A 56,174-nucleotide genomic window follows, 5' to 3' on the forward strand; every position below is an offset into this window, starting at 1 on the left:
GGTGGTGTATGCCGATGCCGCCGACTTCGAACGCATCCATACCGATGTGTTGACCCAGTTGCCCGGCGTCACCCGTGTGCAGACCACGCTGGCGCTGCGCACGGTCAAGCGCACCACCGCACTGCCGGTGTAAATACGCAGGCTGATTACACTATGCAGATGAAGAGCACACACGGCGGTATCGCGCTGGTCGGTTTCGATGCCGACGACACCCTTTGGCGCAGCCAGGATTATTTTGACGAAGCGCAGCAGCGGTTTGAAAGCATCGTTGCCGCTTACGTCGATCTGGCCGATGTGGGCCAGCGTCTATACCAATACGAATCACGCAACATCGCGTTCTTCGGCTATGGCGTGAAAGGCATGGCGCTGTCGATGATCGAAGCCGCCATCGACATCACCGGGGCCCGTATTCACGCCGCTGATATTGGCCGCATCATCCACTTGGCCAAAGAACTGCTGCAACATCCGGTGGAGTTGCTGCCCGGCGTGCGCGATGCGGTGGCGGCGGTGGCCACGCAGCACCCGGTGGTCTTGATCACCAAGGGTGATTTATTCCATCAGGAAGCCAAAGTACGCGATAGCGGGCTGTCGGATTTGTTCCGTCGCATCGAGGTGGTCAGCGAAAAAGACCCGGCAACTTATGCACGCTTGCTTGCGGAGTTTGGTATTGATGCAGCGCAATTTTTGATGGTGGGAAATTCGCTGCGTTCGGATATCGCGCCGGTGTTGGAACTTGGTGGCTGGGGCGTGCATGTGCCGTATCACACCACCTGGGCGCACGAAGCCGAGGCCACGCTGACGCATGGTCAAGGACGCATGCGCACGTTGGCTTCACTGTCCGATTTGCCCCCCACCTTGCACGAGCTGGAGATCCAGTCGCGCTTGCAACTTGCACCCCAAGGAGAATGGATCGCATGACCTCACCCATCAACCTCAGTGGCCGCGTGGCCATCGTCACCGGCGCCGGCGGCGGCTTGGGCCGCGCGCATGCGCTGCTGTTGGCCAGCCGTGGGGCGCAGGTCATCGTCAATGATTTGGGCGATGCTGCCGATGCGGTGGTGGCTGAAATCACGCTGGCCGGCGGCAAGGCGCGGGCGGCGACATGTTCGGTGGCCGATGCCGATGCGGTGCAAGCGATGGTCGATGCGGCGCTAGCCGAGTTTGGTCGTATCGATATTCTGGTCAACAACGCCGGCATCCTGCGCGACAAAAGTTTCGCCAAGATGGACTTGGCCGACTTTCAGTTGGTGCTCAACGTGCATTTGATGGGGGCGGCCAACTGCACCCGCGCGGTGTGGAATACGATGCGCGAGCAACAGTACGGCCGCATTGTGATGACCACCTCGTGCAGCGGATTATTCGGCAATTTTGGCCAGGCCAATTACGCAGCCGCGAAGATGGGTTTGGTGGGCTTGATGCAGACCTTGGGCATCGAAGGCGCCAAGCACGACATCCGAGTCAACTGTCTGGCCCCCACCGGTGCTACACGGATGATGGAAGGCATCTTGCCGCCAGAACAATTATCCAAATTCAAACCCGAGTTGGTCAGTCCTGCGGTGCTGGCGCTCGTCAGCGAGCAAGCCCCCAATCGTGCCATCCTCAGCGCCGGCGCGGGCAGCTTCGAGCTGGTGCAGCTGACGATGACGCAAGGCATTGCATTGGGCGAATCTGCCACTGCCGAAGATATCTTGCAGCAGTGGAATGCGTTGAGCAGCCGCGATCAGGATTTCGCCCCCACCCAGGGGTTTGACCAGGCGCGGCATGAGTTGCACAAGGGTGGGTTTCATTTCGAGGCGTGACACTCTGGCGTTTTGCCTGAGCCATGGGGAGCCGTAGCGGGCTGTCTTCTGAAGCGAGATAAAGAAGGAGGCAGTGGCGACAAGGCCACTGTCGGGTGACATTCGCGAAGGGAGATCGCCCGCTGCGGCTAGCGCGATAGTTCAGCCTTGCGGCACTCGCACCCAGCCTTCCATCAATACCCGTGCGGAGCGCGACATCACGGCGCGTGTCACCTGCCATACGCCATCCACCTGCGCGACCGACGCGCCCACGCGCAACGTGCCGGACGGATGGCCAAAGCGCACCGCGTCGCGTACGCCGCCACCGGCGGCCAGGTTCACCAGCGTGCCCGGCACCGCGGCGGCGGTGGCAATGGCGACCGAGGCGGTGCCCATCATCGCGTGGTGCAATTTGCCCATCGACAGCGCGCGTACATTGAGGTCGATGGCGTCGGCGGCGATGGGTTTGCCGCTGGAGGAAACATAGGCCTTCGGTGGCGCGACCAAGGCCACTTTCGGCGTGTGCTGGCGCGTTGCCGCTTCCTCCGGCGTGTTGATCAGGCGCATGCGCAGCGCTCCGGCGATGCGGATCGCTTCCAGTTTTGCCAATGCGGCCTTGTCGTCATTGATTGTCGGCTGCAACTCGGTACCGTCATAGCCAAGGTCTTCGGCATTGACGAACACGCTGGGAATGCCGGCGGTGATCAGGGTGGCCTTGAATGTGCCGACACCCGGCACGTCGAGTTCATCGACCAAGTTGCCGGTAGGAAACATCGAGCCGCCATCGCCGTCATCGTCGGAGGGATCCAGAAATTCCAGCACGATTTCAGCAGCCGGGAAGGTCACGCCATCCACCTCGAAATCCCCGGTTTCCTGCACCTGCCCATTCGTTACCGGGACATGCGCAAGAATGGTTTTGCCGATATTGGCCTGCCAGATGCGCACCGTGACCGTGCCGTCCTGCGGGATGCGCTCGCCGGGAATGAAGCCGTTGGCGATCGCGAACGGGCCGACCGCGGTGGACAGGTTGCCGCAGTTGCCTGACCAGTCCACGAATGCGGTGTCGATGCTGACCTGCCCGTAGAGATAATCGACGTCGTGATCCGGTACCGACGCCGGCGCGATGATCACGCATTTGGATGTGCTGGAAGTTGCGCCGCCCATGCCATCGGTGTGCTTGCCATACGGGTCGGGCGAGCCGATCACCCGCAGCAGCAGCGCATCGCGCGCCGGGCCGGGCACCTGCGCGGCTTCCGGCAGGTCGTCGCGCCTGAAGAACACGCCCTTGGACGTGCCGCCGCGCATGTAGGTGGCGGGGAGTTTCAGCTGTGGAGCGTGGTGTTTGGTTTGCTCAGGCATTGCAAATTCCCCTGCAGAAGGTAGCGCAGCGACGTGGTCGTCAGTCACGATCTCGCGCTGCCGTGTTCGCCGCCAAAAACTCTTGCGAGAACCTTGGCAGAATCCCGCCGGCGACATAGGTGGCCACGTCGTCATCGGAGTCCAAACGGCAGGTCACCGGCACTTCGACCTGCTCGCCATTGCGGCGTTCGATCACCAGCGTCAAGGTGCCGCCCGGCGTTGGGGTGCCGCGCACGCTGAAGGTTTCGCTGCCGTCGATGGCCAAGGTCTTGCGGGTGTCGCCGGGCTGGAATTGCAGCGGCAGTACGCCCATGCCGACCAGGTTTTGCCGATGGATGCGTTCGAAGCCTTCGGCCACGATGGCCTCCACGCCGGCCAGGCGCACGCCCTTGGCGGCCCAGTCGCGTGAGCTGCCTTGGCCATAGTCGGCGCCGGCGATGATGACCAGCGGTTGCTTGCGCTGCATGTAAGTTTCAATCGCTTCCCACATACGCATGACTTGGCCGTCCGGCTCCACGCGCGCCAGCGAACCTTGCTTCACTGCGCCATCGACGATCGCCATTTCGTTGATGAGTTTCGGGTTGGCGAAGGTCGCACGTTGCGCAGTGAGGTGGTCGCCGCGATGGGTGGCGTAGGAATTGAAGTCTTCTTCCGGCAGGCCCATCTTGGCCAAATATTCGCCAGCGGCGCTGTTGCGCAAAATCGCATTGCTGGGCGATAGATGATCGGTGGTGATGTTGTCGCCCAGTACCGCCAGTGCGCGCATCTGCGTCAGCGTGCGCTCGCCCGCCAGTGCACCCTCCCAATACGGCGGGTTGCGGATGTAGGTGCTCATCGGCCGCCAGGCGTACAGCGGCTTGGCTTGGGTCTTGGCGCGGGCGGCAAACATCGGTTCATAGATGCGGCGGAACTGTTCTGGCTTGACGCTGGCCTTCACCATCGTGTCGATTTCGGCATCGGTCGGCCAGATGTCTTTCAGGCGCACCGGCTGGCCAGCGTGGTCGATACCCAGTACGTCTTTTTCGATATCAAAGCGCACCGTGCCGGCGATGGCGTAGGCAATCACCAGCGGCGGCGAGGCGAGGAAGGCCTGCTTGGCATACGGATGGATGCGGCCATCGAAATTCCGGTTGCCGCTCAATACCGCTGTCACATACAAATCGCGCTCGATCACTTCTTTCTGGATCACTGGATCCAGTGCGCCGCTCATGCCGTTGCAGGTGGTGCAGGCAAAGCCGACGATGCCGAAACCCAGCTGTTCCAGCTCGCCCAGCAGCTTGGCTTCTTCCAGATACAACTGCACCGCTTTCGAGCCGGGTGCCAGCGAGGTCTTCACCCACGGTTTGCGGGTCAGCCCACGCGCATTGGCATTGCGCGCCAACAGGCCGGCGGCAATCACGTTGCGCGGGTTGCTGGTATTGGTGCAACTGGTAATCGCGGCGATGATCACCGCGCCATCGGGGATCAAGCCTTGTGCTTCATCACTCCGCGCGGCGTCGAGTTTGGCGGTGTCGGCAATCCCGCGTTCGTGCAATGCGCTGACCGGCAAGCGCCGATGCGGGTTGGACGGCCCGGCCAGATTGCGCACGACCGTCGACAGGTCGAAATGCAGGGTGCGCTCGAATTGCGCATCACGCAGATCCTCGGCCCAGAAGCCGCAATGTTTGGCATAGGTTTCAACCAAGGCCACCTGCGCATCCTCGCGTCCGGTCAAACGCAGGTAATCCAGGGTGTTGTCATCAATCGCGAACATCGCCGCGGTCGCGCCGTATTCGGGCGCCATGTTGGAAATGGTGGCGCGGTCGCCAATGGTCAGCGCGGCGGCACCCTCGCCACGGAATTCCAGATACGCGCCGACCACTTTGGCGGCACGCAAGAATTCGGTCAACGCCAATACCACGTCGGTGGCAGTGATGCCAGGTGCAGGCTTGCCGGCCAGCTCCACCGCGATGATGTCGGGCAGGCGCATCCACGACGGGTTGCCCAGCATCACGCTTTCGGCTTCCAGCCCGCCCACACCCACCGCGATCACGCCCAGCGCATCCACATGCGGGGTGTGCGAATCGGTGCCCACGCAGGTGTCCGGAAATGCCACGCCGTCCTTGGTGCAAATCACCGGCGACATTTTTTCCAGATTGATCTGATGCATGATCCCGTTGCCGGCCGGGATCACATCCACATTGTCGAACGCCAGCCGCGTCCATTCGATGAAATCGAAACGATCCGCGTTGCGGCGGTCTTCGATCACGCGATTCTTCGCAAACGCATCCTTGTCGAAGCCGGGTGCTTCCACCGCCAGCGAGTGATCCACGATCAGCTGCACCGGCACCACCGGGTTCACTTGCGCCGGGTCACCGCCTTGCGCGGCGATGGCTTCACGCAGGCCCGCCAAATCCACCAACGCGGTTTGGCCGAGGATGTCGTGACACACCACCCGCGCCGGAAACCACGGGAAATCCAGATCGCGACGGCGCTCGATCAACTGGCCAAGAAAGGCATCGATGTGCGCAGGCGCAGCGCAGCGCACGATGTTTTCCGCATGCACCCGCGCCGTGTACGGCAGGCCGGCCCACGCGCCTGGGGTGAGCGCTTCCACCGCCGCGCGGGCGTCGAAGTAATCCAGTGACGTGGCAGGCAAGGGTGTGCGGAAGGCTGTGTTCATGGCATGTGGCAGCGGCGTGGGGAATGCCTATTGTCGCGCAATGGGAAGCCGGTCGCGTTCGCCCCGTACAATGCGCGGCGATGATTGCATCCCCCGCCATCCCCACCGAGCAATTGCGCCTCTCCGTCGCCCCGATGATGGACTGGACGGATAGCCATTGCCGGGTATTCCATCGGCTGCTGGCGCCGCATGCGCGGCTGTATAGCGAAATGGTACATGCCAATGCGGTGGTGTTGGGGGACCGGGCGCGGTTGCTGGCGATGGATCCGGGTGAGCACCCGGTGGCCTTGCAGCTGGGGGGCAGTGAACCGGCGTTGCTGGCGCAGGCTGCACGCATCGGGGCCGAGTGGGGCTATGACGAAATCAACCTCAACTGCGGCTGCCCGTCCGACCGCGTGCAGGCAGGGCGCTTTGGTGCGTGTCTGATGCGCGAGCCGCAGCGGGTGGCCGACAGTGTGGCGGCGATGATTGCGGCGTGCAGTGTTCCGGTGACGGTGAAGTGCCGGCTGGGTGTGGATGATGATCACGAGTGGCAACACTTCGTGGGTTTCATCGACACCATTGTCGGTGCCGGTTGCCAAACCTTCGTGGTGCATGCGCGCAATGCTTGGTTGAAAGGGCTCTCGCCGAAAGAAAATCGCGAAGTGCCGCCGCTGCGTTATGACTGGGCGTACCGGCTCAAGCGCGAGCGCCCGCAGTTGCAAGTGATCGTCAATGGTGGCATTGCCGATGCCGAAGAGGCCAGCGCGCATCTGGCGCATGTCGAAGGTGCGATGCTGGGCCGTGCCGCGTATCACACGCCGTACTTGTTGCACGCGCTTGATGTGCGTTGGTTTGGCGGCGAACTGCAATCGCGTGCCGAGTTGCTGCGCGCTTATCGCCCATATGTAGAGGTGCAGCTGGCGCGCGGGGTGTCCTTGAAACACATTACCCGCCACCTGCTGGGCTTGTTTGCAGGACAACCTGGTGGGCGTGCGTTCCGTCAGGTGTTGAGTGAAGGCGCGCACAAACCCGGTGCCGATTGGACGCTGGTGGAACACGCATTGGTATTGACCGAACGAGAGCCGCATTCCCCATGATCACCCGCGACTTAGCCGGATTTTTTGAGTTGGCCCACAACACACCCACCGACTTCGGCCCGGCTACTGCGCGCGCTGCATTTCTGGTGGCACCGGATGGGTTTCGCCTGGCCGAACAATCCGCACAAGACAATGCCTATATGGCTGCGGCCGGCGCGTTCGATGCTGCCCGCGCATCCATGCAGCACCGCGAGTTGCAGCGCGCCATCGCAACGGCAGTGCCGGCCATTTGTTTTGCCGGCAATCCGCAGACGCCGGATGCGGTCTTTCCCAACAACGTATTCGGCACTGCACGGGGACGCTATATCGTCGGTCGCATGCGCCATGAGGTGCGTCAGCGCGAGGCCGCGCGCGCCGACATGCGTGACTTCTTCCGCGATGTGCTCGGACGGCAGGAGATCGACCTCTCCACCCAGCCGCATGCCTGTGAACTGACCGGTGCGCTGGTGATCGACCGCGTGCGCGGGCTGGGCTTCTGCGGCCTGTCCGAACGCTGCGATGAGGCCGGCGCGCGGCTGATGCACGAGGCTTTCGGGCTGCGCGCCACCCTGCTGTTTGATCTGGCCGCCGGTGAATACCACACCAATGTGGTGTTGGCGGTGCTGGCCGGGCGCGCCGTGGTGGTGTGTCCGAACGGGTTTGCCGATGCCGCCGTGGCCGCGGCGATCGCCGCGCTGTATGCGCCGCATGCGGTGGTCTGTGATGCTGCCGAACACGCCGCCTTCGTTGGCAATTGCATCGCGTTGTCGGGCGAGGGTGTGTGGATGAGCGCGCAAGCGGCCACCGCACTGACGCCGGCGCATCGGGAGGTGCTGGCGCAGGCGGGCTTGCGGGTGGAGTCGGTGGCGCTGGACGCAATTGAAGCCGCCGGCGGTTCGCTGCGCTGCTGCATTGGCGAGATTTACTGACCAAGGACGGCGTTTGTGCGCAAACCTGAACGGCGCGCTATCCTGTTCAGGAAACTTCAGGGCGGATTCACCGCCTGCTTCCAACAATGCCCCTGTCCGAGTTGCTAGGTTGATCTGCCATGTCCCGCTGTGATCGAACATTGCCGAACGTACTTGCCGCTGCGCTGATGGCGTTGGTGCCAGTGGCCTCTGCATGGGCGCAACAGATGCCACCACCGCGTGACCGCAGTCAAGATCGCAGTAATCAAGATCGCGGCAATCAGGACCGCCCGCCGCCGCGTGATGCGATGTCCGATTCGGTACGGCGTGCCGAGCGCAACAGCCGTGGCGAAGTGTTGTCGGCCGAGCGTGTGCAGTACGACGGCCGCGACATGCACCGCGTCAAAGTGGTGGACGACCAGGGTCGCGTGCGTGTGTTCATGCAAGACCCGGCCCGTCGCAGCGGCAGTGATCAGGCCAAAAGCAGTAATGATGATTGACCCGTCGGTGCTTGCGCTGACCCACAGAACGCCATTTACGAGGATTGAGCATGCGCATCCTGCTGGTTGAAGACGAAGCCCCGTTGCGTGAAACCTTGGCTGCCCGCTTGAAGCGCGAAGGCTATGCGGTGGATGCCGCGCAAGACGGTGAGGAAGGCCTCTACATGGGCAAGGAAGTGCCGTTCGATGTGGGCATCATCGACCTTGGCCTGCCGAAGATGAGCGGCATGGAATTGATCCGTGCACTGCGTGCCGAGGGCAAGAAATTTCCCATCCTGATTCTGACCGCACGCTCCAGCTGGCAGGATAAAGTGGATGGCCTCAAGCAGGGTGCCGACGACTATTTGGTCAAACCGTTCCATGTGGAAGAGTTGCTGGCGCGCATCAATGCGCTGGTGCGGCGTGCCGCCGGTTGGAGCAAGCCGACGCTGGAATGCGGGCCGGTGGTACTGGATCTGGCCGCGCAAACGGTGAGTGTGGACGGTGCCAACGTGGACCTGACCAGCTACGAATACAAAGTGCTGGAATACTTGATGATGCACGCCGGTGAGCTGGTTTCAAAGGCCGACCTGACTGAGCACATCTACCAGCAGGATTTCGACCGCGATTCCAATGTGCTGGAAGTATTCATCGGTCGTCTGCGCAAGAAACTGGATCCGGATGGGTCGGTCAAGCCGATTGAAACGGTGCGTGGCCGTGGCTACCGGTTCGCCATTGCCCGCAGCGGCGAATGATTTTACCGGTGCCGGTGGTGCATGAGCTCCCCACCGATCCCTGATCCAGACGCTGCGCCCAGCGTGTTGCGTCCGCGTCGGCTGCGCATTGCGCAGCCGCGTTCGCTGCAGTCACGTCAGTTATGGGCGGCCAGCCTGGGTTTGATTGCCTTTCTGGCGCTGGCCGGCTTGGCGCTGGATCGCGCGTTCCTGAACACTGCACAAAGCGGCATGCGTGAACGCCTGCATAGTTATGCTCTGGCCTATGCCGGCAGCGATTTTGCCCGTGATGGCAGTGTGATTCCGCCGTGGGAGTCGCCGGATGCACGCTTCAAGCGTCCGGGCAGTGGTCTGTATGCGCAGATCGTGTTGGTCAATGGGCATTGGGAATCGGATTCCGCACAAGGCCCGAAATTGCCCGAGGGGCCGATGTTGCCGCCAGGCACCCAGACCTTCGAAGGGCCATTGCCGCTGACCCAGATCAATGGACAAGCCGGCGAGGTTTATCGCTACGGCTATGGTCTGGCACTGAGTGAAAACGGAGACGCGGCCAACGAATTGCAGTACACGGTGTATATCCTGGAGGACAGCACCGCACTCGGGCAGCAGGTAGCAACCTTCCGTACCGCGCTATGGCGCTATCTGGGCGGTGCCGGCGTGGTGTTGCTGCTGCTGCAAATGTGGGTGCTGCGTTGGAGCCTGCGGCCATTGCGTGATGTGATCGGCGAGCTCAAACGGGTGCAAGCAGGTAGTGCCGCAGGCATGAGCGAAGCGCATCCGCGTGAATTGGAACCGCTTACCGACAGCATCAATGCCTTCATCCACAGCGAGCGCGAAAATCTGGAACGGCAGCGCAATACCTTGGCCGACCTGGCGCACAGCTTGAAGACACCGTTGGCAGTGTTGCGCTCGCGGCTGGACAGCGATACCGGCGAGGCCGAGCTGCGCAGCGAAGTGGATACCCAATTGCGCCGGATGAATGATTTGGTGTCGTACCAATTGGCGCGTGCGGCGCGGTCGGGTCACCAGTTGTTTGCCGCGCCCATCGCGATTGAGCCACAGGCCGAGCAGATCGTGCTGGGCCTGGAAAAGGTGTATGCCAACAAGGGCGTACTGTGTGAATTTGAAATCGCCGCCGAGGCCCGCTTCCACGGTGAAACCGGCGACCTGCAGGAATTGCTGGGCAACCTGCTGGAAAACGCCTTCAAATGGGCGAAGTCGCGAGTGCTATTGACCGTGGCGGAAGGGCAGAAGCTGACCGATCGGCGGCCGGGGTTGCTGATCACGGTGGAAGACGACGGCCCCGGGATTGCCGAAGATCGGATTGCTTATGTGCTGCAACGCGGCGTGCGTGGTGACGAGCGTGTGCAGGGCCACGGCATTGGCATGTCGATCGTGCAAGACATCATCAAAAGTTATCGCGGGCAACTGCATGTCACCCGCTCGCACGAGCTGGGTGGGGCCAAATTCGAAGTGAGTTTGCCACCGGGCTTGTGAATCAAAACGAGCGTCCAGGATCACAGGGCCAGCGTGCGGGGCCACTTCAACCAGCCGCTGGCTTAGCGGAACATCCCCGGCAAAAAGCTGTGAAAGCGCGACGGCAAGACGCGGCTGTCACCGGCGCTGCGTGCGGGCACGGCTGCTTGCGACTTGGCTTTCGGCGTGCGTTGCACACGGCTGTTGGCAATCGCGCCGTCCAAGTCCGCATCATCCAAACGATCTGCAGGTGGTGCCGGAGGGTCGATGGCGGTGTTGGTGTTCTCGGGCAGCTGGTGCTTGGCCTCGGCGGCATTGGCACAGCCAAACGCAACCAGCAGGGCGAGGCAGGACAGTGTCTGGCGCAGGCTGACAAGGTGCATGGGCGTCACCGGGTAGAGAGCGTGCAGGGTGCACAACACCGCTGCCGACTATAGCAGGCTGCCCGGGCCTGGGATGCTGCGTCGCAACACGCAAGTTCCCGGACACGCAAGTGCTTGCGTATGATTTTGCACATGTCGACCTCTCGTGACCACGCCGCGCAACTGAGCGCCGTCCATCTACCCAATGGCGGCAGCCCACATGAGTGAGACCGCCGAGCGCGCACTGCTCCAGCGCCTGCAGCGCGGCCCGGTCAGTGGCGATCACTTGGCTGCGGAGCTGGGATTGACGCGTGCCGCGGTGTGGAAGCGGATCGAGGCGCTGCGGCAGGCCGGGATTGCCGTGGCAGCTGCGCCGGGGCGTGGTTATGCGCTGGCACAGCCACTGGATTGGCTGGATGACACGCACATTCGCGCCTTGTTGCCCTTGGCAGTGCAGCCCCAATTGACCGCACTGGACATTGTGTGGAGCCTGGATTCAACCAATAGCGAACTGCTGCGCAGGCAGACTCCGGACGCCGGTTGTGCGGTGCTGCTGGCCGAGCGGCAGACGGGCGGGCGCGGGCGTCGCGGGCGCGCTTGGGCTTCGCCATTGGCTGCACATATCTATCTGTCGCTGGCCAGATGTTTCGATGGTGGCTTGGCGCGCTTGGGTGGCTTGAGCCTGGTGGCAGGGGTGGCGGTGTGCGAGGCGTTGCACGCACTGGGCTTCACCCAAACAGGCCTGAAATGGCCCAATGATGTAGTGGTGACCGATGGCGATGGCCTGCGCAAATTGGGTGGCTTGCTGGTGGAAGGTGGCGGCGAAGCTGGCGGCGCAGCACGTGCGGTGATTGGGGTTGGCCTGAACGTGCGAATGCCTGCCGCGACGGCCCGGAACCTCGACCAGCCCTGGGTGGACATGCAGTCATTGCCGCATGCGCCGCCGTCACGCAATGCGGTGGTGGCGATGTTGCTGCAACATCTGCTGCCTGCATTGGAGCAGTTTGACGCACTGGGGTTGGCTGCCTTTCTGCCGCGCTTCAGCGCGTTGGATGTACTGGCTGGGCGCCCGGTATGCGTGCATGAAGCCTCGCGTGTGTGGCATGCACAGGCGCTGGGCATCAGCGAAGATGGCGCACTACGGGTGTGCAATGCAGCGGGTGAAATTCGTCATGTGCATGCAGCTGATGTCAGCGTGCGTGCGGCCAAGGTGGCCGGGTGATGACAACGTGGCTGTTGGATCTGGGCAATACCCGCCTGAAATACGCGCCGCTGGTGGCCGATGGCCAACTGGGCGCGGTGCACGCGGTGGCACATGACGATGCCGAAGCGTGGCTGGCGGCGTTGCCGGAAGGTGAGGTGGCCTGTATCGCCAGTGTGGCCTCGCCGGCGCGGCGGGTGGCATTACTGGACGCTTTGTGCGCACGCTTCCAACGCTTGCATCGGGTGCACACCGAACCTGCGTTGGGGCCACTGCGCATTGCCTACGCCAATCCTGCGCATCTGGGTGTGGATCGGTTTTTGGCGATGCTGGCGGCTGCCGATGGCCGCGCGGCCTTGGTACTTGGCGTGGGCACTGCGCTGACGTTGGATGTGCTGGGCGCGGATGGCCGGCACGGGGGCGGCCGCATCGCGCCGTCGCCTGAGGTGATGCGCGAAGCCCTGCACGCACGCGCGGCGCAATTGCCCGCCCGCGGCGGTGACTACACCGAATTTGCAGATGACACCGCCCCGGCTCTGGCTTCTGGCTGCGAAGGGGCGGCCTTGGCCTTGATCGAACGCAGCCTGCGCCATGCCACTACGCTGCTGGGCCAGGTGCCGCGCCTGTGCGTGCATGGCGGTGGCGCACAGGCGCTGCGCCCACACTTGCCCGTGCATGACTGGGTGCCCGATGCGGTCCTGCAAGGCTTGGCGCGTTGGCATGCGCTGCGAATCGCATAAACTGCACGGATGCTACTGCGCGCTGCCATCGTCATGCTTGTGATGCTCAATCTGGGGGCTGCTGGGTGGTGGGTCTTGCAACCGCTGGCGACCACTCCAGCAAGCTCGCCAAGTACGCGCACGCCCAGCCTGCAGCTGGTTGATGAACAGTCGGCAGCAACCGCGCTTGTGCCTGCTGCTCGCACGGTTGAGCCAATCACCTCTGCACCCGTGGCTACGCCGCCGGTGGCGGCCACGGCGGTGTGTTTGCGGTTTGGCCCGTTTGCCAGCAGCAGCGCGCGGGATGCAGCGCGTGTGCGCTTGCAGCAAGCAGGTGTTGACCCGCGTCCACATGACAGCCCGGCACGCGAGGTGCGTGGCTGGAAGGTGTACTTGCCGGCGCAGGCATCACGTGAAGCGGCACTGGCGCTGGCCGAAAAAATCAAGAGCGCGGGTGTAGCCGACCTCTTCGTGATGACCCAGGGCGACGACATCAACAGCATTGCCTTGGGGCGCTTCGGCAGTGAGTCCGCGGCCCAACGTCGGCAGTCCGAATTGCGGGGCAAGGGGTTTCCCGCACAGGTCGCGGCGATTGGTGGCATTCCTGCACAGACATGGCTGGATGCACAGTTGCCGCAGTCTGCGCACCGCGTTGATTTGGTACGCATCGCCCCCGCACAGCCTCTGGATTGCAGCACATTGCATTGATTCGGGCGGACAGCCCACGTCGAGCAAGGTAGAATGCGCACCCATGCCGCTTTAGCTCAGCAGGTAGAGCAACCGCCTTGTAAGCGGTAGGTCGTCCGTTCGATTCGGACAAGCGGCACCAGTACGCCCAGCTTGCGCCAGAGCCGCAGGCGGCGCATTCATGGGGTTTTCGTATGCAGCGTAGCTATCCACCGGTGTCCATCTTCGGTGTTCCTACGGATATCGGCGCGTCCAAGCGTGGCGCATCCATGGGGCCGGAGGCTTTGCGTGTGGCAGGGTTGGTGGATGCCATTGCCGCCCGCGGCGTGGATGTGCGTGACGTAGGCGATGTCAGTGGCCCACGCAATCCGGTCAGTGCGCCGGTCGATGGCTATCGGCATTTGGATGAAGTCACCGCGTGGAATCGTAGCGTGTTTGATGTGTCCACCCGTGAGCTGCAAGCCGGGCGGATGCCGATTTTGCTGGGCGGTGACCATTGCCTTGCGATTGGTTCGATCGCGGCGGTGGCCGCGCATTGCCGCAGCATGGGTAAACAGTTGCGTGTGTTGTGGCTGGATGCGCATGCCGATTTCAATACCCACGAGCTTACCCCCAGCGGCAATATTCACGGCATGCCGGTGGCTTGCCTGTGCGGCATGGGGCCGACGGTGTTAACCGGGTTTGGCGGGATCACGCCGGCCATCAGTCCGGACCAAGTGCGCCAGATCGGCATCCGTTCGGTGGACCCGGGCGAGAAGCGTTTGGTGCAAGAGCACGGGCTGGATATCTATGACATGCGTTATATCGACGAAGTTGGCATGCGCCGTGCGATGGAAGAAGCATTGGAAGGTATGGATGCCAACACCCATCTGCACGTCAGCTTTGATGTGGACATGCTCGACCCAGCGATTGCCCCCGGCACCGGCACCCGTGTGCCCGGCGGCGTGAACTACCGCGAAGCGCAACTCATCATGGAAATGGTGGCCGATAGCGGCTGCCTGGGGTCGCTGGATCTGGTCGAAATCAACCCCGCATTGGATCGCCGTAATGCCACCGCCAAGCTGGCGGTGGATCTGGTGGAAAGCCTGTTTGGCAAATCGACCCTGATGCGCGATTGATGCGCGTTCATGTGCAGTTTTAGCGGGGACGCGGTTTAATGTGGTTTTCCACCCCGTCACGAGGCTTCCATGAAACGCTTATTTGCCCTGCTGTTGTTGACCGTGTTCGCCAGTGCCGCCTTGACCGCCTGCAATACCGTGAATGGCGCAGGTAAGGACATCAAGAAAGTCGGCGAAAAAATCGAAGACGCATCCGGCAAAAAGTAGGAGCACCGATGGGCGCGGCCATAAGTGCCCACAAACCAGTCCTCCCCAATGACATGGGGAGGACTGCCTGGACTTATTACCAGCGTGGCGGATCCGCCACAAACCCTTGCGGAAATGCGCGTGGTGACGTTCGTGCATACGGTGCATACGGGGGCGGCATTACCCCCATCGCCACCAGTGCATTCACATCGTCATAGCGCACTTGGCTGACTTGCTGCGGGCGTGTGCTCATCCGTTGAAACGAGGTTTGCCCCACCGGTGCCCATTCGCGCTGACCGTGGCCCGTGCCCAGTTGTTGTGGCATCGCATCGGCCTCTGCCATCGCGCGGTTGGCGGCAGCTGGTGGAGCCGGTGCCGGCATGGATTTGGCCATGCTGTCGCGTGCTTGTTCTTGCGCGGCCAGCGGCGGTGCATATTGCGGGCGGGGCGGCTGATATTCACGAAACACCGCGATTCCCACCACTCCCACATTGGCCGGGCGACCGGTGCGCGCGGCATAACTATCGGGCAGGTCGGTGAATACGAATTGGGCAATGTCATCCAGCGATTTGCGCCAGCCGGCGATTTCGGCGGACTCCCACGGCCCCAACACATAACCGGCTTGCGAGGGTGCGGCGGTCTGCCCGCTGACTGCGTTCACGCCATCCACCGACAACACCACCAGCACGCGCTCGCCGCTGGTATTGGTCAGCCGCACCGCGTAGCGGTGGCCGGGCACGCCGGCGACCCAATGTTGGCCACGAAATGGGTATTCGGGCAGGGTTTGTCCGCTGTCTCGATCCACCACGCCCAGCGTGACGATGTCGCGGGCGTGGGCGGGCAAGCTGCATGCAGTGGATGCGGCAAGGGCAAGGGCGAGTGCAAGTGGGCGAAACATGGCGGTCTCCAGAGGCGCAAGGGGTGCGCTGCAAGACGGTCAACGCATGGCGCCGCAAAACGGGGTTAACCCGATGTCTTGAGGTCTGTACCTTTAGAATGGCGATTGATTTCGCATGACAAGCGCAGCCCCGCATGAGCAAGACCCGCGTCCTGACCGGCATCACCACCTCCGGCACCCCCCACCTTGGCAACTATGTCGGCGCCATCCGTCCGGCGATTGCCGCCGCACGTGCGGCCGATGCCGAGAGTTTTTATTTCCTCGCCGACTACCACAGCCTGATCAAGGCGCAAGATCCGGCGCGCACGCAGCGTTCCACCCTGGAGATCGCCGCGGCGTGGCTGGCCTGCGGCCTGGATCCGGCCAAGGTATGGTTCTATCGGCAGTCGGATATCCCTGAAATTCCGGAGCTGACATGGTTGCTCACGTGTGTGGCCGGCAAGGGCATTCTCAATCGTGCGCATGCCTACAAAGCGGCGGTGGATAAGAACCGCGCCGAAGGTGAAGACGACGATGCCGGTATCACCGCCGGCCTGTTCATGTACCCGGTGCTGATGGCCGCCGACATCCTGATTTTCAACGCGCACAAAGTGCCGGTGGGGCGCGACCAGGTGCAGCATATTGAAATGGCACGCGATTTTGGCCAGCGTTTCAACCACATCTACGGCGATGAATTTTTCACCCTGCCGGAAGCGCTGGTGGACGACAACGTGGCAACCTTGCCAGGCCTGGATGGCCGCAAGATGAGCAAGAGCTACGACAACACGATCCCGATGTTCGTGCCGCGTGCAGAATTGAAAAAACGCATCGCCGGCATCCTCACCGACTCGCGCGCACCGGGCGAGCCCAAGAGTACCGAAGGCTCGGCGCTGTTCCAGTTGTACCAGGCTTTCGCCAGCAAGGACGACACCGCGGCATTCGCGCAAGCGTTTGCAGATGGGATCGCGTGGGGTGAAGCCAAGCAAGCACTGTTCGAAAAAATTGATGCCGAAATCACCCCGCTGCGCGAACGCTATGAAGCTCTGATGGCCAAGCCCGGCGAGATTGAAGCCATCTTGTGCGACGGCGCAGCGCGCTTGCGCACGGCCTATGCAACGCCGGCGATCAGCCGCCTGCGCGAAGCGGTGGGGCTGCGCGATTTGTCGCAGGTGGTGCTGGCCAGCGCTGCCGGCAATCCCCCAAAATCTGTCGATACCGAGGTGCCCAGCTTCAAGCAATACCGGGATGCCGATGGCAAGTTCTACTTCAAGCTGGTGCAAGGCGAGCGCGTGCTGTTGCAAAGCGCTGGCTTTGATTCCCCGCGCGATGCCGGGCAGCGGATTGCATCGATCAAAAGCGGCACGCTGGATGCCGATGTGGCCGATTTCATGCTGGGTGAGGGCGTGAGCAGTGATGAAGTCAACGCCGCATTGGAGGCGTTTGTGGCGGCGGCGCTGGAGGGGCAGAAGGGGTAAGCCAACCCCTCTCCGGCTTGCGGGAGAGGGGGCTTGCGGGGGGCTTTACTGCGGCAACCCCAGGTCATCCAGCAACGCCTTCAGAAAGCGCGCCGCTTCGCCGCCGGTGCAGGCGCGATGGTCGAAGGTCAGGCTGATCGGCATGCGACGGTGTACTTCAATTCCGCCGATCACCGCCACCACGTCATGGCACAGCTTGCCGGCACCGACGATGGCCACGCACGGTGGCACCACGACCGGCGTTGCATAACGGCCAGCGAACATGCCGAAGTTGGACAGCGAAATGGTGTAGCCGGACAGTTCCGAGGCCGGAATCGTGCGCGCTTCCACTTGCGTGCGCAGGCGGTTGATGCCTTCGCGAATGCCGCGTGCATCCAGCATGTCGGCATTGCGTAGCGCCGGCACGAACAGGCCATCGTCGGTGTCCACCGCGATGCCGATATCCACTTGCGGGTGCAGGGTGCGGCTGAGGTTGTCGCCATCGAACCAGGCATTCAGTGCCGGCACGGTTTTGCAGGCGGTGACGATCGCGCGAATCAAGCGTGCGGTGATGTCCTGCTTGCCAATCCACGCGTGCAGGTCGGCATCATCCACCAGGGTGGTGGGCACCACCTTGGCATGCGCATCGGCCATCACCCGCGCCATGTTGCGGCGCACGCCCTTGAGTTGTTCGGGTTGCCCCGATGCCGCCACGCCCGGCGGCTGGGTGCGCATCGGTTTGCCCGATTGCGACAGCGTGCTGCGCGACGCAGGTGCAGCGGACGCCGCCGCAACGACGGGGGCCACCGTGGCATGTGTGGCCGCGGGTGCCGCCGCCGTCGCCAGCAAGGCCGGATTGGCCGCTGCCTGCTTCACATCCTGCATGGTGACGGTGCCATCTGGTCCGGTGGCGCGCACGCGTGCCAAATCCACGCCCAGCTTGCGCGCGGTGGCACGCACGGCGGGCACGGCTTTTACCCCGCCCACCGCCAGCGCTGCCTCGGCGACAACCGCGTTGCCCACCTGCATGGCACCGACCACGGTGCCGGCATCGGCGGGCTCGGATTTGGCCGCCGGCGCAGGGGCTGCCGGTTCGGGTTCTGCATGCGCTGCGCCGCCGTGATGATGGCCAGTGTCCTGGCCTTCCGCGCGCTGCGGCATGCTCATGTCGAGTTCGAACTCGGCCAGCCAATGACCGGTGACGATGACATCGCCGGCTGCACCGGCCAGCTTGAGCACCTTGCCAGACACCGGCGAGGGCACATCCACCACTGCTTTGGCGGTTTCCATCGACACCAGATTCTCGTCCAGACGAATCACATCGCCTACGTTGACGTGCCACTCGACAATGGTGGCATCCGGCAAGCCTTCGCCAAGGTCGGGGAGAAAAAATTTCTTGCTCATGAACGGTCCTTACGAATAGGCCATGGCGCGCTTGGCGGCGGCCACGATTTTGTCGGTGCTGGGCAGGTACTTCATTTCCAGGCGGAACAGCGGGATATGGGTGTCGTAGCCCGTCACACGTTCCACCGGAGCCAGCAGGTCGAACAGGCATTCCTCGGCCACGCGGGCGGCGATCTCGGCGCCGAAGCCGGCGGTTTTGGCGGCCTCGTGCACGATCACGCAGCGGCCGGTCTTGGCCACCGATTCGGCAATCGTGGCGAAATCCAGCGGGGTCAGCGTGGCCACGTCGATCACTTCCGCGCTGATGCCGTCTTTGGCCAAGGCATCCGCCGCTTCCAGGGTTTCTTTCACCTGCGCGCCCCAAGTCACCAAGGTGATGTCACTGCCATCGCGCAGCACGTAGCAGACATCCAGCGGCAAGGCTTCGCCGTCATCCGGCACCAGTTCCTTGTACTGGCGATAGATGCGTTTGGGCTCCATGTAGATCACCGGATCCGGGTCGCGGATCGCCGCCAGCAGCAGGCCATAGGCACGCTGCGGCGAGCTGGGCATCACCACGCGCAGGCCCGGCACATTGGTGAAGATGGCTTCGTTGGCTTCGGAATGATGTTCCGGCGCACGGATGCCGCCGCCCCACGGCACCCGCAGCACCATCGGGCAGGTCAAGCGGCCACGCGTGCGGTAGCGCATGCGGGCGGCGTGGCAGATGATGAAATCCACCATCGGGTACATGAAACCGTCGAACTGCGCCTCGGCCACCGGCTTCATGCCTTGGCTGGCCATGCCCACGGTCAGGCCGGCAATCGTGGTTTCATCCAGCGGCGTATCCAGGATGCGTTCGGGGCCAAACTGCGCGGACAGGCCGGCGGTGGCGCGGAACACGCCGCCGTTGACGCCCACGTCTTCGCCCAGCACAACCACAGACTCATCCTTGCGCAGTTCATACGCCAAGGCTTGGGTGATGGCTTCAATCAAGGTGATGGGTTGTGCGCTCATGCCCGGTGCTCCCGTGCCATCGCTTCGGTGCGCTGCGTGATCAGCTCACTGGGCAACTCCGCATACAAGTAATCAAACATCGCTTCCACCGGTTGCACGGGCGTATTCAAATACGCGTTGATTTCTTCGTCCACGCGCTTGCCGCTGTCTTCAAGCCAGGCTTTTTCTTGTGCCTCGTCCCACACGCCTTGATCGGTCAGGAATTTGCGCAGGCGCAGGAACGGTTCTTTCTCCCACGCGGCTTTGACTTCGGCGTCATCGCGATAGCGGCGCGCATCGTCGGCGGTGGTGTGGTCATGCAGGCGATAGGTGATGAATTCGATCACGCTGCCGCCTTCGCCATTGCGGGCACGTTCGTGCGCGCGGCGCAGGCCTTCCAGCACCGCGATGATGTCGTTGCCGTCCACTTGCAAGCAGTGCAGGCCACCGGCGATACCTTTTTGCGCCAAGGTATCGGCACCGGTCTGTGCCTTGCGTGGCACGCTGATCGCCCAGCCGTTGTTGACCACGCAGAGGATCAGTGGCAGATGGAACGCACCGGCCGAATTCACCGCGGCATAGAAGTCGGTTTTGGATGAGCCACCGTCACCGCACACCGCCACCGCGACTTTGGTTTGCTTGCGCAGTTTGAACGACAGTGCCGCGCCCGACGCCATCAGCATTTGCGTGGAAATCGGCACGCACCACGGGTAATCGTGGGCGGGGCCACCGGTGAGCAGGTTGCCGCGTTCGTCGCCACCCCAGTACAGCAACACCTGGCGCGGCAGCACGCCGCGCGCGAACTGCGCGCCGTATTCGCGGTAGCTGGGCGCCAGCACATCCTCCGGCTGCATCGAGTAGCCGATGCCGACGTGGGTAGCCTCATGGCCAAGGCTGGCGGCATAGGTGCCCAACTTGCCGGTGCGTTGCAGCGCAATGGCCTTGCCATCGAAGGTGCGCAGAAACAGCATCTGCTTGAAGATCGGCAGCAGCGATGCGGCGTCGGGGACGGCTGGTGGCAATGGGCCGGCAAGACTGCCGTCGGGTTTGAGGTATTGCAGGTATTCGATATCAAAATGGGCAGCGGTGCTCATGGGGGCCTTCGCGTTGGAGCAATCGCTCTATGATACCGGCGAGCTGCTAACAAACCGTTGCGCGGCGCAATAAAACAAAACGCAGCCGAAGCTGCGTTTTGTCTGAAACCCTGTTGTTGATTGGCTCAGGGGAGCGTGAGAACCGATGTGTTGTCGCCCGAAATGGGGTCGGTGAGCACACTGGACCTGGCGCTGAAGCGCAGCACATCGGTGGGTTTGAAACTACGCTGAGGCTTCACGGTGACGTTGAAGGTATGGGTGGAACCGGCCCGCACAACCGTGGTGGATGTGCAGACGAAACTGCTCACGCTCATGCGCTCGCAGGTCCAGCCAGCACCACCGGCCACGCCGCCTACGGAGGGCACGGGGATCTCCATGTCCACCCACACCTGCACGCCATTCAGATCACTGCTGCCACTGTTGCGTAGCGTCAGCGTGGTGAATGCGCCCTGCAGGCTCATTTGCCGCACCGTCCACGATTGCGCGAGATCCGCGCTGGCCGGGCGCACCACCCCAATGCTCAGACGCACGGGATCATGGTCGGAGACGCGCAGCGGCGGATTGGCAGCGGTGTAGGGCGGGTTGAATTCGCCGTAATGGGCCACGCGGAAGTTGCTGTTGATGCGCGCGTGTTCCACGCTCAGGCCAGTCAGAGCCGGGTCGTTGAGCAGCGCCTGGTTGACCACCGCATGGTCCAGGGTTTGTGCATTGCCACCAAACACATAGGAATAACGCTGCATCGGATCCGCGGTGAGTGCATCACCCAACACCAACGGTGTGGCGACGGGGCTGGCACGATATTCGATGACCGCATTTTCCGGTGCCGCGTGACCAGAAATGATGCCCATCGAATCCACATAGCCATCGTTGAACGGGAACGCGTTGAAGTCACCCACCAGCACGATTTTCTCGGCCGGGTTGGCGATTTGCATATCGTTCACCACATTGGCCAGGAACATTGCCTGTTCGGCACGCTTGTAACGCACGCGGCTATCGACCGGATCATCGTTGCCATTGAGCGAGCGCAGATGATTGGCAATCACCGTCAATGGATAGTGACGGCCGTCGGTGAAATTGACTGCGGCGCGCAGTACCAGCGAAGGGCGATCATTCAGCAGTGACGAGGTGCAGCCAGGCGCATTCGGAGTACAGCCCAGTGGCGAGGTGCCGTAGCGGGTGTCCTTGCCCACTTGGGTCACCGAAGTGACCTCCACCCGCGACACGCCGGTGCGCACAGCGCGGCTGCTGATCAGAAACCCGACATCAATCCCGCCCACGTCGTTGCCTTCTTGCAGATACGGCACGTATTGCGGTGTGCGTGCGCAATTGCTGTTGATGTAGTTGGCAAGCGAGGTCAGGGTGCCGATGTTCTCCACTTCCACCACGCCGAGAATGTCGGGCGATTTCACCCAATCACAGATCGCGGCGCCGGTCTTGGCCAAACGATTGGCGAAAGCGGTATTGGTGAGCACTGGCTCGCCAATGGCTGGGTCATTGATGTTGTCGAAGAACCGCTCCAGATTGAAGCCGGCCACGGTGATGTCGTTAGCGCCGGCATCGCTGACGGCACTGGCGCTGGCGGCACCGATGACCGGTGGGTTGGCCACGTCATACAGCAACTCCCACGAGTCGCCGTAGTACGTCAGCACGCCCACCAAGTTGCTTACTGGTGCGCCGGCATCGGCGACCAGGCGTGTGCCTTGTAACGGGAACGCCTTGATGCGTTCCTGGTTGGCGTCGAAGTATGGCAGGGTGGCCTGCTTGGCTGGTGGTACCGGGAACGGGTCGAGGATGCTCAGGCCCGGTTCGCGCATCGGCCGCGGCACGCCTGCAATCACGAATTCAAACGCCGTATTGCTGTCACTTGACGTGGCATTGGGTTCGTTGATGTTGCCATCGGTCTGCGCGGTGACCACGCCCTGTGCCACGCTGACCAGCATGCCCTCCAAGCGCTCCATGGTTGCCGGCTCACTGGCCGGGCCGGCCAGTGCGGCGGTTAATTCCACTGGCGTGGGCAGGGCCATGCCGTGTGCCAGTACCGCCACACCGGGCGAGACCAACTCGGTGGTCGGGGTGGCGCTGCTGCCAGCAAATTCATCCACCGTGCCCACCACGCGGGCATGGTCACCCACGGCCACCATATTGGGAGCGGCGGCGGTGAATACGAAAATGCCGTCCGAGGTTGCAGCATCGCCATCGGCGGCGGCTGTGCCGCTGCCAAAGGACTGCAGGAAGAAGCCATTGCTGCGTTTGCCGGTGACCACGCCCTCGGTCATCTTCAACTGGCCATTGAACGGGGAAAGCTCACCGCTGCCTTGGATCGCGCCGATCGAGGTAATGACGATGTCGTCATTGGTAATCGTGCCGGTGCCTACACCCGCGCCCGATGCGATATTGGCAGCGACCGGATTGCTGAGGGTGACCAGGAAGGTTTCGTTGATCTCCAGATCGGTATCGCCCAGTACGCTCACACTGACGGTGGTGCTGGTCTGGCCGGCGGGGATGCTGGCGGTACCCGATGCGGCGAGGAAATCCACCCCCGACGTGGCTGAGTCGCTGCTGGTGGCGTAATTGACCTTGACACCGCCGGCGGGTGCCGGGGCACTCAGGGCAATGGTGAACGTGAATAGGGTGCTGCCGTTATCGCCTTCAAGTTGGGTGACGTTGTTGATCGAGAGCTGGGGCAGTGCAGCACCGCCCACGGTGATCGAAAAATCGTCGATGGCCAAGCCGTCATCGGCCCCGGTGGCATCGGCATCCAGCCAACGCAAGCAGAAGGTGCTGCCGATGGGGATCGACACGCTGCTGATGGTGGCGGCCAGGTCCTGACGGTTGCCAGCGGCATTGCCGTCCTTGGCTCCGGTGGTGGTGGTGGTGGGGGTGCTGAAATCCAGCCCATCCACATCCACCCAGGTGCCGGTGGTCAGTGAGGTGGCATTGAGACTGTACTGAAAGTCCAGGCGATCGCTGCGGGCAGCGGTGCCCAGACGCCACTGCTCGCCGGTGTAGGCCACATCGAAGCTGCCCAATGCGCTGGCGGTATTGTTGACAAAGCAGGCTCCGAACGAGGGCACAAGATTGCCGCTGCGCAAGCTGCCCAATGCGCGCTCGCTGCTGCCGGCAGCGCCAAAGCTGTAGGTGTCGCCGGTATTGCTGGAGCCGGTGCCGGCAGTGTAGGTGCCATTGGCGCTGGCACCCGTCTCATTCATCAACCAGCCCACCGGTAGTGTTGAACTGGTGCCGGTATTGGCCAAGGTGTCGAAATTCTGGGTGTAGCTGCCGCCGCTCAGGCTGACTTGGGCATGCGCTGCCAGTGGTGAACAGAACACCATCGCTGCCAGCGCCAAGCGCTGCAGTGGAAGATTGATCATGTGATTTCCCGGAAATGGTCAGCAAACCAAATAGTCGGTTCGCACCCGTGCGATTTTGCCGCATCTGCATGGCAGTTGCGTGACGCAGTGCAAGATGACCCGGCCAGGCATGCCACAATTCCAACATGACCAGTGAAAATAACCAGCGTGACCTAGAGGCCGGCATTCATACTGATCTGCATGGACGGTTGACCTATGCCGGGTACTTGCGCCTGGATCAGTTGTTGATCGCGCAGCAGCCGCTATCCAGCCCGCCGCATCATGACGAGATGCTGTTCATCATCCAGCACCAAACCTCCGAGCTGTGGCTGAAGTTGCTGATCCACGAGCTGAGTGCGGCGGTTGCGCACCTGCGCAATGACCGGGTGGGGCAGTTCGGCAAGGTAGTCGCGCGTTGCAAGCGGGTGTTGGAGCAATTGACCGCGCAATGGACCGTGTTGGAAACGTTGACGCCCTCGGAATACATGCAGTTCCGCGGTGTGCTGGGACCGTCATCCGGATTCCAGTCCCTGCAATATCGCACTGTGGAATTCTTGTTGGGTAACAAGAATGCGGCAATGCTGAAGGTGTTTGCGCATGACCCGCAGGGCCAATCCGCATTGCAGTGCGTGTTGCAGGCCCCAAGTTTGTATGACGAATTTTTGCGTTACCTGGCGCGTTGGGGGCATTCGGTGCCTGCGGCTAATCTGCAGCGCGACTGGAGCTTGCCGCATGTGCAAGATGCCGAGCTGTTGCCGGTATTCGAGCGCATTTACGAAGATACCGATCGTTATTGGCGCGAGTATCAGTTGTGCGAGGATCTGGTGGATCTGGAAAGCCAGTTTCAGCTTTGGCGTTTCCGCCACATGCGCACGGTGCAGCGCATCATTGGCTTCAAACCCGGCACTGGCGGATCCAGTGGGGTGTCCTTTCTCAAACGTGCGCTGGAGTTGACGTTTTTCCCGGAGCTATTCGAAGTGCGCACCTCGATTGGACCGGATCGCGGCAGCCCGGGTAGTTAAGAAGCGTGGCGTGTGGGCCGGACTTGAGCGCGACGGTGATGCCAAGTTTGTCGCGCAAGGCGCGCTCCCACCAGAGCCCGCGGCCATATCCCGCGCGAGCGGCCCTTGGCCGCACAGAGTGGTTGCAGCCGGGGAGTGATCGTTTGCTGCATCGCAGCATCCAAATCCTGAATGCGCAAGGTTTGACGTAACGCTGCCGGGTCGGCCATCCTCGCCCGGTTCCGCGCCCTGCGTTGGCCCGGTTCGACATCCTTTCAACGCCTAACCAGATGGGGGAGCCCGCATGAGCGGAGCCGCTGCAATCACACCGGTGAATCCACCGGAATTCCCGCAACTCATGGGGCATCCACGCCCGTTGTGGATGTTGTTCATGTCGGAGTTCTGGGAGCGCTTTGCGTTCTACGGCATCCGCTGGGCGATGGTGCTGTACATCGTCGCGCAGTTCCACGGTGGCGACGCCAGTGGCGAAAAACCCGCCAGCGAGTTGTACGGCGCGTATCTGGCGCTGGTGTATGCCGGTGCGATCTTCGGCGGTTATGTGGCCGACAAGTTGATTGGCTTCCAGCGTTCCATTTTATTGGGCGCCATCGTGATGTCGGCGGGCTTGTTCTTGCTGGCATCACCCACCGAAACCATGTTCAAGCTGGGGCTGGCCACTATTATCGTGGGCAACGGCCTGTTCAAGCCGATCATCTCCACCATGGTGGGCAAGCTGTATGCCACCAGCGATGAGCGCCGTGATTCCGGCTTCACCATCTTTTACATGGGCATCAACATCGGCGCACTGCTGGCACCGTTGATCACCCAGTATTTGGCCAAGAAATTGTTTGGCATCGACGGCATGCCGGCCTACAAGGTGGTGTTCATTGCCGCAGGGATCGGCATGTTGCTGAGCTTGGTGTGGTTCTGGTTTGGCCGCGCTCAGCTCAAGGGCATTGGCTTGCCGGCAGCCCATCAAACCGGCATGCGCAATGTCAGCTTGGTCTTGCTGTTCGGCGTGGTGATCGGCATCCCGCTGTTCTATGCGTTGTTGACCATTGATGCCACCCTGCTGCAAGGCATTTTGATGGCCCTGTTCATCATTCCGGCGGTCATGCTGCTGCGTGAAGGCGTGGTGGAAGGCGCGGTGGCACGTGACAAGGTGGTGGCAATGTTGATCATCTTCACCTTCAACGTGTTGTTCTGGTGTTTCTTCGAGCAAGCCGGCAGTTCATTCAACTTCCTTGCCGAGAAGATCGTCAACCGCGACATCGGCATGCAAGGGCTGTTCCAGGCGTTGGCGGGTACCCATGATTTCCCGGTGTCGTGGTTCCAGTCGGTGAACTCGGTGGCGATCATCGTGCTGGCCCCGATCCTGGCGTGGTTGTGGGTGAAGATGGGCAAGAACAATCCGATCATCCCGCGCAAGTTTGGCCTGGGCCTGATCTTCAACGGTTTGGCGTTCTTGTTGCTGATGGTGGCGCTGAAGAGCATGGTGGATGGTAGCGGCAAGATCCCGTTCTGGACCTTGTTCATGGTCTATGTGATCCAGTCGGTGGGTGAGCTGTGCCTGTCGCCGATTGGGTTGTCGATGACCACCAAGCTGGCCCCCGCACGGTTGGCGGGCATGGCGATGGGTTGCTGGTTCCTGTCGATTGCTATTGGCAATAACCTGGCCGGCATTTTTGCCGGGATCGTCAGCGGCGAAGGCGGCATGTCAGTGGCCTCCGCACACGCCGGCTATACCTTCGGCTTCTATGCCTTGGTCGGCGCTGGCGCGTTGTTGTTCCTGATAGCGCCGCTGATCCAGCGCTGGATGCACGGCGTGAAGTAAGTCTTGTCCGGCAGGGCACACGCAAACGGCGGCCTTCGGGCCGCCGTTTTGCATTGCAAAGGCGCAACGGTCAGGCGGCGATGATGACCTCAATCCCCAATGCGCGCAGGCCATCGTGATAGTCCATGCCGATGCCGCTATCGGTAATCACGCAGTGAATGGCATCAAGCTTGGCGATGCGGTGCAGGCTGACCTTGCCGAACTTGCTGGAGTCGGTCAGTACCACGATTTTGCGGGCGCGCTCCACCATGCGGTGATTGAGCAGGGCTTCGGCCTCATGGTGGGTGGTCGCACCAAACTGTAGATCCAGCCCATCCACGCCCAAAAACAGGGTATCGAAACTGAAGCTTTGCAAGCTGGCTTCGGCCTGCATGCCATGCAGCGAGAGCGAGGGCTGATGCAACAAGCCGCCAGTGAGGCGCAGGGTGATGCCTTGTGCGCCGGCCAGCTCCCACGCGATGTTCAGGCCATTGGTCATCACCGTTACATCGCGCTGGTTGCGCAGGTGGCGGGCCAGCATCATGGTGGTCGAACCGGAGTCCAGGATGATGTTGTCGCCAGGCTTGACCAGTGCAGTGGCGCTAGCACCAATGGCGTCCTTCAGCGGCAGATTGAGGCTGTCTTTCTCGTGGATGCCGTGCTCTTGCGGCGGTGTGCGCAGCAGGTTGGCACCGCCGTGGTTGCGGATCACCAAGCCCTGCGCTTCCAGCTGGTTGAGGTCGGCGCGGATGGTGACCGCCGAGACGTCATGACGCTCCACCAGCGCGCTTACTTGCACGCTGCCGTGTTGCAGCAGGTGTTCCATGATCTGTTGGCGGCGTTGGCGGGTATTGCGCATGCGGAGACTCGAAAGTTGTAGAGGCAAAGCGCAAGCTTAACGTTTCGAATGGGCGTCCGTGCAGTGTGCGGCGAGGCGTGTCGCGGACTGTCCTTAATGCGTCGTTATCGCCATGCATTGAAACGTGAATGGGGGTTTGCGAAACAATAGTAAATTCATATCTTTCGATATGGCTATTTATCTTTCATATTTATTTCATTTCTATTGACATTGCGAAAATCATTGCCCTAAAGTCGGCGTCGGTGGCTGACAATCACCGCTATTGATACGTCTTCCGGGGTTTTCCATGCCGATCCAATCACCACGCAAGCAGGCGTTGGCAGCTGCACTCGCCATCACGTTGGCATTGCTTGCCGCGCCACTCGCGGCGGCCTCACTGGGTAGTCTGCGCATGCTCAGTGCCACCGCCGCGACCGCCACTGCCGCGCCGGGTTGGGACATCATCACCAGCAACGGCAGCCGCTTGCGCATCGAAGTGTTGCGCAGCGATGTGATCCATGTGCAAGCCGGCCGCAATGGCGTGCTCAGCCCCGCCGGCGACAAGGCCGCGCCCATCGTGTTGCCTCAGCCGGTGGTGGGCACCGCCGCCAGTTTGGAAGAAGACGCCAAGGAAATCCGCATCCGCACCGATGCCTTGGTGCTGCACATCCAACGCCAGCCGTTGCTGCTCTCGCTGGAGCGTGTTCACGCCGGCAAATCGGTAGCGCTGTGGCATGAAGTGCAGCCGTTGCAATTGGACAGCACGCAAAGCGTGCAGGTGCTCTCTTCCAATGCGAATGAACAGTTCTTTGGGGGTGGCCAGCAAAACGGGCGCTATGCATTCAAGGGCCGTGAGCTGCCGATTTCCTACTCCGGCGGTTGGGAAGAAGGCGACCGCCCCAGCCCCGCGCCGATGTTGCTGAGCTCATCCGGCTGGGGCATGTTGCGCAACACGTGGAGTGACGGCGTGTATGACCTGCGCGATGCCGATACGGCCACGCTGGCACACAAGGAAGATCGCTTCGATGTGTATTACTTCGTCGGCAATGATCTGCATGCGCTGCTGGATCGCTACACCGCATTGACTGGCCGCGCCGGCATGTTGCCGCGCTGGGGCTATTCGTATGGCGATGCCGATTGCTACAACGATGGCGACAACAACAAGAAACCCGGCACCGTGCCGGAAGGCTGGAGCGACGGCCCCACCGGCACCACGCCGGATGTGATTGACAGCGTGGCCAAAAAATATCGCGAGTACGCCATGCCGGGCGGCTGGATTCTGCCCAATGATGGCTACGGCTGCGGCTATACCGATTTGCCGAAGGTGGTGCAAGGCTTGGCCAAGTACGGCTTCCGCACCGGGTTATGGACCGAAAACGGCGTGGACAAAATCGCTTGGGAAGTGGGCAAGGCCGGTACCCGCGTGCAAAAGCTCGATGTGGCCTGGACCGGCAAGGGCTACCAGTTTGCGATGGATGCCAACCAGCAGGCGTATGACGGCATCCTCAATAATGCCGACGCGCGCCCGTTCCTGTGGACGGTGATGGGGTGGGCCGGAATCCAGCGCTATGCGGTGGCGTGGACGGGCGATCAAAGCGGCAGCTGGGATTACATCCGCTGGCATATCCCCACCCTCATTGGCTCCGGGCTGTCGGGCTATGCATATGCCACTGGCGATGTGGACGGCATCTTCGGCGGCAGCGCGGAAACCTACAGCCGCGATTTGCAATGGAAAAGTTTTACCCCCGTGTTGATGGGGATGTCGGGATGGTCGGCCAATGCGCGCAAACACCCGTGGGCATTCGATGAGCCGTATCGCAGTATCAACCGCGACTATTTGCTGTTGAAGATGCGGCTGACGCCGTACATGTATGGCTTGGCACGTGAGGCCGAACAGACCGGCGCGCCGCTGGTGCGCGGCCTGCTCTGGGATTATCCAAACGACCCGCAAGCCTTCAGCGAGGCGCACAAATACCAATTCCTGCTGGGCCGCGAGTTGCTGGTGGCGCCGGTGTATCGCAGCCAAGCGGCCAGCCGTGGCTGGCGTCGCGATATCCACCTGCCGCAAGGCCGCTGGTTCGATTACTGGGATGGCCGGCAAGTGACTGCCGGAGCACAAGGCCGTGATCTGGATCGTGCCGTGGACTTGAAAACATTGCCGCTGTTTGTGCGTTCCGGAGCGATTTTGCCGATGTATCCGGCGATGCTGTTCGAGGGCGAAAAGCCCATCGATGAGGTGACCTTTGATCTGTATCCGCAAGGGCAATCGCAATACACCTTGTACGAGGACGATGGCAATAGCCGCCAATACCAGCGTGGTGAATTCAGTACCCAAACCATCAGCGTACAAGCGCCCGAACAAGGCAGTGGCGAAGTGCGCGTGCAGATTGCGGCGGTGCAGGGCGGTTATGCCGGGCAATTGCCGCAGCGCCACTACAGCTTGCGTGTGCTCAGCCGGCAAGCGCCGCAGGCGGTGCAGGTGGATGGGCATGCCTTGTCGAAGCTGGCCAATCGCGCCGCCTTCGATGCCGGTGGTGAAGGCTGGTATTTCGATGCCAGCGATCGCCACGGCAGCATCCTTGTGCGCACCGCTGCGGCGGATATTCGCCATGCGCTTGCGATTACCTTGCTGATTCCGCAATCCCGGCAAGCCAGTGATGATGCTTATCCAGCCGCGCCAGCATTGGGACGTACGCTGCCGATGGATGGCTTGCTGGTGGTCAACCGCCCCGCCGAAGAGCCGGGGCATCCGTTGGAAAACGCCTTCGATGATGACCCTGCGACATGGTTCCGGAGTGTGCGCAATCAAGCCGTGCGTACCGGTGCGATCGAGTGGACGGTAGGCTTTGGCGAACGCAAATTGATCGACGGGATCGAGATCGCCCCACGCGCCGACAAGAATTGGAAATACGGACAGGTGCGCGATTACGAGGTGTATTTGGCCGACAGCAATGGCGAATGGGGCGCACGGATTGCCAGCGGTCGCTTGCAGCTGGAACAAGGCACGCAGCGCATCACGTTTGCCCCGCATGCCGGCCGCATGCTGCGCTTCCGCGTGCTGTCGGTGCAGAACCCGGAAGGCGACGGTGCCAGCAATACCGACCCGATGGTGACTGCCGCGCAAGCGGGGGCCGCGCGTGCGGTGGATGCCCAGCAACCACGCGACGTGGGTCCCATCACCTTGTCCAGCTTCCACATTCTTGAGCATCAAGGTGACGAACGCCCGCAGCAGGTGCGCTACCTGTCCGCGCTGGCGCTGCCGGCCGCATTGACGGCAGCGGTGGCGCGCGATCACGCGTTTGGTGGCCACGTTGCGATGCGCATGAACGGCCTGCAGTTCCGCCGTGGGCTGGGTGTGGGTGGGCGCAGCCGGATCAATCTTGCACTGGATGGGCAGTGGCGTTTGCTGCGTGCCGACCTGGGCATCGACGACACCTGCCGTGCCGCAGGTGGCATGCAGTTCCAAGTCTGGGGCGATGACCGCCTGTTGTATGACAGCGGGCTGGTGAAAGCGCCAGGCGTGGTCAAGCCCGAACTCGATGTGCGCGGTATCCGCCAGCTCAGCCTGCGCACATTGGGCGCGCAATCACCACAGGTCTGTGGCAATTGGGCCAACGCCGCCCTGATCGGCCAGGAGGGCGACAGCGTCAGTATCGAAACACCCTGATGGACAGCGTTTGATTTCACCGTTCTACCGCACGCTTAATTTCTTTGGTTCCTTCCAATCACCCATCGACGCAGCGGCGTTTGCCGCTGTACGAGGACCCGCTCATGCCTGCATTTCGTGCTCCCCGCCATCTCGCCATCTCCAGTTTGAGCATTGCCCTGCTGGCGGCACTGGCCTCTGCTCCCATCGCCGCGCAAGATGCGCCCGCGAAGCAAGACAAGAAGGACGAAAAAGTCACCGAGCTTGCGCGCGTGCAGGTGACCGGTTCCAACATCAAACGCACCGATACCGAAACCGCCTCACCGCTGCAGGTCGTTACCGCCAAGGACATCGAAAGCATGGGTGCACGCACCTTGTTGCAGGTGCTGGACAACCTGCCGGCGGCGCGCCCGGCACAGGTGGATTCCAAGTCGCTGTACACCGGCTCCGATGGTGCATCCCAGGCCAATCTGCGTGGGCTGGGCGCACAGGGCACGTTGGTGTTGTTGAACGGTCGCCGCCTGTCGTACTACGGCGCACCGGCCGGTTTTCAAACCCAATTTGTAAATATCGACGCCATCCCGGCGGCCGCCATCGAGCGCATGGAAGTGCTGACCGATGGTGCATCCGCGGTGTACGGCACCGATGCGGTGGCCGGGGTGATCAACGTCATCACCAAGCCGTCGTTCAAGGGCTTGGAAGTCAGCGGCAGCACCGATATGTCTTCGCGCATCCGCAGCTACGGCGAACGCCAGGCCAGCATAACCGGCGGCTTTGGTGATCTGGGCGAAGACCGCTACAACGTGTATGCGAGCGTCAACCTGTACAAGCGCGATGCGATTCCGTTGAGTGATTGGTACGACAAAAAGCCGGCGCAGTTTTACATCAATAATCCGAGCTACATCAAGAATTTTCGCTTCGATACCGGCAGTGCGCCGGGCGTGCTCAACCCCGGCAGTTATTTCGCGTTTGACCCGGTGACCGGCAAGAAAGTGCAGCAGGCAGCGCCGGGCTGCAACAACATCATCGCCGAAGCGGCTGGCCCGCGTTGCGTGTGGCAGACATGGCTGAACAATGAAATCGACGGCGGCGCCGAGTCCAAGCGTGCCACCGCTTACATCAATGCACACTTCCTGCTTGGCGAAAGCAGCGAAGCGTTTGCCGAAGCCACTTACACCACGATTGATTTGCGCGCCAACGGCGGCACCCCGCGTGCATTCGGGACCACCACCGGCAACCCCAGCAGTTGGTTTGCACGCAATACCGGCTATGTGGCCAATCAGTTCTTCTATCCCTACCTTGGCCCCAACAATGTCTATAACAAAGCCAGCCCGGAGATGAAGGCGATGATGGGCGGGGTGGTGGGGCTGCAATATCTGTTGCAAGATGCCGGCGATCATTATTTTGGCCAACGCAATACCGACAAGAGCTACCGCGTGCTGGCCGGCATGCGCGGCTACCTGGGGGATTGGAGCTGGGAAACTGCATTTGCCAGTGCCGGTTCGCATTCCACGACCTATCAAACCATCAACGTCAATCTGGACGGGTTTGCCAAAGCGTTTGGCCCGTTCACCGTGGATCCGGGCACGGGCCGCGTGATCATTGCCGACAACCCGGCCTACAAGTTTGGCGAAATCAGCGAGGCCAACGCGGCGTTGTTGCGTGCGGCGTATCCCACCTTTGATATCCAGTCATGGACGCGCCTGCATACATTGGATGGCAAGATCGAAGGCCCATTGGCCACGCTGCCGGCGGGTGAAGTACGCGCTGCATTTGGCTTCAACCTCAACCGCGAATCGTTCTTCACCCCCGGCAATAGCGATGCCGCCAACGGCAAGATCACCCAGCAGGGTGGCTCATGGTTTGATGGCAAGCGCACCACCTACGCACTGTTCGCCGAAGCGGTGGCCCCGATCACCGCCAAGCTGGAAGTGGATGCCGCGCTGCGCCTGGATAAATATCCCCACTTCAGTGCCAACCTCGCGCCCAAGTTGGGCGTGAAGTATCAGGCCTTGCCGGAGCTGGTGTTGCGCGGCACCTATTCGGAAGGCTTCCGGGCGCCGAGTTTGGCCGAGGCGGGCAGCGGCGGCATCTTTGCGCAGATCGGCGGTTATCGCGATGAAACCCGCTGCAACCAGACCAATGCGATTGCCAATTTGCTGCGTACCTCGCAGCGTGCGGGCGATGTGGATCTAGGCAATTCCTTGCTCAATTCCGACTGCGGCCGCACGGTGGCGCGCATGACCCAGCCCAATCCGGATTTGCAGCCGGAAAAAGCCAAGATTGCCACGCTGGGCTTCGTGTTCGAGCCGGCCAAGTGGCTGTCGGTGTCGGCCGATTGGTGGTTCGTCTACCGTCGCAATGAAATTGCTGCGCCGGATTATTCCAAGCCGGAGGAAATCATCGCGCAGACGCGCTTCCCCATCACCGATGCCGACCGTGCCAACCTTGCCGCACTGGCAGCGATGTGCGCGGATCCGGGTAGTGGCGTCGCATGCCCGGCGGTGTTGCCCACTTATACCGTGGGCAATGTCTCCAGCGTGATTGGCCAGTACAAGAACAAAGGCCGCACCTTGGTGGATGGGTTTGATGTGGATGCACGCAGCCGCCTTGATCTGGGCGAATGGGGCCGGTTGAACATCGGTGTGGCGGCCACGATTGCCCGCCGCAGCATGTACAACTTCGACGATGGCGACGGTTGGGCCTATGGCAATGCCATTGGCTATTACAACAACCCACGCGTGCGTGCCACGTTCAATACCGACTGGAACTACAAACAGTTTGACACCAGCTTCTACATCAACTTTGTGGGCAAGACGAAGTGGGCTTACGACCAGATCGACGCGCAAGATAACAACGCGCAGTCCTGCACCGCCAGCTACGAAGCAGTGGCGCCCGGCCAGTGCGATGGTGCGCCGTCGTGGTGGACCGCCAATCTGGGCGTGAGCTGGCATGCCAGCGAGAAATTGACGGTGGGTGTGACGGCCAAAAACCTGTTCAACCGCCTGCCGTTCTTCGACCCGAATGATTGGATGACGTTCTCCGGCTACACCAATAACTTCGGCCGCAGCTACAGCCTGATGCTCAACTACAAGTTCTGAACCCGGGTGATCGCCGCCATCTTCGCGCAAGCGGGGGTGGCGGCATTTGCGTGGGTCACAATCCAGCGCAGTACGGTCGGTGACCGCTACGGATCCTGCAGCGCAGTTTCGCCTTCTGCGCGCAATTCCAGCTCATCCAGCCGATCCAGCAGGCGAAACAGCAGGGTGCGTTCGGTGGCATCCATATCGCCCAGCAACTGGCGCTCGAACCCCAGTGCCAGCGGCACGATCTGGTCGTAGATCGCATAGCCGGCTTCGGACAGCCGCAGTACCGAACGCCGGCGGTCATCGTCATCAAAAGCACGTAGCAGTCTTCCGGACTCCAGCAATTTGGCCACCGCGCGGCTGACCGCGACCTTATCCATCGCCGTGCGCTGCGCCACCTGATTGGCCGACAGGTCCGGGTAGCGGCCCAGCACCGCCATCACCCGCCATTCCGTCACGCCCAGTGCAAAGCGCTGCGAATAGGCGCGGGCAATCGCGTCGGAGGTGCGATTGGACAGCACACTGAGGCGATAGGGCAGGAAATTCTGGAGTTCCAATTGGGCGTGGTTGGGCATGATCGGGCGTGAGATTGAGAGGGGCACTTGAGATGGTTGCAATTGCAACTATAGAATGCAGAATCCTAGCGGCGAGACCACCACCATGAGTGCACACCCCAATCTTGGCATGCAGCCGACCACGTTTGAAAACCCGATGGGCATTGATGGGTTTGAATTCGTCGAATATTCCGCCCCGCAGGATCAATTGGGCTATCTGCACGACTACTTCCGCAAGATGGGCTTCACCCAGGTGGCGCGCCACAAGACCCGCCCGATTCACACCTATCGCCAAGGCGATTGCACCTTTTTGATCAACGAAGACCCCGACTCCTTCGCTGCGCGTTTTGCCGCGCAGCACGGGCCATCGGCCTGCGGCTTTGCGATCCGCTTCAACAAGCTGGCCGAGTGGGTGCGCGTGCAAGCGCTGAAAAACGGCGCGGAAGCGTTCGATGCCAAGGATGAATTGAGCAAGGCGGTGGCCGCGCCGGTGATCAAGGGTATTGGCGGCTGCATGTTGTACCTGGTAGACCGCTACGACAGCGTGGGCACCATCCACGACCCTGATTACGAATGGCTGCCCGGTGCGGAAAAAATGCCCAAGGGCTTTGGCCTGACCTTCATCGACCATCTGACCCACAACCTGTTCCAGGGCAACATGGCCAAGTGGTCGGATTATTACGAGCGCCTGTTCAACTTCCGCGAAATTCGCTACTTCGACATCAAGGGGGCCAAGACCGGCCTGTTGTCACGGGCGATGACCGCGCCGGATGGCATGGTGCGCATTCCGCTGAATGAATCGTCCGATCCCAAATCGCAGATCAACGAATATCTGGGGCAGTACAACGGCGAGGGTATCCAGCACATCGCCTGTTTCACCGATGACATCTACACCACGGTAGAGAAAATGCGTGCCGCCGGGGTCGAATTTCTCGACACCCCGGAGACCTATTTCGATGTGGTCGATCAGCGCATTCCCGGCCACGGCGAAGACCTGCCGCGCCTGCGCAAGAACAGCATCCTGATCGACGCCGACCCGGAAACCAAAAAGCGTCTGCTGCTGCAAATTTTCACCCAAAATGCCTTGGGCCCGATCTTCTTCGAGATCATCCAGCGCAAGGGCAATGAAGGCTTTGGCGAAGGCAATTTCCAGGCGCTGTTTGAAAGCATCGAGCGTGACCAGATGCGTCGCGGCGTGTTGTAAGGAGCCTGCAGCCCATGACCCTTCAAAGCACCGGCTACCAAACCGGGTTTGGCAATGAATTTGCCAGCGAAGCCATCCCCGGCGCATTGCCGATTGGCCGCAATTCACCGCAGCAGGTCGCGCACGGGCTGTATGCCGAGCAGCTGACCGGCAGCGCGTTCACCGCGCCACGCCACGCCAACCGCCGCAGTTGGCTGTATCGCATTCGTCCGGCGGCGCTGCATGGCAAGTTTGAATTGCTGGAACAAGGCGCATTCCACAACGATTTCGGCAGCGGCCCGGCGACCCCGGAAAAGCTGCGTTGGAACCCGTTGCCAACACCGCCCGCCGGCGTGGATTTTCTGGATGGCCTCTACACCGTGGCCGGCAATGGCAGCCCGGAGGCGGCAGTGGGCGTGGGTATCCACCTGTATGCGGCGAATGCCGACATGCACGGCCGCTGGTTTTGCAATGCCGATGGCGAGTTGATGCTGGTGCCGCAATCCGGGCGCTTGCATATCGAAACCGAGCTGGGCGTACTGGACGTGGAGCCGCAGGAAATTGCGGTGCTGCCACGCGGCGTGCGCTTCCGTGTGAGCTTGCCGGATGGGCAGGCCACAGGCTATGTGTGCGAGAACTTCGGCGCACTGTTCAAGCTGCCTGATCTGGGCCCGATTGGCAGCAACGGGCTGGCCAATGCGCGTGATTTCTTGACCCCGAATGCGGCGTATGAAGATGTGGAAGGCAACTTCAGCCTGATCACCAAATTCCAAGGGCATCTGTGGCGCGCGGATATCGACCACAGCCCGCTGGATGTGGTGGCATGGCACGGCAATTACGCGCCGTACAAATATGACCTGCGCCGCTTCAACGTGATGGGCTCGATCAGCTACGACCACCCCGATCCGTCGATCTTCCTAGTGCTGCATTCGCCCAGCGATACTCCCGGCACCAGCAATGTCGATTTCGCGATCTTCGCGCCACGGGTGCTGGCCATGCAGGACACCTTCCGCCCGCCGTGGTTCCATCGCAATATCGCCAGCGAATTCATGGGTCTGGTGCGCGGCGTGTACGACGCCAAGGCTGATGGTTTCGCGCCCGGTGGCTGCTCGCTGCACAACTGCATGACCGGGCACGGCCCGGATGCAGCCACCTTCGAAAAAGCCAGCGTGGCCGATACCCGCAAGCCTGACTACATCACCGACACCATGGCGATCATGTTCGAAACCCGTGCGGTGATTCGCCCCACCGCACAGGCGATGGATGCGGTGCACCGGCAGCTGGATTACCCCGACTGCTGGATGGGTCTGAAGAAGCACTTCGTGGGTTGAGCCAGCCGCTCAGCCGCTGACCAGCTTCAACTGTGGTGCGCTGCCTGCCGACTCTGCTGGCAGCTGCAGCGTCGCCACCGTCTGCGCCAACGCGGGCAGCAAGGCCTCCGGTAGCGACTCGCCCAAGCGAGTGACAACCCGCTGGCCATAGCTGGCACTGGTCAGCTGATGCAGTGTGCACAAGCTGGAAAGGATTGCATCCAGCAAGTCGCCATCATCGCTGGCGAATTGGATACGCGCCTTGTGCTCCACTGCGTCCGGATGTCGCTGCAGCTGCAACATATCAATCATGTACATCTTCGCGGCAACCAGTGAACGGCGTTGTCCGCGCGTGGAACTTGGCGGCGCGGGCAGTTCCCGGGGGCTGGCAGATGCCGCAGGTGCGGTATGTGTCTGCGCAGGTATCGGAACGGGCTGGCGTGCGTTGCCGGAACGGATCTGTTCGGTGCGCGCCTGCACGGCATCGGTGGTTGCACGCAGCAGGCTGGTGAGTGCGCCACTCACGCCATTGCCGGCCGGAGCGGCATGGGTAGAGACCGGAACGTTGCCGGCTTGTTGCAGGTAGCCGTTTTTCCGCAGATGGTCTATCGCCGGCAAGATATCCGGGCCAAGTAGTGCCACCACCTCATCGAGTGAGCGCTTGCCGTCGATGACGATCAGAATGCGCCGTTCCGACAGGCTCAGCCCGGCGTTGGAGCCGGCCTGCAGGGTACTGTGTGCGAGTGCGGTCTTGCTGAGCAGCATGGCAATGGTCCCGGTGTGATGCCCGGCACGCTAATCGCCGTGGATGTCGTCCGCATGACGATTTTGTGCGGCGGCGTGTTGCCAGTTGAGACCAACAGCTTGGGGAATGCCGGCACGCCTTCTATACTTCCGACGATGACGCCAGCCATTCCCATCCTCGCCCGTGCCCAGCACGCGTTGACCGAATTCTTCCGGCTGGAAGCCGCCGCCGGTATCGTCTTGATGCTCGCGGCGGCGTTGGCATTGGTTTGCGCCAATTCGTCACTGGCCGAGACCTATCAAGCCTTCCGGCATCTGGCCTTGGGCAGCCAGTTGTTGGAGTGGTGGGTCAACGATGGCCTGATGGCCGTGTTCTTCCTGCTGGTGTCGCTGGAAATCAAGCGCGAGGTGGTGTCTGGCCAGCTGTCCAGCCGCAGCCAGTTAGTGCTGCCGGTGGTGTGCGCCGCTGCCGGGGTTGCGCTGCCGGCGCTGTTGTATGCGGCACTGAATCATGCCGATGCAGGCGCGATGCGCGGTTGGGCGGTTCCCACCGCGACCGATATCGCCTTTGCGCTGGGCGTGCTGGCCTTGCTGGGCACGCGGGTGCCGCTGGGGATGAAGCTGCTGCTCTCCACCATCGCGGTGACCGATGATTTGATCGCGATCCTGATCATCGCCGTGTTCTATTCGCAAGGATTGCAGTGGCCGATGTTGGCCGGTGCGGCGCTGGTGACGGTGGCGATGTGGTTGCTCAACCAGCGCAAGGTGACCCGGCTTGCGCCGTATCTGGTGTTGGGCGCGGTGCTGTGGTTTCTGGTGTTGAAGTCGGGCGTGCATGCCACCTTGGCGGGCGTCGTCACCGGCTTGATGATTCCGCATGTTGACAAGGCCAATGCCATCGACGATGCGGTTGAATATTCGCCGCTGGAAACCCTGGAGCACGCGCTGCACCCGTGGGTGGCCTTCGTCATCCTGCCGCTGTTTGCCTTCGTCAATGCGGGTTTGGCATTGGGCAAATTCACTGCAGAAGATCTGCACGCACCGTTGCCGCTGGGCATTGCACTGGGGCTGGTGCTGGGCAAACCGCTGGGTATTGTGGGTGCGGCCTTGCTGCTGCGCGCCCTGAAGATTGCCCGCTTCCCGGAGGGCATGGATCTGCGCGCGATGCTGGGGCTGGGCCTGCTGTGCGGGATCGGCTTCACCATGAGTCTGTTTATTGCCGGCCTGGCATTTGCTGGCCAGCCCCTGCACTACAACGAAAGCGTGCTGGGGGTGCTGGGCGCATCGGTGCTGGCGGCGCTGCTGGGCTGTGCGTGGCTGTGGGGGGTGTTGCCACGCAAGGCTGCAGGCTGAGGCTCACAGGGCCGGTGGTACCACCAGCAGGTCGGTGCCTACGGTCTCCAGCAGGCGGTCGGCCACGCTGCCCAACAGGCGGTCACGCAGGGCACTGCGGCCATGCGTGGCGATCACCGTCAACTGGGTCTGTGTACTGCGAGCGTGTTCGCGCAACAAGCGTACCGGCCCACCGGCCTGCATGACGGGCTGCCACGTCGCAGCGGCCTCACCCAGCGTTTGCAGCAAGTACGCTTGGGCCTGTTGTGTGGCTTGCTCTTGTAGCGCCTGCAAAGAGGTTTCGCGTGGGCCATCATTGCGCGCCAATGTAGACAGCGGAATCTCGTACGCATGCAGCAGGGTGCGCAAGCTGGCGCTATCAAACCAGGCATTCGCCAATTGCAGTGCCTGTGTCGCAGGGTTGGAAAAATCACTGGCCACGGTTACATTGCGATACGCTGCTTGCACGCGGTCATGCACAGCTAGCACCGGCCGTTTGGCGTGGCGCACCAACCAGCGCAGGGTCGAGCCTGGATCCATGCGCATCGCCACTTCGCTGCGCGAGGTGCCAGTGACGATCAGCCCGCACGCATATTCTTGCGCAATACGCGCGGCGGCAGGCCCGGGTGCCTCATCCACCACATGAATCATCAGCGGCACATCAGCATCGGCCAGAGTCTGCTGCGCCAATCGTTGGATGTACGCGGCCGGCGATTCTGGTGCCGGTGCATCTGCGGAAGCGTCGGCATCGTGATACGCATTGGACTTGCTGAATTCCCCATCGGTGGAATGTGCAATCACTACCACCAAGCTGGCCTGCCACTGACGCGCCAATTGGATGGCACGTGCTTGCGCACGATCCGAGCGAGCCGACAGGTCGGTGGCCAACAACAACGCAGTGGGTTTGGCTGGGAAGATCATGGCGGCCTGCGGGGGGAATGAAGGAGCCCAGTTTAGCGAAGCTGCGCTGCCGGTATCCTGTGGCGATGGAATCTCCCTCTCGCACGGCTCTGGTGTTCGGCGGCAGCGGCCAGATCGGCATACCGCTGTTGGCGCGGCTACACGCGGCCGGTTGGCAGGTGCAGGCAGTGTCGCGGCAGTCGCAAGCCGCTGCCCCCGGCCTGACGTGGCGACGTGGCGATTTTGCCCAGCCACCGGCATTGCCCGCGCAGGTGGATGTGATCGTGAGCTGTGGCCCGCTGGATCTATTTGCCGATTGGTTTGCACACAGCACGCTGCACTGTGTGCGGGTAGTTGCGATCGGGTCCACCAGCGTGCATGTCAAGCAAACCTCGGCCGATGCTGCTGAGCGCGACGTCGCCCGCCGCCTGCGTGACGCGGAGGCGTTGTTGTTTGCCAGCGGCAACGCGCGTGATGTGTCCGTGACCATCCTGCGGCCGACTCTGGTGTATGGCAGCGGCCGCGATGCCAACTTGAGCAAATTGGCGCAACTGGCGCTGCGGCATGGCCGTCTGCTGCTGCCGCGTACCGCTTGTGGGCTGCGGCAGCCGGTGCATGTGGACGACGTGGCGCTCGCAGCGATGGCGGCGGCAAGTGCAACAGCCACCGGCTCGGCGGCCTATGACGTGCCCGGCGGCGAAACCTTGCCGTATCGCGACATGGTGCAGCGCGTGTTGGCCTGCTTGTCACCATCACCCCGCTTGCACCTGCTGCCAGCACCGCTGTTTGGCATGATCTTGACGATTGCCCATTGGCGCGGCATTGCGCGTGAACTCACGCCGGCCGTGTTGCAGCGCATGCAGAATGATCTGGTGTTCGATGCACAACCAGCGCGGCGCGATTTGAACTATGCGCCGCGCTTGTTTCTACCTGCGGCAGACATGTTTGTGGTGCGCGATTGAGCCCGCTTCAATCGACCGAAATCCCCGCCAGTTTCTGCAATGCCTCGGCATATTTGGCGCGGGTTTTGGCGATGACGCTGGCTGGCAAGCGCGGGCCGGGTGCGGTTTTGCCCCAGTCCAGCGTTTCCAGATAATCGCGCACGAATTGCTTGTCGTAGCTGGGCGGGCTGGTGCCGATCGCGTATTGATCGGCCGGCCAATAGCGGCTGGAATCGGGGGTCAGTACTTCGTCCATCACATACAGTTTGCCGTCGGCATCGGTGCCAAATTCGAATTTGGTATCGGCCAGAATAATGCCGCGTTGCGCCGCGAAGTCGCGGGCAAAAGTGTACAGCGCCAAGGTCGCAGCGCGCACCTGTTCGGCGCGTTCGCGGCCAACCAGATTCACCGCGCTGGCAAAGTCGATGTTTTCGTCATGGTCGCCCACCGCTGCCTTGGTGGAGGGCGTGAAAATGGGCTCAGGCAAGGCTTGCGCCTGTTGCAGGCCGGCGGGTAGGGCAATCCCGCTGATCGCGCCGCTGCGCTGGTAGTCCTTCCAGCCGCTGCCGATGATGTAGCCACGCGCAATGCATTCCACCGGCACCGGCGTCAGTTTCCTGGTCACCACCGCGCGCTTGGCATACAGCGCCGCGTCCACACCGGCGGGCAGCACGCTGGCCACGTCGATCCCGGTCAAGTGATTGGCGATGATGTGGCGGGTTTTCTCAAACCAGAAATTGCTGATCTGGCACAGCATTTCGCCCTTGCCCGGGATCGGGTCGGGCAGCACCACGTCGAACGCGGACAGGCGGTCGGTGGCGACCATCAGCAGGTGCCCATCGCCCAAGTCGAACACGTCGCGCACCTTGCCACGGTGGATCAGGTTGAGGCCGGGCAAGTCAGAGTGCAGCAGGGTGGTGGCCATGCGGGTGAACATTGGAGGGGGTTGCATAGTTTAATCCCGTGCGCTGCCGTGTGCCCTGTAAACTTGCGCAATGACACGACGTTGGTATGGCAAATTCTTTGGTTTGATCGCAGGCTGGCTGTTGCTCAGGCACCCCGCTGGCGGCCTGATTGGCCTGCTGATTGGGCATGCGTTTGATGCCGACTGGTTCAAATCCTCGCGTGCCAACCCGTATCGCGTGTTTGGCCTGGGCGAGGATGCCAGCATGGCCGAAATCGACCAGGCCTACCGCCGCTTGATCAGCCAATACCACCCCGACCGGTTGACCGGCGCCGCGCCGGAGTTGCAGCGTCAGGCCGAAGCCAAAGCGCGCGAAATCAACGCCGCCTACGACCGCATCCAGAAATTACGGAAACAATGACCATGCAAACGACTGTCATCGCCCCCTCCATCCTGTCCGCCAATTTCGCCAAACTGGGCGAAGAAGTGGATAACGTGTTGGCGGCCGGCGCTGACTGGGTGCATTTCGATGTAATGGACAACCATTACGTGCCCAACCTCACCATCGGCCCGCTGGTCTGCGCGGCGTTGCGCAAACATGGCGTGACCGCACCGATCGACGTGCACCTGATGGTGGAACCGGTGGATGGCCTGATTCCGATGTTCGCCGACGCCGGCGCATCACATATCAGCTTCCACCCCGAAGCCAGCAAGCACGTCCATCGCAGCGTGCAACTGATCAAATCCAAAGGCTGCCAAGCCGGCCTGGTGTTCAACCCCGCCAGCTCGCTGGATGTGCTGGACACCATGCTGGACGAAATCGACTACGTGCTGCTGATGTCGGTCAACCCCGGCTTTGGCGGCCAGTCTTTCATTCCCTCGGCGCTCAAACAATTACGCAAAGTCCGCGCCATGATCGACGCCAGCGGCAAACCCATCCGCCTGGAAATCGATGGCGGCGTGAAGCCCGACAACATCGCCGAAATCGCCAAGGCGGGTGCCGATACCTTTGTCGCCGGCAGCGCGATTTTCGGAAAACCCGATTACGCCGCCGTGATTGCGCAGATGAAGCAGGCAGTGGTTGCCGCGCGTTGAGCCCGGCGCGGCACGGGCAGCAAACTTGCTTGTCGTAAGAACTGCCGCTGGCGCAACCTGCGCCGGCGGCGGAATAGTGGGGCGTCCTGCCCGTCTTTCGTCCCTGCTATGGCCTTCCATGTTCCGCGCAATGGGTGACACTGGCATGACGGATTGCTGTTTGCGTGCAATGCCGCAACGCGGTTAGGCTAGGGCCATGAACCGGGCGATTCCTTCTTCTATGCATGGCTGGCGATGGTGGCGTGGCAATGCCGCTGCGATCGCCCCACTGCCTGTTTTGAAGGATGTTTTGCATGATCACGCACGCCCAGTTTCAACAGTACACCGCTGACGGTTTCACCCTTGTTCCCATCGTGCGCGAGGTCTTGTCGGACCTCGATACGCCGCTGTCTGTCTATCTAAAACTGGCCGATGGCCCGCATACCTATTTGTTTGAATCGGTGGAGGGCGGCGAGCGTTTTGGCCGCTATTCCATCATTGGCCTGCCGGCGCGCACGGTGTATGAGTTTCGTGGGCACACGCTGGCGGTGCGCGAGCATGGCGACGTGGTGGAAACCCGTGAGGTGGCCGACCCGCTGGCCGAAGTCGAACGTCTGCGCGCTGCGCACAAAGTGCCACAGTTGGATGGCTTGCCGGGCTTCAATGGCGGACTGGTGGGATGGTTTGGCTTCGAATGCATCGAGTACATCGAGCCGTGCCTGAAGGCCAACCCCAAGCCCGACGAATTGGGCACGCCCGACATCCTGCTGATGCGCAGCGATGAGTTGGCGGTGTTCGACAATCTGAAAGGCCGCCTGTATTTGATCGTGCACGCCGACCCGCGCGCGCCGCAGGCCTGGGCGCAGGCCAACCGGCGCCTGGACGCACTCAGTCATCGGCTGCGCCACGGTGGTGCGCCGTATCCGGAAACGCTGCGTCCGGCGGCCTTGGACGAGGCCGACTTTGTCAGCGGGTTCACCCGCGAAGGCTTCATCGATGCGGTGCAAAAGGCGCAGGATTACATTCGCGCTGGCGATGCCTTCCAAGTGGTGCTGTCGCAGCGCATGAGTGTGCCGTTTCAGGCGCGGCCGGTGGATGTGTATCGCGCGTTGCGCGCGCTGAACCCTTCGCCATACATGTATTTTCTGGATGTTGGCGAAACGCAGGTGGTGGGTTCTTCGCCGGAAATCTTGGTGCGCCAGCAACAGGGTAAAGTGACGGTGCGCCCGATTGCCGGCACCCGCCCGCGCGGCAAGACCGAGGCCGAAGATCAAGCGCTGGAAGCAGAATTGCTGGCCGACCCCAAAGAGCGCGCCGAGCACTTGATGTTGATTGACTTGGGCCGAAATGACACTGGCCGCGTCAGCACTGCTGGCAGCGTGGAAGTGGGCGAGCGCTTCGTGATTGAACGCTACAGTCACGTCATGCATATCGTCAGCGAAGTGACCGGTCGCTTGCAGCCTGGCTTGAGTTATGCCGATGTGTTGCGCGCCACTTTTCCGGCCGGCACCGTCAGTGGCGCACCCAAGATTCGTGCGCTGGAAATCATCCGTGAACTCGAACCGATCAAGCGCAATGTGTATGCCGGCGCGATTGGCTATATCGGCTGGCATGGCGATGCCGATACCGCCATTGCCATCCGTACCGCCGTGATCCAGGACGGCCGCCTGCATGTGCAGGCGGGGGCCGGCATCGTGTTTGATTCGGATCCGCAAAAAGAGTGGGAAGAAACCATGAACAAAGGCCGCGCATTGTTCCGCGCAGTGGCGCAGGCGGCCAAGGGTTTGTAACAGGCCATCAACAGGAGCGATGCATGAAGCGGCTATTGGCAGGGATGTTGTTATCGGGTTGCGTGTTGGTAGCGCAGGCGCAATCGATTGGTGGAGCACCGTTTATCGCCGTACATGGCAAGGCCAAGGCCGAGGTGGTGCCAGATGTGTTTCCGCTGGAAATCACCTTGAAAGACACCAGTTTGGATGCCGCCAAAACACAGGCATTGATTGAAGGGCATGCCGAACGCATCTTGGCCACAGTCAAACAAATGAAACTGCAGGACGCGGATGTGACGGTATCGAATATGAACGTGTCACCGGCATACCGCTATGATCGCGCGACTGAAAAGCAGGTGTTCCTCGGTAACGTCTATCAGCGTGTCGTCAAGCTGCGTTTTCATGCGCTGGCGGATTTGTCGAAGATGATCGGCAGCTTGCCCAGCAGCAAGGAAATACAGATTGATACTGGTGAATTTGAAACATCACATGCGGATGATGTGCGGCGCGCACTGATGACAAAAGCAGTGGAAGACGCCCGCCTGACCGGCGAAGTTATGGCCAAGGCCGTAGGGCGCAAACTGGGCAGCGTCCACAACGTCTCGAACCGTGGCTTCAACGTGCAATATGTCGAGGGCGGCAATGATGATCCGCCGGTTGTGCTGGCGTCACCCAAGACGCTCGATAGCGTGACGGTCACCGGCAGTGCGCTGATGTCGCCGGGTGCGGTCATGCGGCAGGGGCACATCGAACTTGCGCAAGATGTGTACGTGATCTACACCCTCACCGACTGACGCAACAGCGTCGATCCGCAGGTCAACCGGTCGCCCCGCATTTCTTACCAATTGTTCATGCACAAGCAAGCTCACGGAGAGTTGCGCAGGCGCAACCTGTCCCTGCGGTGGGGATGGCCCTCATCGAAATCACTCCAAGTCTGAGGAATTGACATGAACACCATTCGCAAGACGCTGCTCGCTGTTGCCCTGACCGCACTCACTGGCGCTGCCGTTGCCGCCGTGCCGGCTGCTCCGCAGGCCACCACTCCGGCCGCACCTGCTGCCAGCAGCGCGCCGGCCAAGGCTGCCCCGGCTGCCAAGCATCACAAGAAGCATCACCGCAAGCACCACAAGGCTGGCGCTTCCAAGGCCGCCGCTCCGGCAGAACCGGCAAAGAGCTGATCCATAGCGGCGGGTACTCCCCCGTAACGGTGGTGCACTGACAGGTACTGACAGTGCATCACCGTGCCGTCAGGTCGCTGCACATACCCCGCAGATGCAAGTCTGCGGGGTATGCTTTTGTTGAACGGGAGAAAACATGCGCATCTTGCTGGTAGAAGACGATACCCACACCGCTGCATTCATTGCCAAAGGCCTGCGCGAGGACGGGCATGCCGTGGATCACGCCAGTGATGGCAAGCAAGGCTTGTTTCTGGCCAGCACCGAGCCGTATGACGCACTGGTGCTCGATCGCATGTTGCCCGGGTTGGATGGCATAACCTTGTTGCGCACTCTGCGCGGTGCCGGCAATCCGTTGCCAATCCTGCTGTTGACCGCATTGGGTGATACCGATCATCGGGTGGAAGGGCTGCGCGCCGGTGCCGATGACTATCTGGTCAAGCCGTTTGCCTTCGCAGAACTCAGTGCGCGGCTGGATGGCATCATCAAGCGCAACCGAGGCAGCAGCGAGCGCGAAGCCACCCGCCTGCAGGCCGCAGGTCTGGAGCTGGATTTGCTCTCACGCGAGGCACGTCGGGAAGGCCGTCGCATCGAACTGCAACCACGTGAATTCCGCTTGCTGGAATACCTGCTGCGGCACGCCGGGCAAGTGGTGACCCGCACCATGTTGCTGGAGGCGGTATGGGACTATCACTTCGATCCGCAGACCAATGTCATTGATGTCCATATCAGCCGGTTGCGGCAAAAAATCGACCACGGCTTCGAAAAGCCCATCCTCCACACCGTACGGGGTGCCGGTTATCGGCTAGGTGAATGAAGCGCCTGTTGCCCTCCACCAGCGCCAGATTGGCGTTGATCGTGATGGGTTTTTTCCTTGCCGCTTTCGTGCTGGTTGGGGCGGTGGTGTATGTCGCGGTGTCCACGTTGTTGTTGCAAGACACCCGCGAGTTGGTGAAAAGCGATGCAGCCACTTTGCTGGACATCTATCACGAGGGCGGGCACGCAAGATTGCTGGGCGAATTGCAAGACCGCATCCACGATCCCGATGGTGACCCGGATGCGGTGTATGCCTTGGCCGATGCGCAAGGTGGCAGCCTGCTTGGGCGGTTGCCGGAGGGCCGCAAGCCGGGTCGGCGCGGGCAATGGGTAGAGTTCAATGAACTTTCCCCGGAGCCAGGCCAGACCCTGCGTGTGTTGGCGTATGTGCAAACCCTCAAGACGGGTGAGGTGTTGCTGACCGGGCAGCGTTTGCAAGGACAGGATCAATTGTTGCAGGTAATGCAACAGGCGGCGCTGTTGACGCTATTGATTGCAGCGGTTGTGGGTGGGTTGGTGGGCTGGCTGATCTCGCGTTGGGTTGGGCATCGCCTGCGAAACCTGGATGCCACTGCCACCCAGATTGGCGGTGGTGAAATGGGATTGCGGGTGCCGCTGGATCACAGCGGTGATGCTTTCGATCAAGTGGCGCAACGCTTCAATGCCATGCTCGATCGCATCGAAGAATTGCTCAGTGGTGTGCGCCATGCCACCGACCATATCGCCCATGACCTGCGCACGCCGTTGACGCGTCTGCGCAACAGGCTGGAAGACCTGCGCCAGCAGCAAACCGATCCCGGCGTGCAACTCAGGCTGGACAAGGCACTGGCCGAAACCGATCAGTTGTTGCAATCGTTTGGTGCGCTGTTGCGGCTGGCACGGATCGAAGCACAGCCGTTGGAAGGTGATGCTCCGCTGCAGGATTTGCGTGAACTGGCCGATGACGCGGTGGAGCTGTACGCGCCGATTGCCGCCGAACGCGGCATTCGCATCAGCACGCAGTTGCAGACGGTGACGGTACGGGGGGATCGCGATCAGTTATTCCAATTGCTGGTGAACCTGCTCGACAACGCCTTGAAATACGCGCCACCCGGCAGCGAGGTGACGCTGTCACTGGAGGCGCAGCCGGATGGTGCATGTCTGCAATTGGCCGACGCCGGCCCTGGCATCCCCGAACACGAGCGTGCGCGCGTGTTCGACCGCTTCCAGCGGCTGGAAGCCCATCGCGGTTCGCCCGGAGTCGGGCTTGGCTTGAGCCTGGTGCGCGCCATCGTGGCCCACCATGGCGGCCATATCGAGCTGCAAGACAATGCCCCCGGGCTACGGGTACGGGTGATGTTGCCATTCCCGTGAGTGTGGCAAGTCCGGTGCGTGCTTGCGTTATCCTGCACGGCCCCCCGCACCCTGCCCGATTGGGCGCAGACCGCCATGTTGCTGATGCTCGACAATTACGACAGTTTCACCTTCAACCTTGTGCAATATCTGCAGGAGTTGGGCGCCGAGGTGCGGGTAGAGCGCAATGATGCGTTGAACGTGGCGCAAATCGCGGCACTGGGGCCCGACAAGATCGTGATTTCGCCGGGGCCATGCACGCCCAATGAGGCGGGGGTATCGCTGGATGTGCTGCGCGAGCTTGGCCCGCAGATCCCCATCTTTGGCGTGTGCCTGGGCTATCAGGCGTTGGGCCAGGTGTATGGCGGGCAAGTGATTCGCGCCGGTCGCATCATGCACGGCAAAACTTCGCCCATCGTGCATCAGGGCAAGGGTGTGTTTGCCGGCTTGCCCAGCCCGTTCGAGGCCACCCGGTATCATTCCTTGGTAGTCGAGAAAACCAGCGTGCCCGACTGCCTGGAAGTGACGGCATGGACGGAAAACGACGATGGCACGGTGGAAGAATTGATGGGCCTGCGCCACCGCGAATTTCCGGTGGAAGGCGTGCAATTTCATCCCGAATCCATTCTGACCCAGCATGGGCATGCGATGTTGAAAAACTTCTTGGATCGCACAGCATGAGTATTACCGCGCAAGGCGCGTTGCAGCGTGTCATCGAACATCGTGAAATCTTTTTCGATGAGATGGTCGACCTGATGCGGCACATCATGCGCGGCGATGTGTCGCCGGTGATGACCGCCGCAATTTTGTCCGGCCTGCGCGTGAAGAAGGAAACTGTGGGTGAAATTGCCGCCGCGGCCACCGTGCTGCGCGAGTTTGCGCGCCCGGTGCAGGTGATGGATCGTCGTCACATGGTGGATATCGTCGGCACCGGCGGCGATGGGGCACATACCTTCAATATTTCCACCGCTTCGATGTTCGTGGCCGCCGCCGCCGGCGCAAAAGTGGCCAAGCACGGCAACCGCAGCGTGTCGTCCAAGTCCGGCAGCGCCGATGTGCTGGAGGCGTTGGGCGCGTGTATTGAATTGCAGCCAGAGCAAGTGGCTGCGTGCATTGAACGCTGCGGCATTGGCTTCATGTTCGCGCCGGTGCATCACCCCGCCATGAAAGCGGTGGCGCCGGTGCGCCGCGAAATGGGCGTGCGCACCATCTTCAATATTCTTGGCCCACTCACCAATCCGGCCAATGCGCCGGGCATCTTGATGGGCGTGTTCCACCCAGATTTGGTCGGTATCCAAGTGCGTGTTTTGCAAGAGCTGGGTGCCGAGCGTGCGCTGGTGGTGTGGGGCCGCGACAATATGGATGAACTCTCGCTGGGCGCGGGCACCCTGGTGGGTGAATTGCGCGATGGCGTGGTGCGCGAATACGAGCTGCATCCGGAGGATTTTGGCATCGCGATGGCGCATAGCCGCAACCTGAAAGTGGCCGATGCGCAAGAATCGAAGACGCTGCTCATGCAGGCGCTGGACAATCAGGACGGCTTGCCGCGCGAGATCGTGGCCTACAACGCCGGTGCCGCGCTGTATGCCGCCGGCGTGGCCGAGGATATTGCCGATGGCATTGCGCGTGCACGCAAGGCGATTGCCAGTGGTGACGCACGGGCCAAACTCGACCACTACATCACCTTGACGCAGGAGCTTGCAGCGCAGGCATGAGCACTATTCTCGACACCATCCTGGCCCGCAAACGGGACGAAGTGGCGGCACGCCGCCAGCAGGTTTCGCAGTTCGAACTCAAAGCCCGCGCCGCCTCCGCGCCGCCTGTGCGCGGCTTTGCCGATGCCATTGCCGGCAAGATTGCCGCCGGCTTGCCGGCAGTGATTGCCGAAGTGAAGAAAGCCAGCCCATCGAAAGGCGTGATTCGCGCTGAATTTGATCCGGCAGCCATTGCACGCAGCTACCAGGTCGGCGGCGCAGCGTGTTTGTCGGTGTTGACCGACGTGGATTTTTTCCAGGGCAGCGATGCTTTTTTGCAGCAAGCGCGTGCAGCTTGCACGCTGCCGGTGCTGCGCAAGGATTTCATCGTGGATGCTTATCAAGTGTACGAAGCGCGGGTACTGGGTGCCGATTGCGTGCTGCTGATCGCCGCCGCACTGGATGATGTGCAGTTATCCGAATATGCCTTCATTGCCGACGCGCTGGGCATGGATGTGCTGGTGGAAGTGCATGATCTGGATGAGTTGGAGCGCGCATTGCCGGTGCCGGCGCGGCTGCTGGGGATCAATAATCGCAATCTGAAAACCTTCGAAGTGGCATTGCAAACCACCTTGGACTTGCAACACGCGGTACCTGCCGACCGCGTGCTGGTGACCGAAAGCGGCATTCTTGCGCCAGCCGATGTGGCCCGGATGCGCAATGCCGATGTGCATGCGTTCCTGGTGGGCGAAGCCTTCATGCGCCAACCTGACCCCGGTGCAGCCCTGCGCGAGTTGTTTGCATGAGCCAGCCGCAGTCAACGCCAGCGGGCAATGCGCCGCTGGTGGTGTTTGATTTTGATCACACCTTGTACAACGGCGATTCCGGCAGTCACCTGTATTGGTGGTTGATTTGTCGCAAATGGTGGCGCGTGCTGCTGGCGTTGCTGCTGGCCCCCATCGCGGGGCCATTGGTGGCCTTTCTGTCCACCCGCCGCGCCGGTATTTCGATGTTCACCTGGGCCGGCACGGTGGGGTTGAATGGCCCGCGTGACGTGGAGTTGCTGACCGCATGCTATGTCGCGCTGCATGCCGCAGCGATCAAGCAACGGCTACTGCCAATCGGTTTGGCGGTGTTTCGTCGGCACCGTGAGGCCGGCGATTGCGTGGTGTTGGCCACCGGCGCACCGCCCGCATTGGCGCGTGCGATTTTGACGCTGGCGGGGCAAGGTGACGTGCCGGTCATTGGCACGGTGCTCGGCCCCGGCCATGGCGGCATGGTGGTGCAGCAGCACTGCCACTACGCGATGAAGATGACGATGCTGCGCGCTGCCGGTTATACGCGACAGGTCGCTGCCGCGTATAGCGACAGCAGTGCTGATCTACCGCTGTTGCAGGCGGCGCAGCAGCCCGTGGTGGTCAACCCCAAGGCGGGCCGGGTGGTGATGTTTCGGCGCGTGTTGCCAGCCGGAACGCCAATTCTCAACTGGGGCTGCCCGGGCCGTGCCGGTGACCTGATGGGCGTGGCGTAAGCCGCGAACCAGGCGCCTTGAAATGCATTCGTGGCTTACGCTATCCCTGCAGGAGACCGGGCCATGGGGTGCGCTCAGGCCGAACCCAGCGGCTTTACAAAGCGCACCGAGCTGCCGCTGTAGCCACACGCCTGATAGAACGCATGCGCCTCGATCCGCTGTGCGCCGGAGGTCAATTCAATGCGGGCCGCGCCGCCAGCACGTGCGCGGCGTTCGGCTTCTTTCAGCAGATGCCGGCCAATGCCCATGCCTTGTGCGTTGGGTGTGACCACCAGGGCCGTGACGCGGCAGGTGGTGGTGCCCAGCGGCAGGTAATACATGAAATCCAGCGCCATCAATCCGCAGACCGCGCCCTCGCGGCGCGCCAACACCAGTGCCTGACGGTCATTGGCCAGAATCATGCTGATCCGTTCGGCAGCATCGGCAAGCTCGCAGGGGTAGCCCAGCTCGGCCAGCAGTTGCGCCACATCATCGGCATCGGCAGGCACGGCATTGCGTAGATCCACGTCTTGCAAATACCGGTTCGGTGAAAACGCATGTCCCATCCGTGCGAACTCCTCTTGCAACTACCGGAAATGGCTAGCGGGTGCCGTATACCACCACGGTTTTGCCGCGTGCATGCAGCTTGCCATCGGCCTGCAGCTTTTTCAGTACACGCCCGGCCATCTCGCGTGAGCAGCCCACCAGCCGTGCCAACTCCTGACGCGATACCCGCAACTGGGTGCCCATCGGGTGGGTCATTGCTTCGGGCTCGCGGGCCAGATCGAACAGGGTGCGATAGATCCGGTCGGAGACATCCAGGAACGCCAGTCGGCCCGCCTTGCGGCTGGTATCCAGTAGCCGTTGGCTGATTTGCGCGCCGATCGAGAACAGCAGGCGGGTAGCGTCATTGGCCTGTGTCTGCAGCAGCGACTGCAGGCGCTCGTAGCTGATTTCGGCCAGTTCGCAGGCGGTGCGGGTACGCAAGGCCACACCACGCTGATGGGTTTCCACAAACAAGCCCATTTCACCGATGAACTCGCCGGCGCCGATATAGCCCAGTACCAGTTCGCGGTCATCGCTCTCCCGGGCAATGATGCTGACCGATCCTGAAATGATGTAGTACAGCGTATTGGCCGGATCACCGGGATTGAAGATATCGGAGCGCGAGGGATATTTGCGCCGATGGCACTGCGCAACGAAGCGTTCGATGGTGGCGGCATCGGCCCCCATCGGATTGACGGTGCGAAGCAGGGCGGTTTTGGGAAAGGTGCTGGTCATTTGTTAGCTACCGGTGAATGGCCGAAGCTTAGGCGGAACCGTGACCGAGAGCAAACTTGCGTGCGCGCTGGCGGTCGGTTTGCCGCATAATTCCCGCCTTGTCTTGTCCTGCTGGATCCAATGCCGTGGTCAAACCGCTGCCGCGCCTGAAGCTGCAAGGCTTCAACAACCTCACCAAGTCACTCAGCTTCAACATCTATGACGTGTGCTATGCCACGTCGGAAGATGAGCGTCGGCGCTATATCGAATACATCGATGAAGAGTACAACGCCGACCGTCTGACCCAGATCCTGACGGATGTAGCGGAAATCATCGGTGCCAACATCCTCAACATCGCGCGCCAGGACTACGACCCGCAGGGCGCCTCGGTGACGATCCTGATTTCCGAAGAACCGGTGATCGACAAGGCCGACGCCAAGGGCGTGATTTCCGATGCGGTGGTGGCGCATCTGGACAAGTCGCACATCACCGTGCATACCTATCCGGAAACCCACCCGGACAATGGTATTGCGACATTCCGCGCCGATATCGATGTCTCGACTTGCGGCGTGATTTCGCCGCTGAAGGCGTTGAATTACCTGATCGAAAGTTTCGAATCCGACATCGTGGTGGCCGATTACCGCGTGCGTGGCTTCACCCGCGACGTGAAGGGCAAGAAGCATTTCATCGACCACAAGATCAATTCGATCCAGGACTATCTGGCCAAGAACGTGAAGTCACGTTACGAAATGATCGACGTCAACATGTATCAGGAAAACCTGTTCCACACCAAGATGCACTTGAAGGATTTCGATCTCGACCAGTATCTGTTCGAGGAAAAAGCACGCAACCTGTCGTTCAAGGATCGGCTGAAAGTGGAAGCGCGGCTCAAGCGCGAGATCGAAGAGCTCTACCACGGCCGCAATCTGGTGGATTGATCGGCTGTGGCTGCGGTAATGCAACAACAACGCCGGCGCAAGCCGGCGTTTTGCTGAGGGGCTACCGTTGCCAGTCCCATCACATGGGCTGCCCGTAGAATGGGACACACTTCATAGCTGGCCGCGCGGCCAAGGATGCGCCATGGCCGCCAATGCCACGATTTTCAAAGCCGAGCTACAGGTCACTGATCTGGATCGCCACTACTACGCCAGTCATGCACTGACACTGGCCCAGCATCCTTCCGAAACCGAGACCCGCCTGCTGGTGCGCTTGCTGGCGTTTGCGCTGCATGCCGACGCGCGCCTGGAGTTTGGGCGCGGCCTGAGTGACGAGGACGAGCCGGCACTGTGGCGGCGTGATTACACCGGCAGCATCGAACAATGGATCGAATTGGGGCAGCCGGACGAAAGCCGTTTGCGCAAGGCCAGTGGACGCGCCGCGCAAGTCATTGTGGTCGGGTATGGCAGGCAGGCCGCAGATGCCTGGTGGAAGCGCAATGCACAGGCACTCAGTCGTCTGCGCAACTTGACGGTGATCGAGTTGGATGACGCGGATGTCGCGCAAGCGACGGCATTGCTCGGTCGCGGGATGCGGGTCACCGCGATGATTCAGGATGGTGAATTGCAATTGATGGATGCCCACCGCAGCGTGTCGTTGCAGCCGCGCCTGCGCATGCAAGACGGTGCGCTGGCACCAGACTGACGGCGGCTTAGCCCCGATACGCCACGGTTTTCATCACGTGGGATGCGCCGGCCATCAGCATGGCCACCGGGCGCGGCAACAGGCGTGCCCCGGCAGCCATCGCGTTGTCGGCATGGCGCACTTCGTCGTCTTTCATCACCGACAAAATGGCGCGACTACGCGCATCGGTGAGTGGCAGGCTGTGCAAGTGTTCCTGCAGATGCGCTTCCACCTGACGCTCGGTTTCCACCACAAAGCCCAGATTCCAGCCATCACCACGCAGGCCGGCGGCCGCACCAATGGCAAAGCTGCCGGCATACCACAACGGGTTGAACACGCTGGGGCGGCTGCCCAGCTCATGCAAACGATCGGCGCACCACGCAAGGTGGTCGGTTTCTTCTTGCGCCGCGTGCAGCAAGTGCGCGCGGGTGGCGGGGTCGCGTGCGACTGCCGCCTGGCCGATGTAGAGCGCCTGCGCGCACACTTCGCCGACATGATTGATTCGCATCAGGCCGGCGGCGTGCTGGCGCTCGTGGGTATCCAGCGCCGCCTCCGGCGTGTCCAGCCCGGGGTTAAGGCGCTGCGCACGCGGGGACCCCAGTAGGGTGATCAGTGCGTTCTGGGTGGAATCCAGCAGGCGATCCAGCGGGCTCAAATGGCGGACGGTTGTCATGCCCGCATTTTAGAATGGATGCGGGGAGGGCGGCGTGCGCAATGCGTGCAGGGGCATTGGGACATGCTTTGGAAAGGGGGCTGGCTTGCGCCGCCCCGCAAAACCCGCTATGATTCCGCTCCTTTCGTGCCCGGATTGCATCTGCCGGCCGCAAAAGTCAAACGCGAGGTGACGTTCCAAGCATTGGAACCAGCCCGACCAGGTACCCCTAGAAGAGTTCCCCATGAAAACTTTCATTGCCAAGAACGAGACCGTCCAGCGCGACTGGTACGTCGTTGATGCCGAGGGCAAGACCCTTGGCCGTCTGGCCGCAGCACTGGCCTATCGCCTGCGCGGCAAGCACAAGCCCGTATTTACCCCGCACGTCGACACCGGCGACTATCTGGTCGTGATCAATGCCGACAAGATCGTGGTGACCGGCAAGAAGCTGCAAGACAAGATGTATTACCGCTTCACCGGCTACGTCGGCAACCTGAAGTCGGAAAATCTGGCGCAGGCGCTGGAGCGTCACCCGGAGCGCGTGATCGAAATCGCCGTCAAGGGCATGCTGCCGAAGGGCCCGCTGGGCCGCGACATGTACCGCAAGCTCAAGGTTTACGCCGGTAGCGAACATCCGCACGCTGCCCAGCAGCCGCAAGTCCTGGACCTCTAAATCATGGCTATCACTCAGAATTACGGCACCGGCCGCCGCAAGTCCTCCACTGCCCGCGTGTTCCTGCGCAAGGGCAGCGGCAACATCACCATCAATGATCGTCCGATCGACGAGTTCTTCGGTCGCGAGACCGCACGCATGATCGTGCGTCAGCCGCTGGAGCTGACCAAGAACACCGAGACCTTCGACATTCTGGTGACCACCACCGGCGGTGGTACCACGGGTCAAGCTGGCGCCATTCGCCTGGGCATCGCCCGCGCACTGGTGGAATACGACGAAACCTTGAAGTCCGAACTGCGCAAGGCTGGTTTCATGACCCGCGACGCGCGTGAAGTCGAGCGCAAGAAGGTCGGTCTGCACAAGGCACGTCGCGCCACCCAGTTCTCCAAGCGCTAATCCGAGTCGCCCTCCGGCATTGTCGTGGCAGCTTGCCTGTACTGTCAGTACAGGCGGCGCGACCACTCCC

General features: G+C 61.8%; 53 protein-coding genes and 1 tRNA gene (1 of these 54 only partly in view). 38 read left to right on the forward strand and 16 right to left on the reverse strand.

Annotated features, from left to right (window positions below; all coding sequences use genetic code 11):
• The 3 genes in view from K7B09_RS10420 to K7B09_RS10430 are tightly spaced (at most 26 nt apart) and all read left to right on the forward strand, a layout consistent with a single transcriptional unit that may run on beyond the window.
• On the forward strand, positions 1-133 hold the 3' end of the coding sequence (locus K7B09_RS10420) for an Lrp/AsnC family transcriptional regulator (RefSeq protein ID WP_223629397.1). Its footprint begins 350 nt before the window's first position; the window shows 133 of its 483 coding nt (coding positions 351-483); the start codon falls outside the window, past its left edge; it ends in the stop codon at positions 131-133.
• A gap of 26 nt (positions 134-159) precedes the next feature.
• Positions 160-918: an HAD family hydrolase gene (locus K7B09_RS10425; protein WP_223629398.1), complete on the forward strand. Its 759-nt coding sequence runs from the start codon at positions 160-162 to the stop codon at positions 916-918.
• Positions 915-1,799 carry an SDR family NAD(P)-dependent oxidoreductase gene (locus tag K7B09_RS10430; protein ID WP_223629399.1) on the forward strand — a complete coding sequence of 295 codons (885 nt, stop codon included), beginning with the start codon at positions 915-917 and terminating at the stop codon, positions 1,797-1,799. Before K7B09_RS10425 ends, K7B09_RS10430 begins: the two co-directional genes overlap by 4 nt.
• A gap of 141 nt (positions 1,800-1,940) precedes the next feature.
• On the opposite strand, the gene prpF is transcribed toward K7B09_RS10430, so the two are convergent.
• Together prpF and acnD are read right to left on the reverse strand one after the other, a co-directional pair.
• Positions 1,941-3,137, reverse strand: a complete 1,197-nt coding sequence (gene prpF / locus K7B09_RS10435; RefSeq protein WP_223629400.1) for a 2-methylaconitate cis-trans isomerase PrpF — start codon at positions 3,135-3,137, stop codon at positions 1,941-1,943.
• A 40-nt stretch (positions 3,138-3,177) separates the two neighbouring features.
• Positions 3,178-5,799 (reverse strand): Fe/S-dependent 2-methylisocitrate dehydratase AcnD, encoded by a 2,622-nt coding sequence (gene acnD / locus K7B09_RS10440; RefSeq protein ID WP_223629401.1) that lies wholly within the window; start codon positions 5,797-5,799, stop codon positions 3,178-3,180.
• 80 nt (positions 5,800-5,879) lie between these two features.
• Here acnD and dusA point away from each other — a divergent pair, with 80 nt between their 5' ends.
• The 5 genes from dusA to K7B09_RS10465 all read left to right on the forward strand — a co-directional run bounded on the left by dusA (position 5,880) and on the right by K7B09_RS10465 (position 10,475).
• Positions 5,880-6,878, forward strand: coding sequence for a tRNA dihydrouridine(20/20a) synthase DusA (gene dusA / locus K7B09_RS10445; protein WP_223629402.1), 999 nt, complete (start codon positions 5,880-5,882; stop codon positions 6,876-6,878).
• Positions 6,875-7,786, forward strand: a complete 912-nt coding sequence (locus tag K7B09_RS10450) for an arginine deiminase-related protein (RefSeq protein WP_223629403.1) — start codon at positions 6,875-6,877, stop codon at positions 7,784-7,786. Before dusA ends, K7B09_RS10450 begins: the two co-directional genes overlap by 4 nt.
• Before the next feature lie 140 nt (positions 7,787-7,926).
• The gene (locus K7B09_RS10455) at positions 7,927-8,265 is read left to right on the forward strand and encodes a PepSY domain-containing protein (RefSeq protein ID WP_223629404.1); all 339 of its coding nucleotides are present in this window, start codon (positions 7,927-7,929) and stop codon (positions 8,263-8,265) included.
• Positions 8,266-8,315: 50 nt separating this feature from the next.
• Positions 8,316-8,999 (forward strand): response regulator transcription factor, encoded by a 684-nt coding sequence (locus tag K7B09_RS10460; protein WP_223629405.1) that lies wholly within the window; start codon positions 8,316-8,318, stop codon positions 8,997-8,999.
• Between the two features lie 21 nt (positions 9,000-9,020).
• Positions 9,021-10,475: an ATP-binding protein gene (locus tag K7B09_RS10465; RefSeq protein WP_223629406.1), complete on the forward strand. Its 1,455-nt coding sequence runs from the start codon at positions 9,021-9,023 to the stop codon at positions 10,473-10,475.
• Between the two features lie 62 nt (positions 10,476-10,537).
• On the opposite strand, the gene K7B09_RS10470 is transcribed toward K7B09_RS10465, so the two are convergent.
• On the reverse strand, positions 10,538-10,837 hold the full coding sequence (locus K7B09_RS10470; RefSeq protein WP_223629407.1) for a hypothetical protein: 300 nt from the start codon (positions 10,835-10,837) through the stop codon (positions 10,538-10,540).
• Between the two features lie 199 nt (positions 10,838-11,036).
• Here K7B09_RS10470 and birA point away from each other — a divergent pair, with 199 nt between their 5' ends.
• From birA to K7B09_RS10500, 6 genes are all read left to right on the forward strand, one after another.
• Positions 11,037-12,038, forward strand: coding sequence for a bifunctional biotin--[acetyl-CoA-carboxylase] ligase/biotin operon repressor BirA (gene birA / locus K7B09_RS10475; protein ID WP_223629408.1), 1,002 nt, complete (start codon positions 11,037-11,039; stop codon positions 12,036-12,038).
• Positions 12,038-12,757 carry a type III pantothenate kinase gene (locus K7B09_RS10480; protein ID WP_223629409.1) on the forward strand — a complete coding sequence of 240 codons (720 nt, stop codon included), beginning with the start codon at positions 12,038-12,040 and terminating at the stop codon, positions 12,755-12,757. Before birA ends, K7B09_RS10480 begins: the two co-directional genes overlap by 1 nt.
• Positions 12,758-12,766: 9 nt before the next feature.
• Positions 12,767-13,444 carry an SPOR domain-containing protein gene (locus K7B09_RS10485; protein WP_223629410.1) on the forward strand — a complete coding sequence of 226 codons (678 nt, stop codon included), beginning with the start codon at positions 12,767-12,769 and terminating at the stop codon, positions 13,442-13,444.
• A 45-nt stretch (positions 13,445-13,489) separates the two neighbouring features.
• Positions 13,490-13,565: transfer RNA gene (locus K7B09_RS10490), tRNA-Thr, on the forward strand.
• Positions 13,566-13,617: 52 nt separating this feature from the next.
• Entirely contained in the window at positions 13,618-14,541 is a 924-nt protein-coding gene (gene rocF / locus K7B09_RS10495) for an arginase (protein ID WP_223629411.1), read from the forward strand.
• A gap of 69 nt (positions 14,542-14,610) precedes the next feature.
• Entirely contained in the window at positions 14,611-14,748 is a 138-nt protein-coding gene (locus tag K7B09_RS10500) for an entericidin A/B family lipoprotein (RefSeq protein ID WP_223629412.1), read from the forward strand.
• 76 nt (positions 14,749-14,824) lie between these two features.
• Here K7B09_RS10500 and K7B09_RS10505 read toward each other — a convergent pair whose 3' ends face one another.
• Positions 14,825-15,625, reverse strand: a complete 801-nt coding sequence (locus K7B09_RS10505) for a hypothetical protein (protein ID WP_223629413.1) — start codon at positions 15,623-15,625, stop codon at positions 14,825-14,827.
• A gap of 134 nt (positions 15,626-15,759) precedes the next feature.
• Here K7B09_RS10505 and K7B09_RS10510 point away from each other — a divergent pair, with 134 nt between their 5' ends.
• On the forward strand, positions 15,760-17,079 hold the full coding sequence (locus K7B09_RS10510; protein ID WP_223629414.1) for a tryptophan--tRNA ligase: 1,320 nt from the start codon (positions 15,760-15,762) through the stop codon (positions 17,077-17,079).
• Positions 17,080-17,124: 45 nt separating this feature from the next.
• Here the strand turns inward: K7B09_RS10510 and K7B09_RS10515 are convergent, their stop codons facing one another.
• The 4 genes from K7B09_RS10515 to K7B09_RS10530 all read right to left on the reverse strand — a co-directional run bounded on the left by K7B09_RS10515 (position 17,125) and on the right by K7B09_RS10530 (position 23,902).
• Positions 17,125-18,462 (reverse strand): dihydrolipoamide acetyltransferase family protein, encoded by a 1,338-nt coding sequence (locus K7B09_RS10515; RefSeq protein ID WP_223629415.1) that lies wholly within the window; start codon positions 18,460-18,462, stop codon positions 17,125-17,127.
• 9 nt (positions 18,463-18,471) lie between these two features.
• Positions 18,472-19,458 carry an alpha-ketoacid dehydrogenase subunit beta gene (locus K7B09_RS10520; RefSeq protein WP_223629416.1) on the reverse strand — a complete coding sequence of 329 codons (987 nt, stop codon included), beginning with the start codon at positions 19,456-19,458 and terminating at the stop codon, positions 18,472-18,474.
• The gene (pdhA, locus tag K7B09_RS10525; RefSeq protein WP_223629417.1) at positions 19,455-20,531 is read right to left on the reverse strand and encodes a pyruvate dehydrogenase (acetyl-transferring) E1 component subunit alpha; all 1,077 of its coding nucleotides are present in this window, start codon (positions 20,529-20,531) and stop codon (positions 19,455-19,457) included. The genes K7B09_RS10520 and pdhA overlap by 4 nt, the downstream gene beginning before the upstream one ends.
• Positions 20,532-20,656: 125 nt before the next feature.
• Entirely contained in the window at positions 20,657-23,902 is a 3,246-nt protein-coding gene (locus K7B09_RS10530) for a Calx-beta domain-containing protein (RefSeq protein WP_223629418.1), read from the reverse strand.
• Positions 23,903-24,027: 125 nt separating this feature from the next.
• Here K7B09_RS10530 and K7B09_RS10535 point away from each other — a divergent pair, with 125 nt between their 5' ends.
• Together K7B09_RS10535 and K7B09_RS10540 are read left to right on the forward strand one after the other, a co-directional pair.
• Positions 24,028-24,903, forward strand: coding sequence for a tryptophan 2,3-dioxygenase (locus K7B09_RS10535; protein WP_223629419.1), 876 nt, complete (start codon positions 24,028-24,030; stop codon positions 24,901-24,903).
• Positions 24,904-25,186: 283 nt separating this feature from the next.
• Positions 25,187-26,716 (forward strand): peptide MFS transporter, encoded by a 1,530-nt coding sequence (locus K7B09_RS10540; protein WP_223629420.1) that lies wholly within the window; start codon positions 25,187-25,189, stop codon positions 26,714-26,716.
• 70 nt (positions 26,717-26,786) lie between these two features.
• Here K7B09_RS10540 and K7B09_RS10545 read toward each other — a convergent pair whose 3' ends face one another.
• Complete coding sequence (locus K7B09_RS10545; RefSeq protein ID WP_223629421.1) at positions 26,787-27,554, reverse strand: DeoR family transcriptional regulator; 768 nt, start codon at positions 27,552-27,554, stop codon at positions 26,787-26,789.
• 286 nt (positions 27,555-27,840) lie between these two features.
• On the opposite strand from K7B09_RS10545, the gene K7B09_RS10550 reads away from it, so the two are divergent.
• Positions 27,841-31,200: a TIM-barrel domain-containing protein gene (locus tag K7B09_RS10550; RefSeq protein ID WP_425507859.1), complete on the forward strand. Its 3,360-nt coding sequence runs from the start codon at positions 27,841-27,843 to the stop codon at positions 31,198-31,200.
• Positions 31,201-31,304: 104 nt separating this feature from the next.
• Positions 31,305-34,280: a TonB-dependent receptor plug domain-containing protein gene (locus K7B09_RS10555; protein WP_223629422.1), complete on the forward strand. Its 2,976-nt coding sequence runs from the start codon at positions 31,305-31,307 to the stop codon at positions 34,278-34,280.
• A gap of 86 nt (positions 34,281-34,366) precedes the next feature.
• Here K7B09_RS10555 and K7B09_RS10560 read toward each other — a convergent pair whose 3' ends face one another.
• Entirely contained in the window at positions 34,367-34,840 is a 474-nt protein-coding gene (locus K7B09_RS10560) for a MarR family winged helix-turn-helix transcriptional regulator (protein WP_223629423.1), read from the reverse strand.
• Between the two features lie 85 nt (positions 34,841-34,925).
• Here K7B09_RS10560 and hppD point away from each other — a divergent pair, with 85 nt between their 5' ends.
• Both hppD and hmgA read left to right on the forward strand, forming a co-directional pair.
• The gene (gene hppD, locus K7B09_RS10565; protein ID WP_223629458.1) at positions 34,926-36,023 is read left to right on the forward strand and encodes a 4-hydroxyphenylpyruvate dioxygenase; all 1,098 of its coding nucleotides are present in this window, start codon (positions 34,926-34,928) and stop codon (positions 36,021-36,023) included.
• 14 nt (positions 36,024-36,037) lie between these two features.
• Positions 36,038-37,333 carry a homogentisate 1,2-dioxygenase gene (gene hmgA / locus K7B09_RS10570; RefSeq protein WP_223629424.1) on the forward strand — a complete coding sequence of 432 codons (1,296 nt, stop codon included), beginning with the start codon at positions 36,038-36,040 and terminating at the stop codon, positions 37,331-37,333.
• A gap of 9 nt (positions 37,334-37,342) precedes the next feature.
• Here the strand turns inward: hmgA and K7B09_RS10575 are convergent, their stop codons facing one another.
• Positions 37,343-38,077, reverse strand: coding sequence for a hypothetical protein (locus K7B09_RS10575; protein ID WP_223629425.1), 735 nt, complete (start codon positions 38,075-38,077; stop codon positions 37,343-37,345).
• Between the two features lie 54 nt (positions 38,078-38,131).
• On the opposite strand from K7B09_RS10575, the gene nhaA reads away from it, so the two are divergent.
• A complete protein-coding gene (nhaA, locus tag K7B09_RS10580; protein WP_223629426.1) occupies positions 38,132-39,409 on the forward strand; it encodes a Na+/H+ antiporter NhaA in 1,278 nt (425 codons plus the stop codon).
• 3 nt (positions 39,410-39,412) lie between these two features.
• Here nhaA and K7B09_RS10585 read toward each other — a convergent pair whose 3' ends face one another.
• Entirely contained in the window at positions 39,413-40,309 is an 897-nt protein-coding gene (locus tag K7B09_RS10585) for a universal stress protein (protein WP_223629427.1), read from the reverse strand.
• Between the two features lie 65 nt (positions 40,310-40,374).
• Here K7B09_RS10585 and K7B09_RS10590 point away from each other — a divergent pair, with 65 nt between their 5' ends.
• Positions 40,375-41,250 (forward strand): NAD-dependent epimerase/dehydratase family protein, encoded by an 876-nt coding sequence (locus K7B09_RS10590; protein WP_223629428.1) that lies wholly within the window; start codon positions 40,375-40,377, stop codon positions 41,248-41,250.
• A 7-nt stretch (positions 41,251-41,257) separates the two neighbouring features.
• On the opposite strand, the gene K7B09_RS10595 is transcribed toward K7B09_RS10590, so the two are convergent.
• Positions 41,258-42,154 (reverse strand): phosphoribosylaminoimidazolesuccinocarboxamide synthase, encoded by an 897-nt coding sequence (locus K7B09_RS10595; RefSeq protein ID WP_223629459.1) that lies wholly within the window; start codon positions 42,152-42,154, stop codon positions 41,258-41,260.
• Positions 42,155-42,224: 70 nt separating this feature from the next.
• Between K7B09_RS10595 and K7B09_RS10600 the strand changes: the two genes are divergently transcribed.
• The 11 genes from K7B09_RS10600 to K7B09_RS10650 all read left to right on the forward strand — a co-directional run bounded on the left by K7B09_RS10600 (position 42,225) and on the right by K7B09_RS10650 (position 51,524).
• A complete protein-coding gene (locus tag K7B09_RS10600; RefSeq protein ID WP_223629429.1) occupies positions 42,225-42,554 on the forward strand; it encodes a J domain-containing protein in 330 nt (109 codons plus the stop codon).
• A gap of 2 nt (positions 42,555-42,556) precedes the next feature.
• A complete protein-coding gene (gene rpe, locus K7B09_RS10605; protein ID WP_223629430.1) occupies positions 42,557-43,228 on the forward strand; it encodes a ribulose-phosphate 3-epimerase in 672 nt (223 codons plus the stop codon).
• 293 nt (positions 43,229-43,521) lie between these two features.
• A complete protein-coding gene (trpE, locus tag K7B09_RS10610) occupies positions 43,522-44,997 on the forward strand; it encodes an anthranilate synthase component I (protein WP_223629431.1) in 1,476 nt (491 codons plus the stop codon).
• A gap of 23 nt (positions 44,998-45,020) precedes the next feature.
• The gene (locus K7B09_RS10615) at positions 45,021-45,770 is read left to right on the forward strand and encodes an SIMPL domain-containing protein (RefSeq protein WP_223629432.1); all 750 of its coding nucleotides are present in this window, start codon (positions 45,021-45,023) and stop codon (positions 45,768-45,770) included.
• Between the two features lie 153 nt (positions 45,771-45,923).
• Positions 45,924-46,154 (forward strand): hypothetical protein, encoded by a 231-nt coding sequence (locus K7B09_RS10620; RefSeq protein WP_223629433.1) that lies wholly within the window; start codon positions 45,924-45,926, stop codon positions 46,152-46,154.
• Between the two features lie 136 nt (positions 46,155-46,290).
• The gene (locus K7B09_RS10625; protein ID WP_223629434.1) at positions 46,291-46,968 is read left to right on the forward strand and encodes a response regulator transcription factor; all 678 of its coding nucleotides are present in this window, start codon (positions 46,291-46,293) and stop codon (positions 46,966-46,968) included.
• The gene (locus K7B09_RS10630; RefSeq protein ID WP_223629435.1) at positions 46,965-48,320 is read left to right on the forward strand and encodes a sensor histidine kinase; all 1,356 of its coding nucleotides are present in this window, start codon (positions 46,965-46,967) and stop codon (positions 48,318-48,320) included. Before K7B09_RS10625 ends, K7B09_RS10630 begins: the two co-directional genes overlap by 4 nt.
• Positions 48,321-48,395: 75 nt before the next feature.
• Positions 48,396-48,980 (forward strand): anthranilate synthase component II, encoded by a 585-nt coding sequence (locus K7B09_RS10635; protein ID WP_223629436.1) that lies wholly within the window; start codon positions 48,396-48,398, stop codon positions 48,978-48,980.
• Entirely contained in the window at positions 48,977-50,014 is a 1,038-nt protein-coding gene (gene trpD, locus K7B09_RS10640; RefSeq protein ID WP_223629437.1) for an anthranilate phosphoribosyltransferase, read from the forward strand. Before K7B09_RS10635 ends, trpD begins: the two co-directional genes overlap by 4 nt.
• Positions 50,011-50,799: an indole-3-glycerol phosphate synthase TrpC gene (gene trpC, locus K7B09_RS10645; protein WP_223629438.1), complete on the forward strand. Its 789-nt coding sequence runs from the start codon at positions 50,011-50,013 to the stop codon at positions 50,797-50,799. Before trpD ends, trpC begins: the two co-directional genes overlap by 4 nt.
• The gene (locus K7B09_RS10650; protein WP_223629439.1) at positions 50,796-51,524 is read left to right on the forward strand and encodes a haloacid dehalogenase-like hydrolase; all 729 of its coding nucleotides are present in this window, start codon (positions 50,796-50,798) and stop codon (positions 51,522-51,524) included. The genes trpC and K7B09_RS10650 overlap by 4 nt, the downstream gene beginning before the upstream one ends.
• A gap of 74 nt (positions 51,525-51,598) precedes the next feature.
• Here K7B09_RS10650 and K7B09_RS10655 read toward each other — a convergent pair whose 3' ends face one another.
• The gene (locus K7B09_RS10655; RefSeq protein ID WP_223629440.1) at positions 51,599-52,069 is read right to left on the reverse strand and encodes a GNAT family N-acetyltransferase; all 471 of its coding nucleotides are present in this window, start codon (positions 52,067-52,069) and stop codon (positions 51,599-51,601) included.
• A 34-nt stretch (positions 52,070-52,103) separates the two neighbouring features.
• Positions 52,104-52,784 carry a cAMP-activated global transcriptional regulator CRP gene (gene crp / locus K7B09_RS10660; protein ID WP_223629441.1) on the reverse strand — a complete coding sequence of 227 codons (681 nt, stop codon included), beginning with the start codon at positions 52,782-52,784 and terminating at the stop codon, positions 52,104-52,106.
• A gap of 125 nt (positions 52,785-52,909) precedes the next feature.
• Between crp and speD the strand changes: the two genes are divergently transcribed.
• Positions 52,910-53,701, forward strand: coding sequence for an adenosylmethionine decarboxylase (gene speD / locus K7B09_RS10665; RefSeq protein ID WP_223629460.1), 792 nt, complete (start codon positions 52,910-52,912; stop codon positions 53,699-53,701).
• Between the two features lie 142 nt (positions 53,702-53,843).
• A complete protein-coding gene (locus tag K7B09_RS10670) occupies positions 53,844-54,404 on the forward strand; it encodes a YaeQ family protein (protein WP_223629442.1) in 561 nt (186 codons plus the stop codon).
• 7 nt (positions 54,405-54,411) lie between these two features.
• On the opposite strand, the gene coq7 is transcribed toward K7B09_RS10670, so the two are convergent.
• Positions 54,412-55,056, reverse strand: coding sequence for a 2-polyprenyl-3-methyl-6-methoxy-1,4-benzoquinone monooxygenase (coq7, locus tag K7B09_RS10675; protein WP_223629443.1), 645 nt, complete (start codon positions 55,054-55,056; stop codon positions 54,412-54,414).
• Between the two features lie 223 nt (positions 55,057-55,279).
• Between coq7 and rplM the strand changes: the two genes are divergently transcribed.
• Positions 55,280-55,708: a 50S ribosomal protein L13 gene (gene rplM, locus K7B09_RS10680; RefSeq protein WP_223629444.1), complete on the forward strand. Its 429-nt coding sequence runs from the start codon at positions 55,280-55,282 to the stop codon at positions 55,706-55,708.
• A 3-nt stretch (positions 55,709-55,711) separates the two neighbouring features.
• Positions 55,712-56,104 (forward strand): 30S ribosomal protein S9, encoded by a 393-nt coding sequence (gene rpsI / locus K7B09_RS10685; protein ID WP_223629445.1) that lies wholly within the window; start codon positions 55,712-55,714, stop codon positions 56,102-56,104.
• Positions 56,105-56,174 lie beyond the last annotated feature (70 nt).

The sequence above is a fragment of the Thermomonas beijingensis genome (assembly GCF_020034655.1).
GTDB lineage: Bacteria > Pseudomonadota > Gammaproteobacteria > Xanthomonadales > Xanthomonadaceae > Thermomonas > Thermomonas beijingensis.

What these genes read in the sequence shown, in the direction of transcription:
- K7B09_RS10555 (WP_223629422.1), top strand. Translation starts at nt 31,305, where the DNA reads ATGCCTGCATTTCGTGCTCCCCGCCATCTCGCCATCTCCAGTTTGAGC.
- hmgA (WP_223629424.1), top strand. Translation starts at nt 36,038, where the DNA reads ATGACCCTTCAAAGCACCGGCTACCAAACCGGGTTTGGCAATGAATTT.
- K7B09_RS10650 (WP_223629439.1), top strand. Translation starts at nt 50,796, where the DNA reads ATGAGCCAGCCGCAGTCAACGCCAGCGGGCAATGCGCCGCTGGTGGTG.
- rplM (WP_223629444.1), top strand. Translation starts at nt 55,280, where the DNA reads ATGAAAACTTTCATTGCCAAGAACGAGACCGTCCAGCGCGACTGGTAC.
- K7B09_RS10625 (WP_223629434.1), top strand. Translation starts at nt 46,291, where the DNA reads ATGCGCATCTTGCTGGTAGAAGACGATACCCACACCGCTGCATTCATT.
- K7B09_RS10550 (WP_425507859.1), top strand. Translation starts at nt 27,841, where the DNA reads ATGCCGATCCAATCACCACGCAAGCAGGCGTTGGCAGCTGCACTCGCC.
- acnD (WP_223629401.1), bottom strand. Translation starts at nt 5,799, where the DNA reads ATGAACACAGCCTTCCGCACACCCTTGCCTGCCACGTCACTGGATTAC.
- trpE (WP_223629431.1), top strand. Translation starts at nt 43,522, where the DNA reads ATGATCACGCACGCCCAGTTTCAACAGTACACCGCTGACGGTTTCACC.
- nhaA (WP_223629426.1), top strand. Translation starts at nt 38,132, where the DNA reads ATGACGATTTTGTGCGGCGGCGTGTTGCCAGTTGAGACCAACAGCTTG.
- K7B09_RS10545 (WP_223629421.1), bottom strand. Translation starts at nt 27,554, where the DNA reads ATGCGCAATACCCGCCAACGCCGCCAACAGATCATGGAACACCTGCTG.
- K7B09_RS10465 (WP_223629406.1), top strand. Translation starts at nt 9,021, where the DNA reads ATGAGCTCCCCACCGATCCCTGATCCAGACGCTGCGCCCAGCGTGTTG.
- K7B09_RS10590 (WP_223629428.1), top strand. Translation starts at nt 40,375, where the DNA reads ATGGAATCTCCCTCTCGCACGGCTCTGGTGTTCGGCGGCAGCGGCCAG.
- crp (WP_223629441.1), bottom strand. Translation starts at nt 52,784, where the DNA reads ATGACCAGCACCTTTCCCAAAACCGCCCTGCTTCGCACCGTCAATCCG.
- K7B09_RS10430 (WP_223629399.1), top strand. Translation starts at nt 915, where the DNA reads ATGACCTCACCCATCAACCTCAGTGGCCGCGTGGCCATCGTCACCGGC.
- K7B09_RS10615 (WP_223629432.1), top strand. Translation starts at nt 45,021, where the DNA reads ATGAAGCGGCTATTGGCAGGGATGTTGTTATCGGGTTGCGTGTTGGTA.
- rpe (WP_223629430.1), top strand. Translation starts at nt 42,557, where the DNA reads ATGCAAACGACTGTCATCGCCCCCTCCATCCTGTCCGCCAATTTCGCC.
- K7B09_RS10575 (WP_223629425.1), bottom strand. Translation starts at nt 38,077, where the DNA reads ATGCTGCTCAGCAAGACCGCACTCGCACACAGTACCCTGCAGGCCGGC.
- K7B09_RS10480 (WP_223629409.1), top strand. Translation starts at nt 12,038, where the DNA reads ATGACAACGTGGCTGTTGGATCTGGGCAATACCCGCCTGAAATACGCG.
- trpC (WP_223629438.1), top strand. Translation starts at nt 50,011, where the DNA reads ATGAGCACTATTCTCGACACCATCCTGGCCCGCAAACGGGACGAAGTG.
- K7B09_RS10620 (WP_223629433.1), top strand. Translation starts at nt 45,924, where the DNA reads ATGAACACCATTCGCAAGACGCTGCTCGCTGTTGCCCTGACCGCACTC.
- K7B09_RS10635 (WP_223629436.1), top strand. Translation starts at nt 48,396, where the DNA reads ATGTTGCTGATGCTCGACAATTACGACAGTTTCACCTTCAACCTTGTG.
- K7B09_RS10510 (WP_223629414.1), top strand. Translation starts at nt 15,760, where the DNA reads ATGAGCAAGACCCGCGTCCTGACCGGCATCACCACCTCCGGCACCCCC.
- prpF (WP_223629400.1), bottom strand. Translation starts at nt 3,137, where the DNA reads ATGCCTGAGCAAACCAAACACCACGCTCCACAGCTGAAACTCCCCGCC.
- K7B09_RS10630 (WP_223629435.1), top strand. Translation starts at nt 46,965, where the DNA reads ATGAAGCGCCTGTTGCCCTCCACCAGCGCCAGATTGGCGTTGATCGTG.
- K7B09_RS10530 (WP_223629418.1), bottom strand. Translation starts at nt 23,902, where the DNA reads ATGATCAATCTTCCACTGCAGCGCTTGGCGCTGGCAGCGATGGTGTTC.
- K7B09_RS10450 (WP_223629403.1), top strand. Translation starts at nt 6,875, where the DNA reads ATGATCACCCGCGACTTAGCCGGATTTTTTGAGTTGGCCCACAACACA.
- K7B09_RS10520 (WP_223629416.1), bottom strand. Translation starts at nt 19,458, where the DNA reads ATGAGCGCACAACCCATCACCTTGATTGAAGCCATCACCCAAGCCTTG.
- K7B09_RS10670 (WP_223629442.1), top strand. Translation starts at nt 53,844, where the DNA reads ATGGCCGCCAATGCCACGATTTTCAAAGCCGAGCTACAGGTCACTGAT.
- K7B09_RS10460 (WP_223629405.1), top strand. Translation starts at nt 8,316, where the DNA reads ATGCGCATCCTGCTGGTTGAAGACGAAGCCCCGTTGCGTGAAACCTTG.
- pdhA (WP_223629417.1), bottom strand. Translation starts at nt 20,531, where the DNA reads ATGAGCACCGCTGCCCATTTTGATATCGAATACCTGCAATACCTCAAA.
- K7B09_RS10505 (WP_223629413.1), bottom strand. Translation starts at nt 15,625, where the DNA reads ATGTTTCGCCCACTTGCACTCGCCCTTGCCCTTGCCGCATCCACTGCA.
- K7B09_RS10655 (WP_223629440.1), bottom strand. Translation starts at nt 52,069, where the DNA reads ATGGGACATGCGTTTTCACCGAACCGGTATTTGCAAGACGTGGATCTA.
- K7B09_RS10500 (WP_223629412.1), top strand. Translation starts at nt 14,611, where the DNA reads ATGAAACGCTTATTTGCCCTGCTGTTGTTGACCGTGTTCGCCAGTGCC.
- trpD (WP_223629437.1), top strand. Translation starts at nt 48,977, where the DNA reads ATGAGTATTACCGCGCAAGGCGCGTTGCAGCGTGTCATCGAACATCGT.
- K7B09_RS10470 (WP_223629407.1), bottom strand. Translation starts at nt 10,837, where the DNA reads ATGCACCTTGTCAGCCTGCGCCAGACACTGTCCTGCCTCGCCCTGCTG.
- K7B09_RS10425 (WP_223629398.1), top strand. Translation starts at nt 160, where the DNA reads ATGAAGAGCACACACGGCGGTATCGCGCTGGTCGGTTTCGATGCCGAC.
- dusA (WP_223629402.1), top strand. Translation starts at nt 5,880, where the DNA reads ATGATTGCATCCCCCGCCATCCCCACCGAGCAATTGCGCCTCTCCGTC.
- coq7 (WP_223629443.1), bottom strand. Translation starts at nt 55,056, where the DNA reads ATGACAACCGTCCGCCATTTGAGCCCGCTGGATCGCCTGCTGGATTCC.
- K7B09_RS10540 (WP_223629420.1), top strand. Translation starts at nt 25,187, where the DNA reads ATGAGCGGAGCCGCTGCAATCACACCGGTGAATCCACCGGAATTCCCG.
- hppD (WP_223629458.1), top strand. Translation starts at nt 34,926, where the DNA reads ATGAGTGCACACCCCAATCTTGGCATGCAGCCGACCACGTTTGAAAAC.
- rocF (WP_223629411.1), top strand. Translation starts at nt 13,618, where the DNA reads ATGCAGCGTAGCTATCCACCGGTGTCCATCTTCGGTGTTCCTACGGAT.
- K7B09_RS10595 (WP_223629459.1), bottom strand. Translation starts at nt 42,154, where the DNA reads ATGGCCACCACCCTGCTGCACTCTGACTTGCCCGGCCTCAACCTGATC.
- K7B09_RS10535 (WP_223629419.1), top strand. Translation starts at nt 24,028, where the DNA reads ATGACCAGTGAAAATAACCAGCGTGACCTAGAGGCCGGCATTCATACT.
- K7B09_RS10515 (WP_223629415.1), bottom strand. Translation starts at nt 18,462, where the DNA reads ATGAGCAAGAAATTTTTTCTCCCCGACCTTGGCGAAGGCTTGCCGGAT.
- rpsI (WP_223629445.1), top strand. Translation starts at nt 55,712, where the DNA reads ATGGCTATCACTCAGAATTACGGCACCGGCCGCCGCAAGTCCTCCACT.
- K7B09_RS10600 (WP_223629429.1), top strand. Translation starts at nt 42,225, where the DNA reads ATGACACGACGTTGGTATGGCAAATTCTTTGGTTTGATCGCAGGCTGG.
- birA (WP_223629408.1), top strand. Translation starts at nt 11,037, where the DNA reads ATGAGTGAGACCGCCGAGCGCGCACTGCTCCAGCGCCTGCAGCGCGGC.
- K7B09_RS10485 (WP_223629410.1), top strand. Translation starts at nt 12,767, where the DNA reads ATGCTACTGCGCGCTGCCATCGTCATGCTTGTGATGCTCAATCTGGGG.
- K7B09_RS10560 (WP_223629423.1), bottom strand. Translation starts at nt 34,840, where the DNA reads ATGCCCAACCACGCCCAATTGGAACTCCAGAATTTCCTGCCCTATCGC.
- K7B09_RS10585 (WP_223629427.1), bottom strand. Translation starts at nt 40,309, where the DNA reads ATGATCTTCCCAGCCAAACCCACTGCGTTGTTGTTGGCCACCGACCTG.